54 protein-coding genes (1 of these 54 only partly in view) are annotated in these 56,637 nt (G+C 70.8%); 21 read left to right on the forward strand and 33 right to left on the reverse strand.

Annotation, left to right across the window (positions count from 1 at the left end; translation table 11 throughout):
* Nucleotides 1-475: MFS transporter (locus tag ACWDX9_RS16130; protein WP_449954114.1), on the reverse strand; the 475-nt coding region annotated here is incomplete at its 3' end.
* 99 nt (nt 476-574) lie between these two features.
* On the opposite strand from ACWDX9_RS16130, the gene ACWDX9_RS16135 reads away from it, so the two are divergent.
* The gene (locus ACWDX9_RS16135) at nt 575-1,660 is read left to right on the forward strand and encodes a DUF5937 family protein (protein ID WP_449954117.1); all 1,086 of its coding nucleotides are present in this window, start codon (nt 575-577) and stop codon (nt 1,658-1,660) included.
* Nucleotides 1,661-1,763: 103 nt separating this feature from the next.
* Here the strand turns inward: ACWDX9_RS16135 and ACWDX9_RS16140 are convergent, their stop codons facing one another.
* Complete coding sequence (locus ACWDX9_RS16140) at nt 1,764-2,180, reverse strand: VOC family protein (RefSeq protein WP_449954120.1); 417 nt, start codon at nt 2,178-2,180, stop codon at nt 1,764-1,766.
* Nucleotides 2,181-2,235: 55 nt separating this feature from the next.
* Nucleotides 2,236-2,928, reverse strand: a complete 693-nt coding sequence (locus tag ACWDX9_RS16145; protein ID WP_449954122.1) for a C39 family peptidase — start codon at nt 2,926-2,928, stop codon at nt 2,236-2,238.
* Nucleotides 2,929-3,225: 297 nt separating this feature from the next.
* On the opposite strand from ACWDX9_RS16145, the gene ACWDX9_RS16150 reads away from it, so the two are divergent.
* The 3 genes from ACWDX9_RS16150 to ACWDX9_RS16160 all read left to right on the forward strand — a co-directional run bounded on the left by ACWDX9_RS16150 (nt 3,226) and on the right by ACWDX9_RS16160 (nt 5,935).
* Nucleotides 3,226-3,675, forward strand: coding sequence for a lamin tail domain-containing protein (locus ACWDX9_RS16150; protein ID WP_449954124.1), 450 nt, complete (start codon nt 3,226-3,228; stop codon nt 3,673-3,675).
* Between the two features lie 70 nt (nt 3,676-3,745).
* Nucleotides 3,746-4,300: a YceI family protein gene (locus ACWDX9_RS16155; protein ID WP_449954127.1), complete on the forward strand. Its 555-nt coding sequence runs from the start codon at nt 3,746-3,748 to the stop codon at nt 4,298-4,300.
* Nucleotides 4,301-4,621: 321 nt separating this feature from the next.
* Nucleotides 4,622-5,935, forward strand: coding sequence for a UDP-glucose dehydrogenase family protein (locus ACWDX9_RS16160; protein ID WP_397371231.1), 1,314 nt, complete (start codon nt 4,622-4,624; stop codon nt 5,933-5,935).
* Nucleotides 5,936-6,098: 163 nt separating this feature from the next.
* Here the strand turns inward: ACWDX9_RS16160 and purE are convergent, their stop codons facing one another.
* Together purE and ACWDX9_RS16170 are read right to left on the reverse strand one after the other, a co-directional pair.
* The gene (gene purE, locus ACWDX9_RS16165) at nt 6,099-6,581 is read right to left on the reverse strand and encodes a 5-(carboxyamino)imidazole ribonucleotide mutase (protein ID WP_192794048.1); all 483 of its coding nucleotides are present in this window, start codon (nt 6,579-6,581) and stop codon (nt 6,099-6,101) included.
* A 14-nt stretch (nt 6,582-6,595) separates the two neighbouring features.
* Complete coding sequence (locus tag ACWDX9_RS16170; RefSeq protein ID WP_449954129.1) at nt 6,596-7,744, reverse strand: 5-(carboxyamino)imidazole ribonucleotide synthase; 1,149 nt, start codon at nt 7,742-7,744, stop codon at nt 6,596-6,598.
* Nucleotides 7,745-8,024: 280 nt separating this feature from the next.
* On the opposite strand from ACWDX9_RS16170, the gene ACWDX9_RS16175 reads away from it, so the two are divergent.
* Nucleotides 8,025-8,507 carry a GtrA family protein gene (locus ACWDX9_RS16175; protein WP_364243097.1) on the forward strand — a complete coding sequence of 161 codons (483 nt, stop codon included), beginning with the start codon at nt 8,025-8,027 and terminating at the stop codon, nt 8,505-8,507.
* Here ACWDX9_RS16175 and ACWDX9_RS16180 read toward each other — a convergent pair.
* Together ACWDX9_RS16180 and ACWDX9_RS16185 are read right to left on the reverse strand one after the other, a co-directional pair.
* Complete coding sequence (locus ACWDX9_RS16180) at nt 8,491-9,771, reverse strand: ATP-binding protein (RefSeq protein WP_449954131.1); 1,281 nt, start codon at nt 9,769-9,771, stop codon at nt 8,491-8,493. The two genes, ACWDX9_RS16175 and ACWDX9_RS16180, sit on opposite strands and share 17 nt — an antisense overlap.
* Before the next feature lie 3 nt (nt 9,772-9,774).
* Nucleotides 9,775-10,443, reverse strand: a complete 669-nt coding sequence (locus ACWDX9_RS16185) for a response regulator transcription factor (protein WP_043620820.1) — start codon at nt 10,441-10,443, stop codon at nt 9,775-9,777.
* A 203-nt stretch (nt 10,444-10,646) separates the two neighbouring features.
* Between ACWDX9_RS16185 and ACWDX9_RS16190 the strand changes: the two genes are divergently transcribed.
* From ACWDX9_RS16190 to ACWDX9_RS16200, 3 genes are all read left to right on the forward strand, one after another.
* Entirely contained in the window at nt 10,647-12,914 is a 2,268-nt protein-coding gene (locus tag ACWDX9_RS16190; protein ID WP_449954134.1) for a glycoside hydrolase family 95 protein, read from the forward strand.
* 23 nt (nt 12,915-12,937) lie between these two features.
* Nucleotides 12,938-13,339: a MerR family transcriptional regulator gene (locus ACWDX9_RS16195; protein WP_449954136.1), complete on the forward strand. Its 402-nt coding sequence runs from the start codon at nt 12,938-12,940 to the stop codon at nt 13,337-13,339.
* 81 nt (nt 13,340-13,420) lie between these two features.
* Entirely contained in the window at nt 13,421-13,897 is a 477-nt protein-coding gene (locus tag ACWDX9_RS16200; protein WP_449954139.1) for an RICIN domain-containing protein, read from the forward strand.
* Between the two features lie 77 nt (nt 13,898-13,974).
* On the opposite strand, the gene bfr is transcribed toward ACWDX9_RS16200, so the two are convergent.
* From bfr to ACWDX9_RS16235, 7 genes are all read right to left on the reverse strand, one after another.
* A complete protein-coding gene (gene bfr / locus ACWDX9_RS16205) occupies nt 13,975-14,460 on the reverse strand; it encodes a bacterioferritin (protein ID WP_355190676.1) in 486 nt (161 codons plus the stop codon).
* A 15-nt stretch (nt 14,461-14,475) separates the two neighbouring features.
* Nucleotides 14,476-14,652 (reverse strand): (2Fe-2S)-binding protein, encoded by a 177-nt coding sequence (locus tag ACWDX9_RS16210; protein ID WP_138669932.1) that lies wholly within the window; start codon nt 14,650-14,652, stop codon nt 14,476-14,478.
* Between the two features lie 106 nt (nt 14,653-14,758).
* Nucleotides 14,759-15,379 (reverse strand): MBL fold metallo-hydrolase, encoded by a 621-nt coding sequence (locus ACWDX9_RS16215; protein WP_350728333.1) that lies wholly within the window; start codon nt 15,377-15,379, stop codon nt 14,759-14,761.
* On the reverse strand, nt 15,380-16,465 hold the full coding sequence (locus tag ACWDX9_RS16220) for an S-(hydroxymethyl)mycothiol dehydrogenase (RefSeq protein ID WP_449954141.1): 1,086 nt from the start codon (nt 16,463-16,465) through the stop codon (nt 15,380-15,382). It abuts the gene before it with no gap.
* Nucleotides 16,466-16,480: 15 nt separating this feature from the next.
* Nucleotides 16,481-17,446 carry an adenylate cyclase regulatory domain-containing protein gene (locus ACWDX9_RS16225; RefSeq protein WP_449954144.1) on the reverse strand — a complete coding sequence of 322 codons (966 nt, stop codon included), beginning with the start codon at nt 17,444-17,446 and terminating at the stop codon, nt 16,481-16,483.
* Between the two features lie 4 nt (nt 17,447-17,450).
* Nucleotides 17,451-17,963: a PH domain-containing protein gene (locus ACWDX9_RS16230; RefSeq protein ID WP_363962422.1), complete on the reverse strand. Its 513-nt coding sequence runs from the start codon at nt 17,961-17,963 to the stop codon at nt 17,451-17,453.
* 54 nt (nt 17,964-18,017) lie between these two features.
* Nucleotides 18,018-18,839 carry a biotin--[acetyl-CoA-carboxylase] ligase gene (locus ACWDX9_RS16235; RefSeq protein ID WP_449954148.1) on the reverse strand — a complete coding sequence of 274 codons (822 nt, stop codon included), beginning with the start codon at nt 18,837-18,839 and terminating at the stop codon, nt 18,018-18,020.
* 35 nt (nt 18,840-18,874) lie between these two features.
* Between ACWDX9_RS16235 and ACWDX9_RS16240 the strand changes: the two genes are divergently transcribed.
* The 3 genes from ACWDX9_RS16240 to ACWDX9_RS16250 all read left to right on the forward strand — a co-directional run bounded on the left by ACWDX9_RS16240 (nt 18,875) and on the right by ACWDX9_RS16250 (nt 23,059).
* Nucleotides 18,875-21,079 carry an FdhF/YdeP family oxidoreductase gene (locus ACWDX9_RS16240; protein WP_449954151.1) on the forward strand — a complete coding sequence of 735 codons (2,205 nt, stop codon included), beginning with the start codon at nt 18,875-18,877 and terminating at the stop codon, nt 21,077-21,079.
* Nucleotides 21,076-21,918: a formate dehydrogenase accessory sulfurtransferase FdhD gene (gene fdhD / locus ACWDX9_RS16245; RefSeq protein ID WP_449954153.1), complete on the forward strand. Its 843-nt coding sequence runs from the start codon at nt 21,076-21,078 to the stop codon at nt 21,916-21,918. The genes ACWDX9_RS16240 and fdhD overlap by 4 nt, the downstream gene beginning before the upstream one ends.
* Nucleotides 21,919-21,979: 61 nt before the next feature.
* Nucleotides 21,980-23,059 (forward strand): epoxide hydrolase family protein, encoded by a 1,080-nt coding sequence (locus ACWDX9_RS16250; RefSeq protein WP_449954156.1) that lies wholly within the window; start codon nt 21,980-21,982, stop codon nt 23,057-23,059.
* Nucleotides 23,060-23,068: 9 nt separating this feature from the next.
* Here the strand turns inward: ACWDX9_RS16250 and ACWDX9_RS16255 are convergent, their stop codons facing one another.
* The 3 genes from ACWDX9_RS16255 to ACWDX9_RS16265 all read right to left on the reverse strand — a co-directional run bounded on the left by ACWDX9_RS16255 (nt 23,069) and on the right by ACWDX9_RS16265 (nt 28,096).
* Nucleotides 23,069-25,690: a phosphoenolpyruvate carboxylase gene (locus ACWDX9_RS16255; RefSeq protein WP_449954160.1), complete on the reverse strand. Its 2,622-nt coding sequence runs from the start codon at nt 25,688-25,690 to the stop codon at nt 23,069-23,071.
* Nucleotides 25,691-25,755: 65 nt separating this feature from the next.
* Nucleotides 25,756-27,306 carry a hypothetical protein gene (locus ACWDX9_RS16260; protein ID WP_449954232.1) on the reverse strand — a complete coding sequence of 517 codons (1,551 nt, stop codon included), beginning with the start codon at nt 27,304-27,306 and terminating at the stop codon, nt 25,756-25,758.
* 25 nt (nt 27,307-27,331) lie between these two features.
* Nucleotides 27,332-28,096, reverse strand: coding sequence for an ABC transporter ATP-binding protein (locus ACWDX9_RS16265; RefSeq protein WP_449954163.1), 765 nt, complete (start codon nt 28,094-28,096; stop codon nt 27,332-27,334).
* A gap of 36 nt (nt 28,097-28,132) precedes the next feature.
* Between ACWDX9_RS16265 and ACWDX9_RS16270 the strand changes: the two genes are divergently transcribed.
* From ACWDX9_RS16270 to ACWDX9_RS16290, 5 genes are all read left to right on the forward strand, one after another.
* Nucleotides 28,133-29,722 carry an acyl-CoA carboxylase subunit beta gene (locus ACWDX9_RS16270; RefSeq protein ID WP_449954166.1) on the forward strand — a complete coding sequence of 530 codons (1,590 nt, stop codon included), beginning with the start codon at nt 28,133-28,135 and terminating at the stop codon, nt 29,720-29,722.
* On the forward strand, nt 29,719-29,928 hold the full coding sequence (locus ACWDX9_RS16275) for an acyl-CoA carboxylase subunit epsilon (protein WP_350728322.1): 210 nt from the start codon (nt 29,719-29,721) through the stop codon (nt 29,926-29,928). Before ACWDX9_RS16270 ends, ACWDX9_RS16275 begins: the two co-directional genes overlap by 4 nt.
* Nucleotides 29,929-30,035: 107 nt before the next feature.
* Complete coding sequence (locus ACWDX9_RS16280) at nt 30,036-30,977, forward strand: NYN domain-containing protein (RefSeq protein WP_350728321.1); 942 nt, start codon at nt 30,036-30,038, stop codon at nt 30,975-30,977.
* 119 nt (nt 30,978-31,096) lie between these two features.
* On the forward strand, nt 31,097-32,476 hold the full coding sequence (locus ACWDX9_RS16285) for an AlkA N-terminal domain-containing protein (protein ID WP_449954169.1): 1,380 nt from the start codon (nt 31,097-31,099) through the stop codon (nt 32,474-32,476).
* Nucleotides 32,473-32,973, forward strand: coding sequence for a methylated-DNA--[protein]-cysteine S-methyltransferase (locus tag ACWDX9_RS16290; RefSeq protein ID WP_449954172.1), 501 nt, complete (start codon nt 32,473-32,475; stop codon nt 32,971-32,973). The genes ACWDX9_RS16285 and ACWDX9_RS16290 overlap by 4 nt, the downstream gene beginning before the upstream one ends.
* Here the strand turns inward: ACWDX9_RS16290 and ACWDX9_RS16295 are convergent.
* Nucleotides 32,970-34,124 carry an MFS transporter gene (locus ACWDX9_RS16295; RefSeq protein WP_449954175.1) on the reverse strand — a complete coding sequence of 385 codons (1,155 nt, stop codon included), beginning with the start codon at nt 34,122-34,124 and terminating at the stop codon, nt 32,970-32,972. The genes ACWDX9_RS16290 and ACWDX9_RS16295 overlap by 4 nt on opposite strands.
* 90 nt (nt 34,125-34,214) lie before the next feature.
* Between ACWDX9_RS16295 and ACWDX9_RS16300 the strand changes: the two genes are divergently transcribed.
* Nucleotides 34,215-34,649 (forward strand): MarR family winged helix-turn-helix transcriptional regulator, encoded by a 435-nt coding sequence (locus ACWDX9_RS16300; protein ID WP_350728317.1) that lies wholly within the window; start codon nt 34,215-34,217, stop codon nt 34,647-34,649.
* 16 nt (nt 34,650-34,665) lie between these two features.
* Here ACWDX9_RS16300 and ACWDX9_RS16305 read toward each other — a convergent pair whose 3' ends face one another.
* From ACWDX9_RS16305 to ACWDX9_RS16360, 12 genes are all read right to left on the reverse strand, one after another.
* Nucleotides 34,666-35,589, reverse strand: a complete 924-nt coding sequence (locus ACWDX9_RS16305; protein ID WP_449954177.1) for a hypothetical protein — start codon at nt 35,587-35,589, stop codon at nt 34,666-34,668.
* A complete protein-coding gene (locus ACWDX9_RS16310; RefSeq protein WP_449954180.1) occupies nt 35,586-36,182 on the reverse strand; it encodes a hypothetical protein in 597 nt (198 codons plus the stop codon). Before ACWDX9_RS16310 ends, ACWDX9_RS16305 begins: the two co-directional genes overlap by 4 nt.
* A complete protein-coding gene (locus ACWDX9_RS16315) occupies nt 36,179-38,899 on the reverse strand; it encodes a BTAD domain-containing putative transcriptional regulator (protein WP_449954183.1) in 2,721 nt (906 codons plus the stop codon). Before ACWDX9_RS16315 ends, ACWDX9_RS16310 begins: the two co-directional genes overlap by 4 nt.
* 69 nt (nt 38,900-38,968) lie before the next feature.
* Complete coding sequence (locus ACWDX9_RS16320; RefSeq protein ID WP_350728313.1) at nt 38,969-39,379, reverse strand: flp pilus-assembly TadE/G-like family protein; 411 nt, start codon at nt 39,377-39,379, stop codon at nt 38,969-38,971.
* A complete protein-coding gene (locus ACWDX9_RS16325) occupies nt 39,376-39,768 on the reverse strand; it encodes a TadE/TadG family type IV pilus assembly protein (protein ID WP_357726163.1) in 393 nt (130 codons plus the stop codon). The genes ACWDX9_RS16320 and ACWDX9_RS16325 overlap by 4 nt, the downstream gene beginning before the upstream one ends.
* Nucleotides 39,765-40,193 carry a TadE family protein gene (locus tag ACWDX9_RS16330; RefSeq protein WP_449954188.1) on the reverse strand — a complete coding sequence of 143 codons (429 nt, stop codon included), beginning with the start codon at nt 40,191-40,193 and terminating at the stop codon, nt 39,765-39,767. The genes ACWDX9_RS16325 and ACWDX9_RS16330 overlap by 4 nt, the downstream gene beginning before the upstream one ends.
* A complete protein-coding gene (locus tag ACWDX9_RS16335; RefSeq protein WP_350728310.1) occupies nt 40,180-40,410 on the reverse strand; it encodes a hypothetical protein in 231 nt (76 codons plus the stop codon). Before ACWDX9_RS16335 ends, ACWDX9_RS16330 begins: the two co-directional genes overlap by 14 nt.
* The gene (locus ACWDX9_RS16340) at nt 40,410-41,330 is read right to left on the reverse strand and encodes a type II secretion system F family protein (protein WP_364243157.1); all 921 of its coding nucleotides are present in this window, start codon (nt 41,328-41,330) and stop codon (nt 40,410-40,412) included. Before ACWDX9_RS16340 ends, ACWDX9_RS16335 begins: the two co-directional genes overlap by 1 nt.
* Nucleotides 41,323-42,168, reverse strand: coding sequence for a type II secretion system F family protein (locus ACWDX9_RS16345; RefSeq protein WP_449954190.1), 846 nt, complete (start codon nt 42,166-42,168; stop codon nt 41,323-41,325). The genes ACWDX9_RS16340 and ACWDX9_RS16345 overlap by 8 nt, the downstream gene beginning before the upstream one ends.
* A gap of 4 nt (nt 42,169-42,172) precedes the next feature.
* Entirely contained in the window at nt 42,173-43,468 is a 1,296-nt protein-coding gene (locus ACWDX9_RS16350; RefSeq protein WP_350728307.1) for a CpaF family protein, read from the reverse strand.
* Nucleotides 43,465-44,181, reverse strand: a complete 717-nt coding sequence (locus ACWDX9_RS16355; protein WP_350728306.1) for a hypothetical protein — start codon at nt 44,179-44,181, stop codon at nt 43,465-43,467. Before ACWDX9_RS16355 ends, ACWDX9_RS16350 begins: the two co-directional genes overlap by 4 nt.
* Before the next feature lies 1 nt (nt 44,182).
* Nucleotides 44,183-44,854 carry a hypothetical protein gene (locus tag ACWDX9_RS16360; RefSeq protein ID WP_449954193.1) on the reverse strand — a complete coding sequence of 224 codons (672 nt, stop codon included), beginning with the start codon at nt 44,852-44,854 and terminating at the stop codon, nt 44,183-44,185.
* A 564-nt stretch (nt 44,855-45,418) separates the two neighbouring features.
* Between ACWDX9_RS16360 and ACWDX9_RS16365 the strand changes: the two genes are divergently transcribed.
* Complete coding sequence (locus tag ACWDX9_RS16365) at nt 45,419-50,434, forward strand: FtsK/SpoIIIE domain-containing protein (RefSeq protein WP_449954196.1); 5,016 nt, start codon at nt 45,419-45,421, stop codon at nt 50,432-50,434.
* A gap of 315 nt (nt 50,435-50,749) precedes the next feature.
* On the opposite strand, the gene ACWDX9_RS16370 is transcribed toward ACWDX9_RS16365, so the two are convergent.
* Entirely contained in the window at nt 50,750-51,331 is a 582-nt protein-coding gene (locus ACWDX9_RS16370; RefSeq protein ID WP_350728303.1) for an ArsR/SmtB family transcription factor, read from the reverse strand.
* Nucleotides 51,332-51,653: 322 nt separating this feature from the next.
* Between ACWDX9_RS16370 and ACWDX9_RS16375 the strand changes: the two genes are divergently transcribed.
* The 3 genes from ACWDX9_RS16375 (at nt 51,654) to eccB (ending at nt 55,091) form a co-directional block, all read left to right on the forward strand.
* Nucleotides 51,654-53,012 (forward strand): alpha/beta hydrolase family protein, encoded by a 1,359-nt coding sequence (locus ACWDX9_RS16375; protein ID WP_449954200.1) that lies wholly within the window; start codon nt 51,654-51,656, stop codon nt 53,010-53,012.
* Nucleotides 53,013-53,405: 393 nt separating this feature from the next.
* Nucleotides 53,406-53,633, forward strand: coding sequence for a hypothetical protein (locus tag ACWDX9_RS16380; protein ID WP_449954203.1), 228 nt, complete (start codon nt 53,406-53,408; stop codon nt 53,631-53,633).
* A gap of 42 nt (nt 53,634-53,675) precedes the next feature.
* Entirely contained in the window at nt 53,676-55,091 is a 1,416-nt protein-coding gene (gene eccB, locus ACWDX9_RS16385) for a type VII secretion protein EccB (RefSeq protein WP_449954206.1), read from the forward strand.
* Nucleotides 55,092-55,493: 402 nt separating this feature from the next.
* On the opposite strand, the gene ACWDX9_RS16390 is transcribed toward eccB, so the two are convergent.
* A complete protein-coding gene (locus tag ACWDX9_RS16390) occupies nt 55,494-56,351 on the reverse strand; it encodes a hypothetical protein (RefSeq protein ID WP_449954208.1) in 858 nt (285 codons plus the stop codon).
* 8 nt (nt 56,352-56,359) lie between these two features.
* Nucleotides 56,360-56,637: the 3' portion of a hypothetical protein gene (locus ACWDX9_RS16395; RefSeq protein WP_449954211.1), read on the reverse strand. Its footprint extends 802 nt past the window's final position; the window shows 278 of its 1,080 coding nt (coding positions 803-1,080); its start codon lies off the right edge, out of view — the gene reads right to left on this strand; its stop codon occupies nt 56,360-56,362.

The raw sequence follows: 56,637 nt of genomic DNA on the forward strand, positions 1-56,637 counted from the left end.
CCGCGCCCAGGCCGGCGTTGCGCAGGGCGCGGCCTCCCGCGAGAGCGGCGTCGCGTTCCCGGCCGTGGGCGACCGTGGCCACGAGAGCTGCGTGGGCGGCCGGCCATGCCTGGTTGCCGATGCCGAGGAAGAGCGCCGCCGTCGCGAACAGCCAGACGTTCCCCGCCGGGGTGGCCAGCAGCAGCGCCACGCCCAGCACCCGCACCAGCATCGACGCCGCCACGACCGTGCTGCGTGCGCCCCGGTCCAACCATCGGCCCACCGCGGGCATGCACACCAGACCCACGACGACGCCCACCGTCATGGCGATGCCGGTGGCCGGCGCGGACAGCCTCAGCACAGTCACCCCGTAGAGCAGCAGGAAGGGCCGCAGCAGGCCGGTGCCGAGCGCGTCCACGCCCAGAGCGACGGCATAGCGGGGGCCTCCGGAGGCACGGACGAGGGCGCGGGGCCGGATCTTGGTGGTGGTTGCCATGGCGTCAACAGTGCGTTCGGCCGCCGGGCCGACTGTGTCGGTTGACGGACACCGTCAACCGACGCGGTCGTCGGCCATCCGACCAGCGATGATGAGGGGATGACGTTGAGGATCGACATCAGCGGGATGCCGTCCGGGCGACTGCGGTTCGCCGCCTCCCCGCTGGCCGAGCTGACCGCGATGCTGCACGTGCTGGCCGAACCCGGGCATCACCCGCAGCTCGCCGGCTGGGCCGGGGACGTCTGGGCTGGGCTGCGGCCGGAGCTGGCCGAGCGGTTGCGGGAGGCGGAGTTCCTCTGGCGTTCCTCACGAGCCGACTTTCTGGTCCCCGCTCGTCCTCGGCCGACCCTCGCCGAGGAACTGGACGATGTGGACCGGATCGACGATGAAACCTATGTGACCGCCGCGCTCATCACCACGTGCGGCAGCAACCGGGTCCACTTCGCCGCGCCGTCGCCGCTCACCGACGCGACGGCGCGCGAGCGGGCCCTGGACCTGGCCCAGGCCCGCGGCGCGCTCCAAGAGGCCTTCGCGGAACGGCTGCTCACGGACCCGGCCGCCGTGCGGGCGCGGGTGCGCCACACCCTCGAACAGTGCGCCGAGGCCTTCTTCGACGCCGCCTGGGCGGGCGTCGCCGTGCGACTCGCCACCGACCTGCGCGTGAAGAACGACCTGCTGAAGCGCCAGGGCATCGAGGCGGCGCTCGCATCGGTCTCCAGCGCCGTCACCCTGGCACAGGACGGCAACTGCATCATCCTGGACAAACTGCAGGACAAGGCGACCGCCGCCCACGACACCGGGGTCACCTTCCTCCCCAGCGTCTTCGGCCACCCGCACCTGGTGGTGGTCCACGCGCCCGGGTGGCAGCCAGTGGTGCAGTACCCCGTGGCCGAGGCAGGTCCATCAGAGCCGATATCGCTGGAAACGGTCACACTACGGCTGGAGGCACTCGCACATCCGGTACGGCTGCGGCTGCTGCGCACCCTGGCCCGCGGCCCGCACACCACCGGTGAACTGGCCCACGCCTGGGAACTCTCACCCCCGGAGGTTTCCCGCCACCTCGCTGTCCTGCGCCGCGCGGGCCTGCTCACGGCCCGGCGGCACGGTCGGTACGTCCGTCACACCCTCAATCTCCCCGATCTGATGGCGCTGGGCGCCGACCTGATGACGGCCGTACTGCGCTGAGTGGCTTCGGCCTGCCAGAACGCGGGCGACCGCCGCCTTCGACCCCGACAGGGTCGTGATGGTGACCTGGGCAGTGCCGCTCGCTTCTTACCGGAACCCCTGGTCACCCTGAGGCGCCGAGCGCGACCAGCTCGATCTCGAAGCCGTCCCCATCCTCCAGATAGGCCGCGTAGTGCCGCTCCCCGCCCGCGTACGGGTGGCGATCGGGGAACATGAGCGTCCAGCCGTTCGCGGGCGCCCGCTCGGCCAGCGCGTCCACCTCGGCGCGGCTTCCCACGTGGAAGGCCAGATGGTTCAGCCCGGGGCGGCAGCGGTCGTGCCGGCCGGCGCTGAGGGCGGGCGACTGCTCCAGCACCAGGTACGTGGCCCCCAGCCGCCAGCTGCGGCCGTGCTCCCAGTCCTGGTACAGGGTGTAGCCGAGCGCCTCCAGCAGCCACTGCCAGCTCGCGACGGCTCGCGGCAGGTCGGGCACCCAGATCTCGACGTGATGCAGCATCCCGGTCGCGGGGTCCCCGCTCATCCCGTACGTACCCCTTCCGCTCCCGGCCTTGGGCGCACGGCCCGCCCGCGTCGCCTCAGAGCTTGGAGATGTAGTACATGTTGCCGCCCGGCTGGAGGATGGCGGCCAGGACGGAGGTCTTGATGGTGTGGGTGCCGCCGGTCGGCTTCCACGGGTCGTACACGGTGACGGTGCCCGCCGTCTTGTCGTAACCGTAGGCGATGATGGCGTGGCCGACCCTGGTGCCCTTGATCTTGCCCTTGTTCCAGGGCAGCTGCTCCATCCACACCGCGAGCACCGGCGCCCGGCGCAGGTCCCCGATGTTGCCGGAGACCCGGTTCATGAGCACGACCGCGTTGCCGTCCGCGTCGGTGGGGCTCGTGACCTTGTAGCCGCGCGACTTGAGGTAGGCGTTGACCACCGGCAGCGCGTTCACGCCCTTGGTTCCGGCGGCGGCCGTGGTCTTCATCTTCTTGGCGAGGGTCGACTGGCTGACGTTGACGCCGAAAGTCGACAGGCTCATGGACGACGAGGCGGGGACGCAGAAGTAGTTGGTCTCCTGGCGCTGGCCCTTGAGGTTGAGCTGGTACTTCAGAGGCGTGAAGAGCCCCTTGGGTGTTGCGGCGACGGAGGACGAGGGGGACGGGGTGGGGGTGGGAGTCGGGGTGCCGGGGGACGCGTAGGCCGGTGACGCGGTGGTGAAGCCCAGGACGGCCACGGTCACGGCTGCGGTGAGGGCGGCGCCGGTCCCCGTTCTACGGTTCTTCACTTGATCACTCCACACATGCGCGGCTGACAGTAGTCAGGGACCGTAGTTGATCTGCCAAGAGTGTGCAAATGGTGGCGCATGGTGACATAGGGACATGCGGGACATTCGCGACATGGCCGAATGCAGAGCGCCTTACGCAAGACAGCCGGACGCGGAGCGCCTTACGCAAGCCGGAGCCGGACGCGGAGCGCCTTTCGCGAGATTGGCCGGATGCGGACGCCGTTGATCGCCAACCCGGCAACCACAGCAGTCGTCCCACTGATGTCACGTTCCATCTCTAGCCATATGGAGCCCGCAGTGCTCAAGCGTCTCCTCGCAACGATCGGCGTCGCCGCCGTGGTCCTGCCGTCGACCGGTACACCCGCCCAGGCCGCGACCCCGATCGTTCAGATCGTCAAGGTCTACTACGACTCGCCAGGGTCCGACCGGGGCGGCAACGTCTCTCTCAACGGCGAATACGCGGTGCTGCGCAACATGAGCAGGCGAAACATCCAGCTCGAGAACTGGATCCTGCGGGACGAGACCGGCTACAAGTACCGATTCCCCAGCTTCACCCTCAAGCCCGGCAAATCAGTGACCGTACGCTCGGGCCAGGGAAGCAACACCTCGACCACCCTGTACTGGGGTCGCAAGTGGTACGTCTGGAACAACGACGGGGACACGGCCGGCCTCTACCGGAGCAGCGACCTCAAGAAGATCGACGGCTGCACCTGGGGACGCGGCGGCATCTCCACCACCTGCCAGTAAGTTTTCGCCAGGGCGGCGGACACGCCCCTCGGTGGGAAGGCGGACGCGTGGTGCGAGTTAGCCTGGCAAGGTGAGCATTACCGCTGGTAGCTACACGTTCGGACCCGATTCCGGCCGGCTCCTCATCCACACGACCCGCACCGGACTGGGCGCCAAGGCCGGCCACGATCTCACCATCGAGGTCACGCGCTGGAGCGGCGACGCCACAATCGACACCGCCGCCCCGGCCAACTCCTCGCTGACCATCGAGGTCGACGCGGGGTCGCTCGAAGTCCGGACGGGGACCGGCGGCATCAAGCCGCTCACGGACTCCGACCGCGAGGAGATCGAGCGAACCATCCGGGAGAAGATCCTGCACACCGACCGCCATCCGACGATCACCTTCCGATCGACGCGGGTCGACGGGACCGCGGAGTCGTTCCACGTCGAGGGCGACCTCACCATCGTCGGGGTGACCCGGCTGGTGACGGTCCAGGGCATGGTCGCCGATGACCGCGTACGGGGCTCGGCGGCCATCGTGCAGTCCCGGTGGGGGATTCGACCGTATTCCGCGTTCTTCGGCGCGCTCAAGCTGAGCGATGAGGTCGAGGTGCGGTTCGACGTCGGTCTCGTGGCAAAGGACTGAGCTCGGACCGGTCCCATCCCCCTGAGCTCACGAACAGGACCTCGTGGTGGCCTCAGCACGTTGCCCTTGGCCGTGCTTCTCTTTATGGCTCGCGCACTCAACGAGTCGGCGAAGCGGGTTTTAGCTGGGGTTTGGGGGTGGCGCCCCCCAACGTCACAGCCCGAGCCCTCCGCGCGTAGCGCCCCCGAGCGAGGACCGCGCCTTTTGGCCTCGGTCCGACCTTCTTGTTACTAGTCGGTACGGTTTGCGAAGAGGTGCAGGTGGCACGTACGAGGTAGCTAGGGCCGGTAGCATGCCTGCGCGATCGAAAGGAGCTCACTCGTGCCATATCGCCTCACGGTGATCGGGACCGGATACCTGGGCATCACCCATGCGGCGTGCATGGCTGATCTCGGATTCGACGTCCTGGGCCTTGATATCGACGCCGACAAGATCCGCAGCCTCAACCAAGGGGAGCTCCCGATCCACGAGCCCGGGCTCGAGCCTGTGCTCCGCCGCGGGCTCGAATCCGGCCGCCTCCGCTTCACCACCTCGTACGAGGAAGCCGCCGCCTTCGGCGACGTGCACTTCGTCTGCGTAGGCACTCCCCAGAAACGCGGCGAATATGCTGCGGACGTCACGTACATGGACAACGCGATCGAGTCCCTCGCCCCGTTCCTCGACCGCCAGTGCCTGGTCGTGGGCAAGTCCACCGTGCCCGTCGGCACCGCCGAGCGGCTCGCGGACAAGCTCACCCGCCTCGCGCCCGCCGGTGGGCAGGCCGAGCTGGCCTGGAACCCCGAGTTCCTGCGGGAGGGGTTCGCGGTTCAGGACACCATGCACCCGGATCGCATCGTGGTCGGCGTTCGCACCGAGCGAGCGGAGAAGGTGCTGCGCGAGGTGTACGAGCCGCTGGGCGAGGTTCCGTTCGTGGTGACCGATTTCGCCACGTCCGAGCTGGTCAAGACGGCCGCGAACGCGTTCCTGGCCACCAAGATCTCGTTCATCAACGCGATGGCCGAGGTCTGCGAGGCCGCGCACGCCGACGTCAAGCAGCTGTCGGAGGCGCTGTCGTACGACGACCGGATCGGCGGACGTTACCTGAACGCGGGCCTCGGGTTCGGCGGCGGCTGCCTGCCCAAGGACATCAGGGCGTTCATGGCGCGGGCCGGGGAGCTGGGAGCGGACCAGGCGCTGACGTTCCTGCGCGAGGTGGACGCCATCAACCTGCGGCGGCGCGCCCGCATGGTCGATCTGGCCAGGGAGCTGGCCGGGGGCTCGTTCCACGGGTGCACCGTGGGCGTGCTGGGCGCCGCGTTCAAGCCGAACTCGGACGACATCCGCGACTCCCCCGCGCTGGACGTCGCCGTGACCATCGGCCACCAGGGCGGACAGGTCACCGTGTACGACCCCATCGCGCTCGACAACGCCCGTAAGGCTCACCCCGAGCTGAACTACGGCGAATCAGCCCTGGACGCGGTACGGGGAGCGCACGTGGTGCTGCTGCTCACCGAGTGGCAGGAGTTCGTGGAGCTCGACCCCGAGGAGCTGGGAGCCGTGGTGGCGACCCGGCGCATCGTGGACGGGCGTAATGCCCTGAATGCCGAGACGTGGCGGTCCGCCGGATGGCACTACCGCGCCCTCGGCCGCCCCTGACGGATCTATCCCCCGCCTAAGACCTACCGGCCCCCGCCCTCGACGGACCTATCCCCCGCCTACGACAGCCCCCGGCCGCCGTAGGCGCACCCCCATCACGACCCTCGGCCACCGTAGGCGCACCCCCCCATCAGGAGCCGTGGCCGCCGTAGGCGGACCCCCGTCACGACCCGAGGTTCGCGGCCTCCGCGCGGAGCTTCTCGCCCTTGGCGTACGCCTGCTCCTTCAACCGCGCCTGGAACTCCTCCATCCGCTCCCGCAGCCCGGGGTCGGACGCGGCCAGGATGCGTACGGCCAGCAGCCCCGCGTTGCGGGCCCCGCCGACCGCCACCGTCGCCACCGGCACCCCGGCGGGCATCTGGACGATCGACAGCAGCGAGTCCATCCCGTCGAGGTACTTCAGCGGCACCGGCACCCCGATCACCGGCAGCGGCGTGACGGAGGCCAGCATGCCGGGCAGGTGCGCGGCTCCCCCGGCCCCGGCGATGATCACCTGGAGGCCCCGGGAGGCGGCCTGGCGGCCGTAGTCGATCATCTCGGTCGGCATGCGGTGCGCCGAGACCACGTCCGCCTCGAAGGGCACGCCGAACTCGGCGACCGCCTCCGCGGCGGCCTTCATGACCGGCCAGTCGGAGTCGCTCCCCATGACAATCCCGATACTCACGTGTACTCCCCGGTGGTGAGGTAGACGGCGGCGTGGCGGGCGCGGGCGCGTACCTCGTCGAGGTTGGAGCCGAGGGCCGTCACGTGGCCGATCTTGCGGCCGGGGCGCACCTCTTTGCCGTAGAAGTGCAGCTTGATGCCCGGATCGTGGGCCAGCACGTGCTCGTAGCGCTTGACGAGGTCGGGCTCCTCGCCGCCGAGCAGGTTGGCCATGACGACGACCTGGGCGGTCATCTTGGGCGAGCCGAGCGGCAGGTCCAGCACCGCCCTCAGATGCTGCTCGAACTGCGACGTCGTCGAGCCCTCGATGGTCCAGTGGCCGCTGTTGTGCGGGCGCATGGCCAGCTCGTTGACCACGAGCCCGTTCGGCGTGTCGAAGAGCTCGACCGCGAGCAGCCCGGTCACGCCGAGCTCGTGGGCGATCCTCAGGCCGATGCGCTGCGCCTGCGCGGAGTCCTCGGGGTCCAGCCCGGGAGCGGGCGCGATGACCTCCACGCAGATGCCGTCCTGCTGCACGGTCTCCACGACCGGGTAGCTGACGCCCTGCCCGTGCGGCGAGCGGGCGACCAGCACCGCCAGCTCCCGCTCGAACGGCACGAACGCCTCCGCGAGCAGCTCGGCCCCGGTCGCGAACGCCTCCGCGACCTCCTCGGCCGACCGGCACACCCACACGCCGCGGCCGTCGTAGCCGCCGCGCACCGACTTCAGGACCATCGGCCAGCCGTGCTGCTCCGCGAAGCGCGTGGCCTCTTCGGGCGACGACACCCGCGCCCACGCCGGGCACGGCACGCCGATCGCGGTCAGCCGCTCGCGCATGACGGCCTTGTCCTGGGCGTGCACGAGCGCGTCGGCCCCGGGGTGCACGGAGTGGCCGGCCTCGGTCAGGGCTCGGATGTGCTCGGTGGGCACGTGTTCGTGGTCGAACGTGATCGCGTCGCAGCCCTTGGCGAACTCGCGCAGATCGTCCAGATCGCGGTAATCTCCGACGCGCGTGTCGACGATCACTCGTGCGGCGCTCTCCTCCGGAGAGTTGGCCAGCACCCGCAGCTCGACGCCGAGCGCGATGGCCGGCGGCTGCGACATCCTGGCCAGCTGGCCTGCGCCGACGATGCCGACGACCGGCCCGATGGGGCTGTAGGAACTCACGCCAGGTGAGCTTACCGGGACGGAACGACTTTCCCGGACTCCCCGGGCTGGGCGGCCGTTCCGGGTCGCCTTCGCAGGCACGACCGCCCAGCGTTCCGCTCCGCCCGCTCATGCCGGGTCGCGGGCGATGTGCAACGCAGCGTAATGCCCAACTGTCGTAAATGCCGGGCATAGGACGATATTTCTAAGTGGTAAGTTCACCAGCCTGACGTCGGGCCTACACGGTGGCCGGTACGCTGAGTTGGGTCAGGCTCGTCGAAGGAAGGGACCGAGCAGAGACGTGGACTTCGCCAGACGCCTCTACGAGCGGTTCTCCTCCCTTGTGTACGAACTGGCCAAGTTCGGCAGCATCGGGGCCGTCGCCTTCCTGATCGACACCGGCCTCCTCAACCTCTGCAACGTGGGCCTGGGCTGGGGCCCGCTGACCTCCAAGGTCGTGGCGACGACGATCTCCACGACCTTCGCCTACATCGGCAACCGCTTCTGGACCTTCCGGCACCGCGACCAGAGCGGGCTGAGGCGCGAATACTTCCTGTTCTTCCTGCTCAACGGCATCGCGCTGCTGTTCGGCATGCTGACGATCGGCTTCACCACCTACACGCTCGACCTGCACGACCCGCTCAGCTTCAACATCGCCAACATCGTGGGCGTGGGGCTCGGCACGCTGTTCCGCTACTGGTCGTACAAGAAGTGGGTGTTCCTGGAGGCCACCGAGCCCATCCCGATGGAGCTGCCCGAGACCGGGGTCAAGCAGGACCGCTGACCACGCGGGTCCTCGCGCCGTCGTCCTCGGCCGGACGCAGGAAGATGGCGAACGTCGCCGGGCGGCGCCGTACCAGCTCCAGTCTGCCGCCGTCGGCCGCGGCCAGCGCGCGGGCGAGCGTCAGCCCGAGACCGGTGCCTCCGCCGCCGCTGACGTTCCGCTCGAAGATCTTGGGGGCGATCTCGTCGGCGATGCCCGGGCCCTCGTCCGCGACCTCGATCACCACGTAGTTGTCGCCGCTGGTCGAGGTGACGGTGACGTCGCCGCCGCCGTGGCGCAGGGAGTTCTCCAGCAGTGACGCGATCACCTGGCCGAAGCCGCCGGTGGTGGCCATCGCCTTCAGGCCGCGGGCGCCTTCGAGCCGCAGGGTACGCCCCGCCTCCCGGAACACCGGCTCCCACTCCCTGATCTGCTGGATGATCACGTCGTCGATGGCGACCGGCTCGGCCTGGGCGTGGCGCTGGCGCCGCGCCGCCGCCAGCAGCTCGTCGATCACGGCGGTGAGCCGCTCCGCCTGCACGATCGCCGCCTCGCCCTCCTCCCGTACGACCTCCGGCTCGTCCGCGGCCGACACGATCTCCTCCAGGCGCATGGTGAGACCGGTCAAGGGGGTTCGGAGCTGGTGGGAGGCGTCGGTGGCGAACTCCCGCTCGCGGGTGAGCAGGTCGGAGATGCGGGTCGCGCTGCGGTCGAGCACTTGGGCCACCCGGTCGAGTTCGGGAATGCCGTAGCGGTGTTTGCTCGGCCGGGCGTCTCCGGAGCCCAGCCGCTCGGCGATCTTCGCCAGGTCCTGCAAGGGCAGCGTCAGCCGCCGGGACTGTACGACGGCCAGGCTCACGGCCACCGCCAGGGCGGCGACGGCCAGGGCCACGATGAGCAGGAGCCGGGCCCGTACGTCCTGTTCAACCTGGTCGCGATCGCGACTTATGCGGACATAGACGCCGGTGTTGGTCTGCGCGTCCTCGGTCATCAGGTGACCGGACGGCGGTGCGCTGCCGACCACGGTCACCCGCAAGGGGGTTCCGCGTTCCCAGATCTGGATGTACCTGCCGGGATACTTCTGCTCCAGTTGCTGGGGGTCGAGCGGCGTCTCCTGGACACGGGCATACTCGACCTCTCCCACGAGGCGCTTGGCCTCCGCCCCGAGCTCCTGAGCCGCCTCGTCGACGATCAGCCGGCTGACGACGACACCCAGGGGGACCCCCAGCAGCAGAACCGCGATGACCGCGACGACCAGGGTTGAGGAGAGCAGTCGGCGGCGCATCTCCTACTCGCGTTCGAACCGGAAGCCGACTCCCCGGACGGTCGTGATGTAACGCGGTTTCGCGGCGTCGTCGCCGAGTTTGCGGCGTAGCCAGGAGATGTGCATGTCGAGGGTCTTGGTCGAACCCCACCAGTTCGTGTCCCAGACCTCGCGCATGATCTGCTCCCTCGTGACCACCTTTCCGGCGTCGCGGACGAGCACACGCAGCAGGTCGAATTCCTTCGTTGTCAGATGCAGCTCCTTTTCCCCCATCCACGCGCGGCGGGAGTCGGCGTCTATACGCACGCCCTGGACGACCGGAGTCTCGGAGGTGCCGCGCCGGAGCAGCGCCCGTACCCGGGCGAGCAGCTCGGCCAGCCTGAACGGCTTCGTCACGTAGTCGTCCGCGCCGGCGTCGAGGCCGACGACGGTGTCCACCTCGTCGACGCGAGCGGTGAGAATCAGGACCGGAGTGCCGTGGCCCTCGGCCCGGATGCGACGAGCCACCTCCAAACCGTCCATTTCGGGCAGTCCAAGGTCAAGAACGATGAGATCGATGCCGCCCGACAGAGCCCTTTCCAGGGCTTGCGGGCCGTCGGGGCTCACCTCGACCTGATAGCCCTCACGGCGCAATGCACGCGCGAGCGGCTCGGAGATCGAGGTGTCATCCTCGGCGAGAAGTACGCAGGTCATGAAGCGATCGTAGGACCTTAAGCGATCGTTTCCCGGGCACAGCGCGCGGTTTGACTCGCAGTTGACCTATCCATTGACCTGGGCAAACGCGGCTAAATATCGGTTAGTCGGGATTAAATTACCGCGATTACCGAGAAACGAAAGCAATGGCGCCCCCGGCCACGTGCCGTCCGGAAGAAATAATGTTGTTAACGTTGTCCCCCGTGACTGATCTGACCCTCTGGTACGACCGGCCGGCCACCGACTGGGAGACGCAGGCGTTACCCATCGGGAACGGCGCGCTCGGGGCGATGGTGTTCGGCGGGACGGACACCGAGCGGCTCCAGTTCAACGAGAAGAGCCTGTGGACGGGCGGCCCGGGATCGCGGGAGGGGTACGACTTCGGCGACTGGACCGCACCCCGGCCCGACGCGCTCGCCGAGGTCCAGGAGGCGCTGGATCGCGACGGGCGGATGGCGCCGGAGGAGGTGGCGGCCGCGCTGGGGCAGCCGAAGTCGGGCTTCGGCGCGTACCAGCCCTTCGGCGACCTCTGGCTGGACCTGGCCGCGCGGCCGGGCTCCCCCGCCGGCTACCGCCGGGAGCTGAGCCTGAGCGAGGCCGTGGCCAGGGTGACGTACACGGCGGACGGGGTGCGGCACTCGCGCGAGTACTTCGCCAGCCACCCCGGGAACGTGATCGCCGGGCGGGTCTCGGCCGATCGGGCGGGCCAGGTGTCGTTCACGCTCCGGGTGTCGTCGCCGCACGAGGACGGGCGGGTCAGCGTCTCGGACGGGCGGCTGACGGTCCGCGGGCGGCTCGCGGACAACGGGATGGCGTTCGAGGCCCAGGTGCGGGTGGTCACGGAGGGCGGCAGCCGTACGGACGGGAGCGACCGGATCACGGTCACCAGGGCCGACAGCGCCGTGTTCGTGCTGTCCGCCGGCACCGACTACGCCCCCGCCCATCCGGACTACCGCGGACAGGACCCGCACGCGGCCGTCACCGCCGCCGTGGACCAGGCGGTGGCCCAGGGGTACGAGGCCCTGCGCCGCGCCCACCAGGCCGACCACGGGGAGCTGTTCGACCGCGTACGGCTGGACCTCGGCCGGCGGACGCCGTCGGTCCCGACGGACCGGCTCCGGGCGGCCTACACCGGGGGCGCCGCCGCCGACGACCGCGCGCTCGAAGCCCTCTTCTTCTCCTACGGCCGCTATCTGCTGATCGCCTCCTCGCGGGCCGGATCGCTGCCCGCGAACCTGCAGGGCGTCTGGAACGACTCCACCACCCCGCCCTGGGCCGGCGACTACCACGTCAACATCAACCTGCAGATGAACTACTGGCTCGCCGACCAGACGAACCTGGCCGAGACGGCGCAGCCGTACGTCGACTATGTCGCGGGCCTGGTGAAGCCGGGTGAGATCACGGCGCGGGAGATGTTCGGGGCGCGCGGGTGGCTGGTGCACAACGAGACGAACCCGTTCGGCTTCACCGGCGTGCACGACTGGGCCACGTCGTTCTGGTTCCCGGAGGCCGGGGCCTGGCTCACGCAGCAGCTCTACGACCGCTATCGCTTCAGCGCGGACACGGGATATCTCCGCGAGACCGCCTATCCGGTGATGAAGGGGGCGGCCGAGTTCTGGCTGGACACCCTGCGTACCGACCCCCGTGACGGGACGCTGGTCGTCTCGCCCGGTTACTCCCCCGAGCACGGGGACTTCTCGGCCGGGGCGTCGATGTCCCAGCAGATCGTCCGGGACCTGTTCACGAACGTGGCGGAGGCCGCGGACGTCCTGGGGGACGCCGAGTTCGGCGGGCGGGTACGCGACGCGCTGGCGAAGCTGGACCCGGGGCTGCGGATCGGGTCCTGGGGGCAGCTCCAGGAGTGGAAGGCCGACCGGGACGACCCGGAGAACACGCATCGGCACGTGTCCCACCTGTTCGGCCTGCATCCCGGCCGGCAGATCGCCGCGGGCAGCCGCGAGGGCGAGGCGGCCAAGGTGTCGCTGACCGCCCGCGGGGACGGCGGCACCGGGTGGAGCAAGGCGTGGAAGATCAACTTCTGGGCTCGGCTGCTCGACGGGGACCACGCGCACCGGATGCTGAGCGAGCAGCTGAGAACGTCCACGCTGGACAACCTGTGGGACACGCACCCGCCGTTCCAGATCGACGGAAATTTCGGGGCCTCCGCCGGCATGGCGGAAATGCTGGTGCAGAGCCAGCACGGCGAGATCCACGTACTGCCCGCTCTGCCCTCCGCCTGGCCCACGGGGTCGGTGCGCGGGCTGCGCGCCCGGGGCGACGTGACGGTGGACGTCTCCTGGCGGGACGGCGCCGCCGAGCGGATCACGCTGCACGTGGGGCGCTCGGGCCCGATCACGGTACGGACGGACCTGGCCGGACGCTGCCAAGCGCCCGGCGAAGCGCGGCGCTCCGGGGGCACGCTGAGCTGGGACGCCCAGGCCGGGACGGCCTACACCATCCTGGGGAGCTAGAGCCGGCTCGTATCCTGGGCGGCATGTCATCGGAGATCAGCATCGGCCGGCTCGCCGAACTCACCGGGCTGAGCGTGCACACGCTGCGCTTCTACGAGCGTGAGGGCCTCCTGCTCAACCCCGTGCGCCGCGGGCCGGGCGGGCGGCGGATCTACAGCGACGCGGACGCGCACTGGCTGGCCACGTGCGTCATCCTGCGCGCCTCGGGGATGCCGTTGCCCGCCATCCGGGAGTACACCGACCTCGTCAGGAACGGGACCGGGAACGAGGCGGAGCGCCTCACCATCATGCTGGAGCACCGGGAGCGCGTGCTGCGCCAGATGAGCGATCTCAACCGCTGCCTGGACCTCATCACCTACAAGGTCGGCGTGTACGAGGACGTCCTCTTCGAGACCACCGTCGCCGACTGCTCGCCCCAGGGCTGACCCCATAAGGGATCCGATCACAACAAAACGGGAATCGCGCGCGTCTCAGTGATCAATACCTCAACGGAAAGGGTCACTGACGTGGACGCCACCCCCACCAGATTGTTCGCCGTCGCCGCCACCGCCGCCCTGGCGCTGTCCCTGGCCGCCGCTCCCGCCTCGGCGGGGGCCAGCGGGCGGCTGATGAACGGCGCCACCGACCTCTGCCTGGCCGTGGGCAAGAGCGAGGTCAAGGCCGGCAAGAAGGTCATCCAGTGGACCTGCTCCGACAACAAGGACCAGCAGTGGATCTACAAGGGGCGCAAGCTCGTCAACGCCAAGACCGGCATGTGCCTGGCGATCGCGCGCGGCTCCCAGGCCAAGGGCAAGTACGCGATCCAGTGGCCGTGCACCGACGGCGGGATCGAGCAGGAGTGGATCTACGACGACATGCAGCGCCTGCGCAACCGGGCCAGCGGCCTGTGCCTGGCGGTCGGCAAGGGCGAGCGCAAGAAGGGTAAGTGGATCATCCAGTGGACGTGCAGGGACACGGGAGAGCAGGCGTGGCTCTGGAGGTAAGGGGAAGGCGCCCCGTCCGGGGACGGGGCGCCTGCGGCGCCACAGGGCCGATCAGTAGGGCCGCTCAGTAGGGCCGCTCAGTCGTCGGACGAGGGCGGTTCGGCGTAGCGGGCCAGGTAGAGCTGCTCGCCCAGGCTGCGGATGAGGCTGAGCTCCGTCTCCAGATAGTCGATGTGCTCCTCCTCGTCCTCCAGGATCTCCTCGAAGATCCGGGCCGAGGTGACGTCGCCCTTCTCGCGCATGAGCGCGATCGCCGGGCGCAGGCGCTGCACGACTGAGAGCTCGACCTCGAGGTCCGCCCTGAGCTGCTCCTCCACGGTCTGGCCGATGTGCAGGGTGCCCAGGCGTTGATAGTTGGGCAGGCCCTCCAGGAAGAGGATGCGATCGGTCAGACGCTCCGCGTGGCGCATCTCGTCGATCGACTCCGCACGGGTGTGCTCGGCGAGTTTCGTGTAGCCCCAGTTCTCCTGCATCTTGGCGTGCAGAAAATACTGGTTGATGGCGGTGAGCTCGGCGGTCAGCTGCTCGTTGAGCAGCTCGATGATCTGCTTGTCGCCCTGCATGAAACGGGCCCCTCGCTATGCGGTCGTCAGTTCTTCAGACCGTTTCAGGATTGCACAGATCTTCCGTACACATCGGGCACAGTCACCACCGGCACCAGTGGTGTCGCGAATCTGCTTCGCGCTCTTGGCCCCGGAGGCGATGCAGTCGTGCACCTCGTTTTCGGTCACAGCACGACAAATGCACACGTACATCCGGGGACAGGCCTCTCGCGAGCGAAGTGGGGGCACCTTTAGGTAAGGCACACCTAAGCTACCTCACTTCGGTAAGGCTTGCCTATGTTAGGTCCGCCACATCACGCTATCCACCTCGGGTGATCCATTCCTCCAGGTGAGGTGCCTCCGCGCCGATCGTGGTGGAGTCGCCGTGTCCCGTGTGCACGACGGTCTCCGGCGGCAGGGTCAGCAGCCGCTCCCTGATCGAGTCGATGATCGTGTCGAACGAGCTGTAGGACCGGCCGGTCGCCCCCGGGCCGCCCTTGAAGAGCGTGTCGCCGCTGAACAGGGCCCCGAGGTCGGGGGCGTACAGGCAGACCGCGCCGGGCGCGTGGCCGGGGGTGTGGACGACCTCCAGCGCGATGCCGCCGACCTCGATCTTCTCGCCGTCGGCCAGCGGCTCGTACGACGCCGCGGCCCCGTACTGCTGCTCCCACAGCACCTGGTCGGCGGGGTGCAGCCGGATGGGCGCCCCGGTGCGGTCGGCGAGGGGCTTGGCGGCGTTGATGTGGTCGTTGTGCGCGTGCGTGCAGACGATGGCCTTGACCGTGCGCCCGCCGACCCGCTCGGCGATCGTCGCGGCGTCGTGGGCGGCGTCGATGACGACGACCTCGCGGGCGTCGCCGACCAGCCAGACGTTGTTGTCGACGTCCCAGGTGCCGCCGTCCAGCGAGAACGTGCCCGAGGTGATGACCCTGTCGATCATCTAGAACGTCACCACCGAACGCAGCACCTCGCCGCGGTGCATCTTCGCGAACGCCTCCTCGACCTGCCCGATCCCGATCGTCTCCGAGACGAACTTGTCGAGCGGCAGCCGGTTCTGCAGGAACAGGTCGATGAGCATCGGGAAGTCGCGCGAGGGCAGGCAGTCGCCGTACCAGGAGGACTTCAGCGCGCCGCCGCGCCCGAAGACGTCGAGGAACGGCAGCTCCAGCGTCATGTCCGGCGTGGGGACGCCGACCAGCACGACCGTGCCGGCCAGGTCGCGGGCGTAGAAGGCCTGCTTGTACGTCTCGGGGCGGCCCACCGCCTCGATGACCACGTCGGCGCCGAAGCCGCCGGTCAGGTCGCGGATCGCCTCGACCGGGTCGCTCTCGCGGGAGTTGACGGTGTGGGTGGCGCCGAAGTCGCGCGCCCAGCCCAGCTTGCGGTCGTCCACGTCGACGGCGATGACCTTCACGGCCCCGGCCAGCGAGGCGCCCAGGATCGCGGCGTCGCCGACGCCGCCGCAGCCGATGACGGCGACCGAGTCGCCGCGCGCCACGCCGCCGGTGTTGATCGCGGCGCCGATGCCCGCCATGACGCCGCAGCCCAGCAGGCCCGCGACCTGCGCGGGCGCCTCGGCGGAGACCTTGGTGCACTGGCCCGCGGCGACCAGCGTCTTCTCCAGGAACGCGCCGATGCCCAGCGCGGGCGACAGCACCGTGCCGTCCTTGAGCGTCATCTTCTGCGTGGCGTTGTGGGTGGCGAAGCAGTACCACGGGCGGCCGCGCAGGCACGCGCGGCACTGGCCGCACACCGCGCGCCAGTTGAGGATCACGAAGTCACCGGGCTCGACCTCGGTGACACCCGGGCCGACCGCCTCGACGACGCCCGCGGCCTCGTGGCCGAGCAGGAACGGGAAGTCGTCGTTGATCCCGCCCTCGCGATAGTGCAGGTCGGTGTGGCAGACCCCGCAAGCCTGCACGTTGACGACCGCCTCGCCGGGACCTGGGTCCGGCACCACGACCGTCTCGAGCGAAACTTCCTGACCCTTGGCCCGGGCGACGACGCCCTGCACTTCGTACGGCATGCCAGCCATCTTGTGTCAGGAGGATGATCTCCGCAAGAGATAGGGCTGGACCACGCCGAGCCCTCTCGCGGGCCGGCGCCTGATCTTGTGCAGATCGAACCCCTCCAGCCCTTCGGCCAGCGCGGAATCGACCAGGATCGTGCCCGGCCGGGCGATGGCGGTGAGCCGGGCGGCCAGGTTGACGGTGGTGCCGAAGACGTCGCCCATGGTGGGCAGGACCGGCCCGTACGCCAGGCCGACGCGCAGCTCGACGCCCGACTCGACCAGGTCGAGCGCGATCCCCGCGGCCTGGGCCGGGCTCGGGGCGGTGAACAGCACCTCGTCGCCCAGCGTCTTGACCAGCCGGGCGCCGTGGGAGGCCACCACGTCGGAGGCCCGCGCCTCGAACCCCTCGACCAGCTCGGCCAGCTCCTTCTCGTCGAGCTCGCGGCTGCGCCTGGTGAACGAGACCAGGTCCGCGAACCCCACCGCCATCGCCACCCGGGTCGGCACCAGCTCGTCGCCGCCGTCGGCGATGGCCAGCAGCCGGGTGCCGGCGGCGGCGAGCTGGGCCCGCCAGACGTGCACCAGCACCTGCTCGAAGTCGGGCATCAGCTCCTGCGCCGCCCCGAGCACCTTGGCCAGGTCGTCCTCCGAGGGCTCCGGCGGCAGCATCGCGCCGATCATGATCTCGGCCTGCCACTGCGCCAGCCGGGCCGTGGTCTGGCCGAGCGCGCGGGCCATGCGGATGACGGTCTGCTCGTCGAGCAGGCCGCCGTCGAGCATCCGGCGCACCCGGCGCAGCGCCGCCGCGTCGGCGTCGGTGAACGCCACGGCGCCGTCGGCCCGCTGCGCGAAGCCGAGCGCCCGCCAGATGCGCTCGGCCAGCTCCTGCGACACCCCGGCCTTGGCCGTGACCTGCTCTTTCGTGAAGCGGGCCGGCGAGCCGACGAGCAGGCGCTCGATCTCTTCGGCGGTCGGCCGGCCGGGGGGACGGCTCACGCGGTCACTGGCCGTCGATCTCGCCGTCGGAGGCGTCCTCGACGAGCCTGAACAGGTCGGTGCGGACGTCCTGGATCTTGGGGATGTCACGCAGCACGATCTCGCCCCGGTCCCCCGCGGACTCGACGGTCAGCGTGCCGCAGCCGAGCAGGCGCTCGAAGAACGTCTGGTCGGAGCTGACCGTGTTGACCTTGGTGATCGGGATCTCGTCGGTCGACTTGTTGAGCACGCCGGTGCTGATCGTGAAGCGGTGGGTGGTGAGCACGTAGCCGGTGTTGACCCACCGCAGGTAGGGGACGAGCGACCAGATCGTCAGCAGGATGAGGCCGATGACGACGACGGCGATCCTGGCGTAGAACGCGTACTCCCAGCCGCCGGGGATTAAGAACATCGCCGCGCCCGCGGCCACGACGACGAGAACCAGCGCGAGGAAGGGGAGCACGAGTCGCTTCCAATGGGGATGGAAGGACCGGATGCGCCGCTCACCCTGCGTCAGATGATGGTCGGGAAGGGTCATGGCCAAATCGTGCCACCATCGCCGCCGCGGCGGCTACGCTCCCGGCGGATCAGGTCAGTCCGCCGGGCGGACGTGCACGACGTCGCCCGCGCTCAGCGTGTAGCGCTCCCCCTCCGACTCCACCTGCAGGTGCCCGAACTGGTCCACCCCCGTGGCCGTCCCGGTGACCGCCTGCCGGCCCGGCAGCTCCACCCTGACCCGCCGCCCGACCGTGGCGCTGGCCGCCAGGTACGCCGGGCGCAGCCCGCACGCCTCGGCGTCGCCCTTCGCGTCGCTCCATTCCCTGTAGTGGCTCTCGACCTCCCTGAGCACGGCCCTGAGCAGCGGGTCGCGGTCGATGCAGGCCGCCTCCTCGATGCCCAGCGACGTGGCCGTCCCGACGGGCAGCTCCTCCGGCCTGAGCGACACGTTCAGGCCCATGCCGATGACGACGCCGCTCTCCGCCCGCTCGGCCAGGATCCCGGCCAGCTTGCGCTCGCCGATCAGCAGGTCGTTGGGCCACTTCACGCGTACGTCCACCTCGGCCAGGCGGCGCAGGGCGGAGGCGGCGGCGACGCCGTACAGGAGCGTCAGCCAGCCCTGCGCAGTGGCGGGCACGTCCGGTTTGAGGAGGATCGAGAACGTCAGGCCCGAGCGCGGCGGCGCCGTCCAGGTACGGCCCAGCCGGCCGCGGCCCGCCAGCTGCGACTCCGCCACCAGCACCGTCCCCTCCGGGGCTCCGCCGTGGGCGGCCTCGGCGAGGTCGGCGTTGGTGGAGCCGGTGCTCTCCACGACGGTGATGCCGGTCCACAGGGAGCCGGGGCGGACCAGCGCGCGGTTGAGCGCCGCCTCGGAGAGCGGCGGGCGGTCGAGGTCGGAGTAACGCGAGTCGGGCATCCCTCTATCTTTGCAGCCAGGAGGAAAATAGAGAGATGAGCAAGCTCCTGGATCCGCGTAACTGGGCCTCTTGGCGACCGTTCGGCATCGGGCTGCGCAAGCCGAACAACTACCTGGAGCTGTGGAAGGCGTTCAGGTCGGTCAAGGGCAACCGGGGTTACGCGTGGCGGATACTCAACCAGGGCACGTGTGACGGGTGCGCGCTGGGCACCCAAGGCATGAGGGATTGGACGATGGACGAGATCCATCTGTGCAACATCAGGCTGCGGCTGCTGCCGCTGAACACGATGCCCGCCCTGGACACCACACTTTTGCGGGATATTTCTGGACTCGTCGGCAAGAAGAGCGCCGAGCTTCGCGAGCTGGGGCGGCTGCCGTACCCCATGCTGCGCCGCGCGGGCGAGCCGGGCTTCACCCGGATCTCCTGGGACGAGGCGCTGCGCGTGGCCGGGGAGGGCCTGCGGGACGCGCGCTTCGGCGCCTACCTGACCAGCCGCGGCGTGCCGAACGAGAACTACTACGCGGCCCAGAAGGCCGTACGCGCGCTCGGCACCAACAGCGTCGACAACGCCGCCAGGATCTGCCACTCGCCCTCCACGGTCGCGCTCAAGCAGACCATCGGCGCGGCGGCCACGACCTGCTCGTACACCGACTGGATCGGCTCCGACCTGATCGTCTTCATCGGCTCCAACCCGTCGAACAACCAGCCGGTCGCGATGAAGTACCTCTACCACGCCAAGAAGGCCGGCACCCGGATCGCGATGGTCAACGCCTACCGCGAGCCCGGCATGGACAAGTACTGGGTGCCGTCGAACGCCGAGTCCGCCGTGTTCGGCACGAAGATCACCGATGAGTTCTTCGGCGTGAACGTGGGCGGCGACATCGGCTTCCTCAACGGCGTGCTCAAGCACCTGATCGAGAACGACTGGGTGGACAAGGAGTTCGTCGATCAGCGGACCACGGGCTTCGAGGAGCTGCGCCGGGAGCTCGCGGGGCAGACGTGGGAGGAGCTGGAGGCGCTGTCCGGGGCCTCCCGCGACGACATGCTCCGCCTGGCCACGCTGCTGGGCAAGGCCAGGTCGGCGGTGCTGGTGTGGTCGATGGGCATCACGCAGCACAGCTATGGCGAGGACAACGTCCGCTCGATCGTGAACCTGGCGCTGGCCAGGGGCTTCGTCGGGCGCGACAAGTGCGGGCTGATGCCGATCCGGGGGCACAGCGGCGTGCAGGGCGGGGCCGAGATGGGCGCGTACGCGACCGGTCTGCCCGGCGGGCTGCCGATCACGCCAGAGAATGCCGCGAAATTTACGGAGATGTGGGGGTTCGAGGTCCCGACCACGCCGGGTCTGACCGCGACCGACATGCTCGACGCGGCCCACCGCGGCGAGCTCGACGCGCTGGTGTCGAGCGGCGGCAACTTCCTGGAGGTCCTGCCCGACCCGGCCTACTCCCGCGAGGCCCTGTCGCGGCTGCGGCTGCGGGTGCACATCGACATCGTGCTGTCGTCGCAGATGCTGGTGCCGGGCGAGGGCGACGTGCTGCTGCTGCCCGCGCAGACCCGCTACGAGATGGTCGGCGGCGTGACCGAGACCTCCACCGAGCGCCGGATCATCTTCTCCCCCGAGGTCGAGGGGCCGCGCATCGGCGAGGCGCGGCCGGAGTGGAAGATCTTCACGGAGCTGGCCGCCCGCACAAACCCCGAAATTTCATCAAAAATCGCCTTCACTGGCACTCCGCAGATCCGGGCCGAGATCGAGCGCGCGGTCCCCTTCTACCGCGGCATCGCGGACCTGCGGAAGTTCGGCGACAACGTCCAGTACGGCGGCCGCCATCTGTTCGCCGACGGCCGCTTCCAGACCCCCGACGGGCTGGGCCGCTTCAGCGTCGTCCGGCCTCCGGCGCTGAAGCGTCCCGACGGCGCGTTCATGGTGGCCACCAGGCGCGGCAAGCAGTTCAACAGCATGGTCCACGAGCGCCGCGACGGCTTCAACGGCGCGATGCGCGAGGCCGTGCTGATGAGCGAGTACGACGCCGACCGCCTGGGCCTGCCCGACGGCGCCCCGGTCGAGCTGCGCTCCGGCGAGCGCACCTACCGCGGCAAGATCCTGCGGGCCCCGCTCATGCCGGGCAACCTGCAGATCCACTGGCCGGAGGGCAACGTCCTGCTGGACGAGTCCCGCCGCTCCCCGGACGCGCGGATCCCCGACTACAACGCCCTCGTCACCGTGCGGTCGCTGTGAGCACGCGTCCAGGGCCCACCACGCGCGTCAGGATCATGGAGCTGTCCGGCTCCGCCACCAGGGAGCGGCGCGACTACCTGGCCACCGAGGAGCCGCTGGAGATCCGGCTCACCGCGGCCGACGGCACGCGCAAGACCATGGCCATCACCATGCGCACCCCCGGGCACGACTTCGAGCTGGCCGCCGGATTCCTGCACGGCGAGGGCCTGGCCGGTCCCGGCGACATCGCCGCGATCGCGTACTGCACCGACGAGGACCTCCCGCCCGAGGCCCGCTACAACACGGTGACCGTGCGCCTGCGCGGCCCCATCCCCGACCTGCCCGCGCTGGACCGCCACTTCCTCACCTCCAGCGCGTGCGGCGTCTGCGGCTCGGCCAGCCTGGAGGCGCTGCACGACCGCTGCAAGCCGGTCCCCAGGGGCCGGCTCGACCTCACCCCCGAGCTCCTGTACGGGCTGCCGGACGCGTTGCGCGCCGCCCAGGGCGGGTTCGGCAAGACCGGCAGCCTGCACGCGGCCGGGCTGTTCTCGGCCACGGGCACGCTGGTGGCGGTACGGGAGGACGTGGGCCGCCACAACGCGGTGGACAAGCTGGTCGGCTGGGCGGGGCTGAACGAGCGGCTGCCGCTGGCCGAGCACGTGCTCATGGTCAGCGGGCGGACCAGCTACGAGATCATGCAGAAGGCGCTGGCCGCCGGGATCCCGGCGGTGTGCGCGGTCTCGGCGCCGTCGTCGCTCGCGGTGGAGCTGGCCAGGGAGTTCGGCATCACGCTCGTGGGGTTCCTGCGCGGAGAGCGCTGCAACGTCTATGCGGGATCGGAGCGGATTCTTGTGGAATGAATCATTCCGTTCTGCTATTCTGGAACAGAACAAACCGTTCCGCACGTTCCAGGAGCCTTCCATGAGCATCAGCCCCTTCCGCGTCGAGATCTCCCAGGCCGACCTCGACGACCTCCAGGCCCGCCTCGCCCTGACCCGCTTCACCCACGAGATCCCCGGCGTCGACCAGGGCGTCAGCGTCGAGCGGGTCAAGCGCCTGGTCGGCCACTGGCGGGACGGCTTCGACTGGCGCGCGCAGGAGGCCAGGCTCAACGCCCACCCGCAGTTCACCACCGAGATCGACGGCCAGAACATCCACTTCATCCACGTACGCAACGACAACCCCGACGCCCTGGCGCTGATCCTCACCCACGGCTGGCCCGGCTCGGTCGCCGAGTACCTCGACGCCATCGAGCCCCTGTCGCGCCACTTCCACCTGGTCATCCCGTCGGTCCCCGGCTACGGCTTCTCCGGCCCCACCGTCGAGCTGGGCTGGAACAACCAGCGCATCGCCAGGGCGTGGGCCGAGCTGATGGCCCGTCTCGGCTACACCCGCTACGGCGCGGTCGGCAACGACGGCGGCTCGATGATCTCGCCCGAGGTCGGCAGGATCGACCCGGACCACGTCGTGGGCGTGCACGTCACGCAGCTGTTCTCCTTCCCCTCCGGCGACCCGGCCGAGTTCGCCGGGCTGAGCGAGGAGGACCAGGCCGGGCTGGCCGTGCTCGACTGGTTCTGGAAGGAGAAGGGCGCCTTCAATGTGCTGCACTCGCAGCAGCCGCAGACCCTCGCCCACGCCCTGGCCGACTCCCCCGCCGGGCTCCTGGGCTGGCTCGTCCAGCTCTTCGACGAGGACCTGGACGACGACTTCGTGCTCACCAACGCCGCGATCTACTGGTTCACCGGGACCGCCGGCTCGGCCATCCGGCAGTACTGGGAGAACGCCCGCGCGGAGCAGCCCAAGGAGCCCACCACCGTGCCGACCGCGCTGGCGATGGCCGAGGGCGACTTCACGTCCATCCGCCGCTTCGCCGAGCGCGACCACGCCAACATCGTCTCCTGGAAGACGCTGCCGGCCCCGGCGCACGGCCACTACACCGCGCACACCGCGACGGAGGCCCTCACCTCCGACGTCACCGCCTTCTTCGAGGGCCTCCGCTAGACCGCCGGATCAGCCGGTGTTCTGCAGGCCCGCGGCGACGCCGTTGACCGACAGGAGCAGGAGCGTGGACAGGCGTTCGCGCTCCTGCTCCGACGGGTTGCCGGTGCGCAGCGCGCGCAGGGCCCGCAACTGGAGGTGCGAGAGCGCGTCCACGTACGGGTCGCGGAGCTGGACGGCGCGCGAGAGCACCTTCCGGTTCTCCAGCAGCCGCCTGTGGCCGGTGACCCGCAGCACCAGGTCGCGGGTCCGGTCGTACTCCTCCAGCACCTGCTGGGCGAAGTCCTCCCGGCCGCCCAGCGCCAGGTAGCGCTTGGCGATCGAGCGGTCGGTCTTGGCCAGCGACATCTCGGCGTTGTCCAGCATTGCGTTGAACAGCGGCCACTCCGCGTACGCCGCCCGCAGCTCCTCCAGGGAACCGACCGAGGCCAGGCCGGTGCCGAGGCCGTACCAGCCGGGCAGGTTGACCCGCGTCTGCGCCCACGCGAACACCCACGGGATCGCCCGCAGGTCGTCGAGCGAGCGCGGCGCGCCGAGCCCGCGGCGCGCCGGGCGCGAGCCCAGGCGCAGCGTGCCGATCTCCTCCAGCGGGCTGACCAGGCCGAACCATTCGGGGAAGCCCGGCGCCTCGGTCAGCGCGCGGTACGCCTGCTCCGACGCCGTGGCCACCTGCTCGGCCAGGCCCCGGAAGCGCTCGGCGGCGGCCGCGGTGCTGGCGCCGACCGTGGGCGAGGAGGCCATCAGCACGGCGTTGGCCACCTGCTCCAGGTGGCGGCGGGCGATGGCGATGTGGCCGTAGCGGGCGAAGATGACCTCACCCTGCTCGGTGACCTTGAACCGGCCGGCGACCGAGCCCGGCGCCTGGGCCAGCACCGCACGGTTGGCCGGGCCGCCACCACGGCCCAGCGCGCCGCCACGGCCGTGGAACATCCGCAGCTTCACGTCGTGCTTGGCCGCCCAGGCCGTCAGCTCCTCCTGCGCCTCGTAGAGCCGGAGCGTGGCGGCCGCGGGGCCGAGCTCCTTGGCCGAGTCGGAGTAGCCCAGCATGATCTCCATGCGCCGCCCGGTGGTCTCCAGGCGCGCCCGCATCGCCGGGATCTCGAGCATCCCGGTCAGCACGTCCGGCGAGTTGGCCAGGTCCTGGCCCGACTCGAACAGCGGCACGACGTCGAGCACCGGCGCCCGCTCGCCGAGCGCGTGCGTGGCCAGCTCGTAGACGGCCGCGATGTCGTCGGCCGAGCGGGTGAAGGAGACCACGTAGCGGGAGCAGGCCGTGACCCCGAACCGCTCCTGGATCCAGGCGATCACCCGGATCGTGGCCAGCACCTCCTCGGTGCGCTCAGATAGCTCGCCGCCGGCCCTGATCTCCTCCAGGGCGGCCGCGTGCACCTGGGAGTGCTGGCGCACCTCCAGCTCGGCCAGGTGGAAGCCGAACGTCTCGACCTGCCAGATGAGGTGCTGCAGCTCCCCGTACGCCTGCCGCGGCGCCGAGGCGGCCAGCGACTCCTGCGCCACGCGCAGGTCGTCCAGCAGCTCGGCCGGCGCGCGGTAGGCCAGGTCGAGGTCACGGCGGCGGGTCGCGGCGATGCGCGCGGCCACGAACAGCAGCCACTGCCGGTGCGGCTCGCGCGGCGAGCGGGTGGCCAGCTCGGAGACCACGTCGGGGTAGGCGTCCACGGCCTCGGCCAGCGCCGACTTGAGCGCGGCCGAGGGAGCGGCGAGCTGGACGGAGGAGGTCAGCGTGCGGGCGATGCGCGTGCAGGCGGTCTCCAGGGCCGTCAGCACGTGCTCGGACTGGATCTGGATGGTCTCGCGGGTGACCCTGGCCGTGACGTTGGGGTTGCCGTCGCGGTCGCCGCCGATCCAGCTGCCGTACCGGATGAACGGTCTGGCCTGCGGCGGGCGCGTGCCGGTGCGCTCGTCGAGCGCGGCGTCCAGCGAGCGGTAGACCTGCGGCACCATGCGGAACAGCGTCTCGTCGAAGGCGGCCATCGCGGTGCGCACCTCGTCGAGCGGGTCGAGCTTGGTCGAGCGGAGCTGGGCCGTGCGCCACAGGAGGTCGATCTCCTCCAGCATGCGGCGCTTGTTCTCGGCGCGCTCGCTGGCGCCCCGGCCGGGCGTGTTGTACTCGGTGAGCTGGCCGCTGATGCGCTGGATGGCGGTGACGACCGCGCGCCTGCGTGCCTCGGTGGGGTGCGCGGTGAGCACCGGGTGCAGCTCCAGGCCTTCCAGCAGCTCGGTGACCCGCTCGTGGCCCAGCTCCTGTACGGCCTGGGCCAGCGACTCCCGCTGGACCCTGCCCTCGGCGTCCCGCTCGCGTAGTGTGCGGATCCGGTAGTGTTCCTCGGCCAGGTTGGCCAGGTGGAAATAGCAGGTGAACGCGCGGGCGACCGCCACGGCCCGCTCGATCTCCCATTCGGCGACCATGGCGGTGATCTCGTCGGCCGAGACCTCGCCCTTACGTGCTGCGATGACTGCCTTGCGCAGCCGTTCGACGTCGGCCAGCAGGTCTTCGCCACCCTGTTCGGCGAGCACCTGGCCGAGCAGTTTGCCGAGCAGCCGCACATCGTGGCGTAGCTCGTCCGGCATCTCGGTAACGGCGGCGCTGCGACGCTCGAGCCCCTGGTCAATCATGTTTCGAAGGGTATCGAGTCGCTCAGCGAAGCCGTAGACCGGTCTCGCCCATTGGACTAGACCATTCAACTACCTTTGGAAACGGCCCCCAGCAGCTCCGGCATCCGGGCGAATCCGATCCTGGCGGCCAGGCGCCTGCCGAGCGTCTCCGCCAGCACCCCGTAGAACGGCGCCACCGCGCACACCCAGAACCAGCCGAACGCCAGCGGCACCACGAACGGCAGCGACAGCAGCGCGATGCCGAGCGTGGCCCCCATGGCGGAGGCGAACGCCTGGCCCCCCTGCCCGGGCGCGGCGCCGCTGAAGGCGTTCATCCGCTCGGGCACGGTGTACGGGACCACCACGCTGGTCACCGACCCGACGCCGAGCCCGATGCCGAGCGCGCCCCACCCGGCCAGCGCCGCCGGGACGATCATGCCGGGATGGCCGGTGAACAGGCCGGTGGCCACCGCGATCACGGTGAGCAGCGGCACGGCGATCAGCGCGTTGGCCAGATGGCGCCCGGCCAGGTCGGTGGCCAGCCCGCGCTCGGAGCCGAACACCACCGCGTTCATCCACAACGAGCGGCCGTCGATGCCGAACGCGTTGCCCGACTGCAGCGCGATCATCAGGGCGCCGACGCAGGTGAGCACGATCGGCACGCCCTCCGCGCCACCCGTGTTCCTGCTCAGCGAGAACGCCAGCACGGCGGTGACCACGATCGCGCTGAACCAGCCGACGCGGAACCTGGGCTCCCGCCGGATGTACTTCAGCTCCTTCGTCACCACGGCCGCCAGCGGCCCGTCCGGCAGGAACCTGTCGACCAGGCCGCTCTCCTTGCGCACGGACGCGGCCTGGGTGGAGACGTCGGGCGTCACCAGGGCCCGGCCCAGCGCCTTGATCCACAGCAGGCCCAGCACCACCACGATCACGGCCACCAGCGCCAGCTCGGCCAGACCGGCCAGGCCGCCGTCGGCCATCGCGTGCGCCGCCATGCCCGGCGGCGTCCACCTGAGCACGCCCGCCAGCTGGCGCAGCATGGCCTCGGGGTCGCCGAGGCCGCGGTTCATCACGAGGTTGGGCAGCTGCGCGAGCACCACCACCAGCAGCGCGGCCACGGCCAGCACGTCACGGCCCCGCCGGGTGCGCAGCGCGCTGGAGAGCGAGGTGGTGATCAGCCGCGACGTCACCACGCACAGCGCGAACTGCAGCAGCACGGCCGGCACCCCGAGCAGCACGCCGCCGACGCCCGTCGCCATCCCCACCAGCGCGCCGGCCGTGACGATCAGCATGGCGAGCGGCCAGACCCCGGTCACGGACGCCGTGAACATGCCGACCGCGAGCTGCCCGGTGCGCAGCGGCAGGAGCGACAGCTTCGCCGGGTCGAGCGTGTCGTCCAGGCCGAACGCCATCAGCGGCACGATCATCCAGCCGATCAGGAAGGACGTGAACGCGATGATCACCAGGTCGGCGGCGATGTCGTGGGGCGCCAGCCGGAGCAGGCTCATCAGGAAGAAGCCGAGCACGGCCAGGCCGGTGGCGATGAGCAGGGTGAAGACGAAGCCGAGCTTGCGCTGGAGGTCTCCGCGCAGGTTTCCGGCCAGCAGCCGGAGCTTGAGCTGCGCGAACAGGGCCACGGTGGTCAACGGGACTCCTCGGGTGTCACCTGGGGTTGGCGCCGAGCCACGTGAGGCCCTCGCCGTTGTCGCGCGATCCGCCGACCAGCTCCAGGAACGCCTGGTTGAGGCTGCGGCCGCCGCGTACGTCCGCCAGCGGGCCCTGCGCCACGATGTGGCCCGCGCTCATCACCGACACCCAGTCGCACAGCCGCTCGACCAGGTCCATCACGTGGCTGGAGAAGATCACCGTCGAGCCGGACGCCGTGAAGCGCCGGAGCACGTCGGTGAGCGTGTTGGCGCTGACCGGGTCGACGCCTTCGAACGGCTCGTCCAGGAAGAGCACGGACGGGTTGTGCAGCAGCGCGGCGGCCAGGCCGATCTTCTTGCGCATGCCGGTGGAGTAGTCGACGACGAGCTTGTCGGCGGCGCCGGTCAGGTCCATCACGGCCAGCAGCTCGCCCGTGCGCTGCTCGACGTCGGCCTTGGGGATGCCGCGCAGGCGGCCGTTGTAGAGGAGCAGCTCGCGGCCCGACAGCCGCTCGAACAGCCGCAGCCCCTCCGGCAGCACCCCGATGCGCGTCTTGACCTCCACGGGGTCGCGCCACACGTGGAACCCGTCGACCTCGGCCGTGCCGCCGTCGGGCCGGAGCAGCCCGGTGATCATGCTGAGCGTGGTGGTCTTGCCCGCGCCGTTGGGCCCGACCAGGCCCGCGAAGCTCCCCGACGGCACCACCAGATCGACGCCCGCCACCGCGACCTGCGGCCCGTAGCGCTTGAACAGCCCGTGCGTGCGAACCGCATCCGTCATGGATCCACTCTAGGAGGAAGGACTAGCCTTGCGCGCATGAGCACTGCTGCCGAGGAGTCGCCGGACAGGCCGGACATTCACACCACCGCCGGGAAGATCGCCGACCTGGAGCGGCGGCTCGACGAGGCCGCGCACGCGGGCTCCGCGGAGGCCGTGGACAAGCAGCACGCCAAGGGCAAGATGACCGCCAGGGAGCGGGTGCTCGCGCTGCTGGACGAGGGCTCGTTCGTGGAGTTCGACGAGTTCGCCAGGCACCGGTCGACGATGTTCGGGCTGGAGAGGCGGCGGCCGTACGGCGACGGCGTCATCACCGGGCACGGCACGGTCGACGGCCGGCAGGTGTGCGTGTTCTCGCAGGACGTGACGGTGTTCGGCGGCTCGCTCGGCGAGGTGTACGGCGAGAAGATCGTCAAGGTGCTCGATCTGGCGATCAAGACCGGGTGCCCGATCATCGGCATCAACGAGGGCGGCGGCGCGCGCATCCAGGAAGGCGTGGTCGCGCTCGGCCTCTACGCGGAGATCTTCAAGCGCAACGTGCACGCGTCCGGCGTGATCCCGCAGATCTCGCTCATCATGGGAGCCGCGGCCGGCGGGCACGTCTACTCCCCCGCGCTGACCGACTTCGTGGTGATGGTGGATCAGACGTCCCAGATGTTCATCACCGGGCCCGACGTCATCAAGACGGTGACGGGCGAGGAGGTCACGTTCGAGGAGCTCGGCGGGGCGCACACGCACAACACGAAGTCGGGCGTGGCCCACTACCAGGCCACCGACGAGGACGACGCGCTGGAGTACGTCAAGGCGCTGCTGTCGTACCTGCCGTCGAACAACCTGGACGAGGCCCCCGCCTTCGAGGCCGCCACCGACCTGGAGCCCGATCCGGAGCTCGACGGGCTGATCCCCGACTCGGCCAACCAGCCGTACGACATGCACCGGGTCATCGAGCACGTGCTGGACGACGGGGAGTTCCTGGAGGTCCACGCGCTGTTCGCGCCGAACATCGTGGTCGGGTACGGCCGGGTGGACGGCCAGCCGGTCGGGGTCGTGGCCAACCAGCCCATGCATTTCGCTGGATGTCTGGATATCAACGCATCGGAGAAGGCCGCCCGATTTATTCGAACATGTGATGCCTTTAATATTCCGATACTGACATTTGTGGATGTGCCGGGATTCCTCCCAGGAACCGATCAGGAATGGAACGGAATCATCCGGCGGGGCGCCAAGCTCCTCTACGCCTACGCCGAGGCCACCGTGCCGCTGATCACGGTGATCACGCGCAAGGCGTACGGCGGCGCGTACGACGTCATGGGCTCCAAGCACCTCGGCGCGGACGTCAATCTGGCCTGGCCGACGGCCCAGATCGCGGTCATGGGAGCACAGGGCGCGGTCAACATCCTCTACCGGCGCGAACTCGCCGCCTCCGACGACCCCGAGGCCGAGCGCGCCCGGCTCGTCACCGAGTACGAGGACACGCTGGCCAATCCGTACATCGCGGCCGAGCGCGGCTATGTGGACGCGGTGATCCGGCCCTCCGAGACCCGGGTTCAGGTCGTCAGGGCGCTGCGGGCCCTCAGGAACAAGCGGGCGACGCTCCCGCCGAAGAAGCATGGGAACATCCCGCTATGACGCCAGAGCTGCGAATTGTCCGGGGGGACGCCACGCCCGAGGAGATCGCGGCGTTGGTGGCCGTACTCGTCGCGCGGCAGAGCTCGCACGCCGAACCCGAGGCGTCTCCGGAGCCGCGTCGGCAAAGGTGGCGAAACCCAGCCAGAGGTATGCGTAAGCCTGTCGTCCCAGGGAAGTCGGCATGGCGGATGAGCGCTCTACCCTAGATAGATCCTGAGAATCGGGTGTCAAGTTCCCCGGGAGTTGGGACTATCTAGAGAAAGTAGGCGTATATAGTCAGCCGATCAACTAACACCGCGGCCTGGAGGACGACATGGCCATCCCAGACCTCATGCCGCATCCTGTGGCAGCCAAGTACGCCGTCCTGGTGGATGTCGGTTATCTGTACGCGGCGGCAGGTGAAGTGCTGCTCGGTGCCAAGGAACGCAAGGAATATCGGGTGGCCGCCGATGAACTCATCCAGAGTCTACAGAAACATGCAGAGGAACGTACTTCCGGCGAACTTCTGCGGATCTATTGGTATGACGCCGCCCGTGACCGTGTGCCCACCGTCGACCAGCGGGTCATCGCCCAGCTCCCGTGGGTCAAGGTTCGGCTTGGCAACCTGAACGCCCGTGGCCAGCAGAAAGGCGTGGACGCGCAGATCAGGAGCGATCTGGAGGCGCTGGCCCGGCATCATGCGGTGACCGACACCATCCTGCTGGCAGGCGATGAGGACATGGTTCCGGCGGTCGAGGCGGCGCAGGCGTACGGAGTGCGGATCCACCTGTGGGGCGTCGAGCCGCCGTACGGCACCAACCAGGCCGAGCGCCTGGTGTGGGAGTCCGACACCGTGGAAGTGATCTCCGCCGATTTCCTGAGGCCCTTTTTCAGCCGTGCTCCCCAGCCCGTACCGGTCACTCCGCCGGTCGCGGCCCCGTCGCCCGCCCAGGTCTTCGCCGGGCGCACGCCGGTCAAGCCGCACGCCAAGCCGGGCCAGGTGGCCAAGCTCGGGCCGAGCCGCCCGCGCGTGGAGGACGTGGGCGAGCACGTGGCACAGAAGTGGATCCTCACCCGTGGCCGCGACAACATCCGCGACCTGCTGCCGGGGCCCATCCTGCCGACCGTGATCGACACCGAGCTGCTGATCGAGGCGGAGAAGGAGCTCGGCCACTCGCTGCGGCCCTACCCGGAGGCCCGGGTGTGGCTGCGTGACGGCTTCTGGGCCCGGGTCTACCGGGAGTTCGACCTGGGAGTGGGCGTCTCGTCGAAGTAGCCGTGCGCCGGGTGTCCGATTTCCGCAGGTCACCCGGCTCGGCCTGCTGACCTGCCGTTCGACGCTCACGTCCGATTTCCGCCAGTCAGCGCCTTCGGGGAGCGCCTAGTGTCGGAGGCATGTCACCACTCCAGCTCGACTTCGACTCCTGCTACCGGGCCGTCTCGGCCAGGGACGCCCGGTTCGACGGGCGGTTCTACACGGCGGTGACGACGACGCGCATCTACTGCCGTCCGATCTGTCCGGCGCGTACGCCGTCCTCCAGGAACGTGCGCTTCTACCGGCACGCGGCCTCGGCCGAGGCCGCGGGGTTCCGGCCGTGCAAGCGGTGCCGTCCGGAGCTCTCGCCCGGCGACCCGGGCTGGGACGTGCGCGGCGACCTGGTCGGCCGGGCGCTGCGGCTGATCGACGACGGCGCGGCGGACGAGCAGGGCGTGGGCGGGCTGGCCCAGCGGCTGCACATCACCGAGCGGCACCTGCACCGGCTGTTCGTGGCCGAGCTGGGCGTCGGGCCGCTGGCGGTCGCGCGGACCAAGCGGCTGCTGCTGGCCAAGCAGTTGCTGACGGAGACGGGGCTGCCGGTCACGGAGGTGGCGTTCGCGGCGGGGTTCGGGAGCGTGCGGCAGTTCAACGCGACGATGCGGGAGACGTACGGCTTCACGCCCAGCGAGCTGCGGGCCACGGCGGGCCCGCGGGTCTGCGACGCGACGCTGCGGCTGCGGCTGCACCGGCGCGAGCCGTACGACGTGGAGGGGGTCTTCGCGTTCCTGGCGGCCCGCGCCATTCCTGGGCTGGAGGTGGCGGACCGGACGTCGTATGAGCGAGCCGTACCAGGTGGGACGATCACGCTCACACCACGACAGGACCACATAGCCCTGGACGTCGTGATGGACGACACGCGGCAGCTCGCCCGCGTCGTGGCGCGCTGCCGCCGCCTCCTCGACCTCGACGCCGACCCCTCCGCCATTTCGGAGATCCTGGAGCAGACCTCGCTCGGGCCCCTGGTGACGGCCCGTCCGGGGCTGCGGGTGCCGGGCGCGTTCGACGGCTTCGAGCTGGCCGTACGCGCGGTGGTGGGCCAGCAGATCTCGGTGGCCGGCGCCCGCACCCTCCTCGGCCGCATCGTCGCCAAGGCCCCCGGTCCCCTCTTCCCCACCCCCGCCGAACTCCTGGAGACGGACCTGACCGGCGTGGGCCTGACCAACCGCCGGATCGACACGCTCAGGCACCTGGCCGGCCACCTGGTGGAGGGCCGCCTGGACCTCGACGGCGGCCAGGACCCCGCCGAGGCGGTGTCGGACCTGCTCGAAGTCCCGGGCATCGGCCCGTGGACGGCCAGCTACATCGCGCTCCGGGCGCTGCGCGACCCGGACGCGTGGCCCACGGGCGACCTCGTGCTCAAGAAGCGGATGGCCTGCCTGGGCATCCCCGACGACCACATCGAGCGGTGGCGGCCCTGGCGGGCCTACGCCGCCCTGCACCTTTGGAGCTCATCATGATCGCTGCCCAGCTCATCCCGACCCCGGTGGGGCCGCTGTCCCTGCTGTCCCGCGAGGGGGTCGTGGTGGCGGCCGGCTTCACCGCCGACCCGACGGAGATGTTCGTGCGGCTCACGCCCGAGCTGCAGTCGGAGGGCCTGGAGGTCGTGGACGACCTCGGGGCCGCCTCCGAGGCGGTCCGGGCGTACCTGGCCGGGGATCTGGACGCTTTGGACGCCGTCCAGGTCTCCCAGCCGGGTACGGCCACCCGCAAGCGGCTCCACGCCACGTTGCGCGAGGTCAAGGCGGGGACCACGGTCTCGTACGCGGAGCTGGCCGAGCGGGCCGGCATGCCCAGGACGGCCGCCCGGGCGGCCGGCTCGGCCTGCGCGCAGAACCTCATCGCGCCGTTCGTCCCCTGCCACCGGGTGCTGCCCAGCGGCGGAGGATACGGCGGCTACTACTACGGCGTGCCGGTCAAGGAGTGGCTGATCGCCCACGAGTCCCGCGCCGTCTAGGTGGCGGGCACCAGGCGGCGGGCCTGGAGGCCCGCCGCCCCCGCCACGGCCAGCCCCGCCAGGCCCAGCAGGGCCGCGGTCCAGGCGGGGGCGGTGTAGCCGAAGCCGGCGTCGATGGTGAGGCCGGCCGCGAAGGAGCCGATCGCGTTGCCCAGGTTGAAGGCCCCGATGTTGGCCGCCGAGGCCAGCGTGGGAGCTCCGGCGGCGGCGTCCAGGACGCGGGTCTGCAGGGGCGGGACCGTGGCGAAGGCGGCCACGCCGAACAGCGTGATGGTGATCACGAAGGCCACCTGGTTGCCCGACACCAGGGCCACCGCCACGGCCAGCAGGGTGAGCAGGGCGACCGAGCCGTAGATGCTGGGCATGACCGCGCGGTCGGCGAGCTTGCCGCCGATCAGGTTGCCCGCCACGAGGCCGACCCCGAACAGGGCCATGACCACGGGCACGGCGCCGGGCGAGAAGCCGCCCACGCCGGTCATGATGGGCGCGATGAACGTGATGACGGCGAAGACCGGGGCGAAGCCGAAGACGGTCATCCCGAGGGCCAGCCAGACGCCGGCCTTGCGGAACGTCGCCAGCTCCCGCACGACGCTCCCGGTCGGACGCGGCTGCCGGGGGACGAGGGCGACGACGCCGGCGAGACCGGCCACGCCGATCGCCACCACGACCCAGAACGTGGCCCGCCAGCCGAACGCCTGACCGATCCAGGTGCCCAGGGGCACACCCAGGACGTTGGCGAGCGTGAGGCCGGTGAACATCATGGCGATGGCGCTGGCCCGCTTCTTCGGCGCCACCAGGTCGGCGGCCACCACGGAGCCGACCCCGAAGTACGCGCCGTGCGCGAAGGCCGACAGGAAACGGCCGACCATCAGCACCGCGTACGAGGGCGCCAGCGCCGACAGCAGGTTCCCGGCGATGAACAGCACCATCAGCGACAACAGCATGGTCTTGCGCGACAGGCGCCCGCCGAGCATGGTCAGCGGCGGCCCGCCGACCGCCACACCCAGCGCGTAGCCGGACACGAGCAGGCCGGCGGCCGGGATGGTCACGTGAAAGTCGGCCGCCACCTCGGGCAGCAGCCCGTTGATGATGAACTCCGTGGTCCCGATGCCGAAGGCGCTGATCGCGAGGGCGAACAGGGCGAGAGGCATAGACTACTCCTCAGACGACGTTAGTAAGCGTGGACATTATTTGCACACGCCGACTAACTGAACATACAAGGATGTCGAGGAGGCTGTCACATGCCCCTAGCCGATGACGCCGTGGAGGCGCGCGCCCAGGGCTGGCGCACCCTCGCGGCGCTGCACGCGAAAATCGAGGACAGGCTGGAGAAATCACTCCAGAAGGAGCACTCGCTCAGTGTGAGCGAATACACAGTGCTGGACGTGCTGGCCCGCCAGGACGGCTGGCACATGCGGATGCAGCAGCTCGCCAGGGCCGTCGTGCTCAGCCAGAGCGCCACGACCAGGCTGGTGACGCGCCTGGAGAACCGCGGCCTGCTCAAGCGCTACCTGTGCGAGGACGACAGGCGCGGGATCTACTCGGAGGTCACGCAGGCCGGGTTCGAGCTGCTGGAGCGGGCCCGTCCCACGCACGACGGCGTACTGAAGGAAGTGCTCGACGAGGCGGCGGAGCTGCCCGAGCTCGCCCCGCTGGTGGCGGTGGTCCGGGCCTGAGTGGCCGGCCCGCCGCTCACGGCTTTACGTTGCTCTGGATCTCGCCGACCGGCACGTCCCGGCTGGCTCCGACCTGTACGGGCGCGAACTGGAACGGCACCACGTTGTCGGCCACCTGGACCGGCCAGACGGTGGTGACGGTCAGCGTGTACTTCTCGCGCGGCTGGTCGATCGCCGAGCGCAGGTAACGCACGCCGCAGGTGAACTGGGCGCCCTTCGCGTACGGCTTCCCGGACGGCCCGCAGCCCTCCTCGTGCACCTCGGCCCGGTCCTTGGACGTGCCCGGGTCGATCTTGATGTCCTGCAGCGTCGCCACCAGGGTCACGCTCATGACGCCGGGGATCGACGCCGTGACCGTGCGGCGCGGCTGGCCGACGTTCTCCAACCAGACGTAGGTCGGGAGGTTGACGAAGCTCTTGGCGTCGGGGTTCAGCTTGACCGTCGGCTCCGGGACGGTCAGCGCGGCCCTGGCGATCTGCGCCAGCTGCTCGATCGTGATCCCGGACGGCGGCGTGGTGTTCGGGGGCATGAAGATGAACTGTTCGAGGCCGCCCCAGCAGGCGGCGCCGTTCGGATCGGCCTTGTTGTACGCGGGCACCCACCACCGGCCCGGCTTGCCGAGCTTGTCCTTGAACTGCTGGACGAAGGCCCGGAAGCTGTCCTCGTCGATGCCCGCCCGCCTGGCCGGGCCCGCGCCTTCGGTGTGCAGCCGGAACATCTCCTCGGCGTCCAGGCTGGGCTCGTACCAGCAGGGGCGCGGGATGCGGTAGCCGTCGCCCGAGCCGCCCTTGCCGTCACCGGTGATCTTGATGGTGCTGGCCTCCAGGCTCAGGCTCGTCGTCCGCCCGCGCTGATCGCCGCTGACGTCCACATCGCCGGGTCCCGGGGTCGGACCGAGCGTCAGCGGCACCGCGAGCAGTACCGCGAGCAAAGGTTTCATCGCGTGCATCTCTCTGTGGAGGTGATGTAGGACCTGATGCGCCACACCCCGTCGTCACCGCGATGGGCGACCACGCTCTGGCCGTAGGGGGTGCGCAGCCAATCGGGTTGGGGCGCGACGGCCTTCCCGGTGCGCGAGGAGATCATCCGTACGCCTGACTCGTCCACGCACGCGTTGATCTGAGCGCCTTTGCCCATGCGGGCGCTGACCCGCAGGTTGTAGAGCCGGCCCGTCCCGCGCATCGACTGCTCCTCGTCGATGAACTCGTTCACCCACTCCGTCGCCTGCTGCTCGGCCTGGATCTCCAGATTGCGCCGGTAGCCGCGGGTCCCTTCGACGACGGCCTGGCGGGTGCCCACGTACTGGTCGACGATGACCTTCAGCAGCGGGTCGGGGTCGGCCGGCCACTCCACCCGCACGCGCAGGCCGTCGCCGATGGCGATGCTCTGGGGGCCGGCGGGCAGCGTCTCCTCCGGCTGCGCGGCCTTGCCGGAGGGTTTCGCCGGGGTGGGCTCCGCCGCGGGCGTGTACGGGCGCTCGGCCTGCCCGCAGCCCGCCAGGACGATCATCAGCAGCAGCACGACTCGTCTCATGCCGACGACTCCCTCACCACATGGATGCGCCACGTGGGCAGCAGTTCCTCGATCAGTGCCTCGGTCTCCGGGGCCATCCCGCCGCCGTACGGGTGCGAGGCCGCCCTGCGGGTCAGCCCTTCGACGACGGCGCGCAGCCGTACGGTGTCCTCGGTGGCGTGCGTGGCCCGCAGCAGGTCGCGCCAGAGGCCCTCGTCGTCCACCGCCAGCAGCAGGGCCGCGCGTACGGCGGCCACCGCGGCGTCCGGCTGCCCGTGCGCGAGCCGCAGCTCGCAGAGCTGGTGCGCCGCGTCGGCCACCTCGGCGGCCACGTCGTACTCCAGGTCCTCGGCCGCCAGCCAGGCGTACCTGCCCGGCTGGCGGCCGCTCAGCAGCGGGCCCCTGACCAGTCCGAGCGCCTTCTCCAGCAGGACGGCCCGGGCCGTGGGGTCGCCTTGCGAGCGGCGTACGAGCTCGCGGAACAGCGCCCAGTCCGTACGCACCTCGGGCCCCAGGCTGATCCGGCCGGCCTCGTCGGTGTGCAGGTGCTCCCGCCCGAGCCATTCGGCGACCCTGGCGATCGTGGCGTCCCTGACCATGTCCTGCACGCCGCGCGGCCAGAGCACCCCGCCCAGCACCGAGGGGTGCACGCCGCCGGGATGCGTGGCCAGGTAGACCAGCAGCTCCGCGGCCAGCGCCAGCCGGCCCTCCTCCAGGGGCCGCAGGCCGATGACCTCGATGGGGCCGAGCATCCTGATCTCGACGGCGGGCGGGTGCAGCCCCGCCAGCGGCTCGGCCTCGGAGACGGCCTCGCCGTCGACCTGGGAGGCCGTGCGGAACAGGTCGATCAATGCCTGGTAGTGGCGGCGGGGCAGGAGCTGGGCCTGCACGTCGAAGCCCAGCTCGGCCATCCTGGCCCGGCCGTCGTCGCCGATCTCCAGCGTCCAGGTGGCGTGCGGGACCTCGCCCGCCAGCACGTAACCGGCGGTGTCCCGGCGGGCCAGCAGCGCCAGGCGCCGGGCCTCCTCGTGCGTGGGCGCGACCGCGGACAGCAGGTAGTGGGCGTCGCGCGGGCTGCCGGTGATGCGCCCGGTCAGCACCTCCCTGCGCGGCGCGGCGATCGCCTCCAGCTCGGGCAGCACCTCGGCCAGGCCGCCGACGGCCCTGATGCGGTCGGGCGCGATGGCGGTCAGCTCCTCGCCGAAGCCGACGAGCGTGATGCGCATGCGGTCGGACCAGCGGTTGGTGGCCAGCTCGACGGCGAGGGCGGCCAGCGCGGCCGTGGTCTGCGGGCCGCGCACGTTGATCAGGCCCTGCGCGGCTTCCAGGTCGATGAGCACGCGCCCGCTGGCGTCCGTGCCGATGGAGACCAGCCCGGGGTACGGCGCCCCGCCCGCCTGCTCCTCCAGCAGGCGGCCCTCGTGGGCGGGCAGCCGCCACACCTGGCCGCCGTCCTGGGCCATCCACGGGGCGGGCGCGTCGCCGTCCGGGGGGTGGATCCACAGGTCGAGCGTGCGGGCCGACAGGTGCGCCCCGTACACGGTGGGCGGCGTGCGGTTCTGGGCGGCCAGCTCGGCGCCGAGCAGCCGCAGGCCGATGTCGAGGATGCGGGCGCCCGGCGCGTCGCCGCCCAGCCTCAGCGCGACCTCGGCCTGGGCGGCGTCGTCGCGCGGGCGGACGATCCGGCGGCCGAACACCCTGCGCCAGAGCTGCTCGCGGCGCCGCCTGGCCAGCACGACGAGCAGGCCCGCGGCGGCCAGCGAGGCCGTGGCGAGGTAGTCGGTCAGGTCGGTCGTCTGGGTCTGCCGGATGGTGGCCTGCGGCCGGTCGGGCTGCTGCTGCTGCTGTTGATCCGGCTGGCGGTGCTTGGCCTCGACCTTCTTCTCGGCCTGGCCGGTCTTCGAGTCGGCGTGCCGGTCCGCGTGCTGGCCCGCGTGCTGACCCACTGGCGCCCTGCCGGGGTGCTCGCGCAGGGTCTGCTCGCGGGGCTGGTCGACGGGGACGACGTGGGCGTGCCTGGCGTCGTCCGGCATGTCGAGCACCCAGCCGGGCCTGATCAGGTCGGCCATGCGCAGGCGGGAGCCGTCCGGCTGCTCCTTCGCCTGATTAAGCCGGTAAATTTCGGGATATCGGCGGCCGTCGCCGAGGCACTTCTCGGCGATCTCCCACAGGCTCTCGTGGTGCCGGCCGTGCGGGGGCTGCACCACGTACACCTTCTTGGTCTTGTGCGTGTCGAGGGTCGTCTTCTCGACGATCGGCGCGGAGTACGCGACCGCCGTCACGGGCGTGGCGGCCGGCGTGGGCGCCAGCTTGGCCAGCGGCACGACCATCGCACCCGCCGTGAACAGCAGCAGCACCGCGCCGACGAGCTTGTTGGCCAGCGCCTGCGTGCCTCCGGAGAGCGGCACGCGGGCCGGCATGCCGACCCTGCGCACGCCCGCGTACACCTCGACCAGCACGCACACGAACAGCTGGAACCAGGCCAGCCACACCAGCAGCACCAGCACGGCCACGACGGTGCTCGGGCCGACGCGGCTGGTGAGCAGGTCGAGGTCGAGCAGCTCGGGCGCGATCGGCGGCCCCACGAACGTGAGCAGCGCGTACGGCACCCCGCCCACGAGCGCGACCAGCACGATCAGCGATCCGATGCCGGCGAGCACGTCTCCGGCGCTGCGCCTGGCCTTGACGCGCACGGGCGTGTGACGTCCGTGTGGGCGCGCGGGCTCTCGCGTCGGCATCGTCTCTCCCTTCCGCCGTCCAGGGTCGTGCTCGTACGCTCACCGATCCATCGACCGGTGAGTTTCGGTCTATCTCGCTTCGGGTGCGGCGACGGCCCGGCCGGTCATCTCGGTGCCGGGAAAGCCGATCGCGCTCAGGAAGAACGCCTTCCAGGGCACCGACACGGTGACCGTCACCTGCGCCTGCCCCTGGCCGACGGTGCACTCGCCGCGGGTCACGCCCTCGCCGCCCTGCGCGGCGACGATCTCGTCGGCCCTGGCGCACACCTGGTCCTCGCCGAGCAGCCGGGTCTGGCCGGTGGAGCGCAGGTGGTCGACGTCGATCTCGTCGGCGCCGGCCCGCGCGGCCTGCTCGGCCACGTCGGCCGCGCGCAGCCGGGCGTTGATCGCCGCGCCGCCGTCCACGAGAAGCCCGGCCAGCAGGAACACGACGACGGAGAACAGCACGGTGAACACCGACATCGACCCCCGCTCCCTCATTCGACCCTCCTGAACTGCTCGATCGGCACCACCGCCGTGCCGGTCATCCGCTTGACGCCGCCGAACCCCAGGAAGCCGAGGTCCAGCTCGCAGCTCACCTCGGCCTGGACCTGGCCGCCCTGCTCCCACGCGGAGCCGTCCAGCGAGACGGACGGGGACCCGCAGGGCCCGGTCAGCGTGCTGTCGGCGATGGCCTTGGCCGCGGCCTCGGCGTCGTCGAGCGTGCGCTGCACCGACGCGGCCCGGGCCGCGTCCCTGGCCGCCCCGTTGACCCGCCCCTGCGACTCCACCAGCACCCCCGCTCCCGCCAGGAACATGAGAAACAGCAGGAAGAGCGGGGCCAGCATCACGGTCTCCACGGCCATGGAGCCGCGCTCCGCCCGCCTCACGAGCAGTCCCCGCCGCCGTTGTCCGGGCGGAAGCACTCGACCGGGCCGCCCGCGGTGGCGGTGATCGTGAACGTCAGCTCGGGCAGCAGCGGGATGACCTGTACGGCGCTGCCGGTCACGGTGACGAAGCGCTCGTCCGGTTCCTTCTCGGACGTCGTGGCCGTGGCGCTCTGGAGCAGCTTCGGGCCGACGGCCTTGATGATGTCGGTGGCCTTGGCGGTGGCCTGGCCCGGCCAGTCACCGGAGTCGAACGGCGCCGCCCTGGCCACGCGCGCGCCTTCCTGGGCGGCGGCCTCCGCCACCTGGCGGGCGTGGAACCACAGCGCCACCTGCACGATGAGCAGCGCGACCGCCAGGATGATCGGCATGAGGATGGCCAGCTCGATCACCGTCGCGCCCCGCTCGCCTCTCCTACGGATTACCACCGGTGTCACCGCCACCGCCGAAGGTGCCTTGGAGATCGTTCTGCCTTCCTTCGACCAGCGACTTGATCAAGGTGGCCAACCCGAGCGCGACACCGGCGATGATGGCGGTGATGATCACCCATTCGACGGCGGAGGCCCCGCGGGTGGGGGCGGTGCGGGCGCGCTGGATGCGGACACCCAGGTACGCGGTGAGGTAAACGATCCAGGGATGGTTCATCAGGACCCCAACATCTTCATAGCGGCGGGAAAACTGAGAAAGATCACGAAACCGGCGCAGAGCAGCAGCTGGGCCACGAGCATCGACTGCGACCGCTCGCCGGCCCTGCCCTCGATCTCCGCCAGCTCGCGGCGGCGCAACGTCGCGGCCCTCGCCGTCAGCGACGCGCGTACTTTGGCGCCGTCGTCGGCCACCAGGCCGAGCGCGGCGGACAGGTCGCGCAGCTCGTCGATGTTGATCTCCTCGCCGAGCTGGCCGAGTGCCTGCCACGGGGTGATGCCGACGATCCTGGCGCCGCTGAGCGCGTCGCGGATGCGGCCCATCGCCCAGTTGGGCTGCTCGCCGCTGACCGAGACGGCCATCATCAGGGCTTCGGGGACGCCGCGGCCGCCGGCCAGGTTCATGGAGACGAGGTCGAGGAACGCGCCGACCACATGGCGGAAGTCGCGCCGCCTGGCCGCCGCGTCCTTGCGTATCTGGAGGTCGGGCAGGAAGAAGAACAGCAGCGCGACGAGCACGGCGGCCCAGAACGGGATGGCCAGCGAGGTGCCCCACTCCATGAGCACCAGCCAGCCCAGCAGCAGCGGGAAGGCCAGCAGGCCGCTGGCCGCCAGCAGCACCTTGCCGGCCAGGAACGCCTCGAACGAGCGGCCGAGCAGCGCCAGGTCCGCCTTGATCGACCTGACCTCCCAGCCGCGGGCCGCGTACAGGCGGGCCAGGCGGGCGCCCAGGCCGCGGCGGAACGCGCTGACCTCCTCCTCGGGCAGCAGGAGCTGGATGCTCGGAGCGCCCGCGTCCTCGCGTACGGCGTCGAGCGCGAGCAGCCGCGCCACCAGCCCCGGGCGGGCCGGGAAGAGCGCCCGCAGCAGCACGAACAGGCCGAGCCCTAATACGGCTCCGCCCAGCGCGCCCTCAACCATCGCCGCCGCCTCCTCCCATGAGCAGCCGGGTCGGCTTGTCGAACCTGGCCAGCCGCCTCATCCAGGCGAACCCCGCTCCGAACAGCCCCGCGACCACCACGAGCACGGCCTGGCCCAGCAGGCCCCCGTACTCGGCCACGTAGGAGGGGTTGAACAGGATGAGGAGCCCGGCGAAGACGAGCGCGGTGATCACCACGATCTGGACGCTGCGCCTGGTCGAGCGGCGTTCGGCCTCGACGCGGCGGCGCATGTCGAGCTCCTCGCGGGCCGAGACGGCCAGCGCGCCCAGCACGTCGCGCAGGCCGGGGCCGCGCAGCCGGGAGTTGAGGATGAGCGCGGCCACCACGAGGTCGGCCGACGGGTCGTCGAGCTCGTCGGCGAACAGCGCCAGCGCCTCCGGCAGCGCCATCCTCGTGTGCAGCCGGTCGATCATGGCGCGCAGGTGGGGCCTGAGCATGGGCGCGGCGGCCCTGATGGACGACGGGATGGCCTGTTCGAGCCCGGCCGCGCCGGCGATCGTGTCACGCAGGGACTCGGTCCAGGCGGCGAGCCCTTCGAGCCGGCGCATGGCGGCGCGCTCCTCGGCGGCCCCGCCCGACAGGCCGCGCCAGGCGAACACGAGCAGCACCGTGCCCACCGCCATGACCGGCCAGCCGGTGATGATCAGGACGAGCCCGGCCGCGACCGCGGCTATCGCGGTGCGGGTGGTCAGCATCTTGAGCAGGTGGCGCTTGGGCTGGGGCGGGCGGGGGCGCATGCCGTACAGGGAGACGAAGAACAGGAACAGGCCGCCGCCTATGATCGCTCCGGTCAGCAGCGCGAACGGGTCGAAGATCACCTCGTCACCACCCCCCTGGCAGGTAGCCGTGGGCGGCGAGCTCGTCCAGGCAGGAGACCGGCGCGTGCGGGACGGCGGTGCCGTCGGGGCCCGGCACGAACACCTCGCTCGACAGGACGCGGCCGTCGCAGCCGTTGACCTCGCGGATGCTGGAGACGTAGCGGCGCAGGGTGCCGCCGACGTGGTAGTCGTTGCGCTTCGTGATGAAGACGACGAAGTCGATGGCGCCCGCGATGAGCATGTGGGTCGCGTCGATGGGCAGGCGCTCGCTGGCCTGCAGGGCGTAGGTGGAGATGCGGTTGAAGACCTCCATGCTGGAGTTGGCGTGGATGGTCGACAGGGAGCCGTCGTTGCCCTGGGTCATCGCGTTGAGCATGGTGACGATCTCGTCGCCGAGGACCTCGCCGACGATGACGCGGCTGGGGTTCATGCGGAGGGAGCGTCTGACCAGCTCGGCCATGGAGATCTCGCCCTGGCCCTCGGAGTTGGGCAGGCGCTGCTCGAAGGCGACGACGTTGGGGTGGAGCTCGGGGAACTGGTCGAGGCCCAGCTCCAGGGCTCGTTCGACGGTGATGAGGCGCTCGGTGGGCTGGATCTCGTTGGCCAGGGCCCGCAGCAGGGTGGTCTTGCCGGCGTTGGTGGACCCGGCGATCATGATGTTCTTGCGGGCGGCGACGGCGGCCGTCAAGAACCTCGATATGTCCCGACTTATCGTGCCGTTGCCTGCCAAGTCGGACAGGAAGACCTTGCCGAGGCGGGCGCGGCGGATCGAGACCGCCGGCCTGACGGTGACGTCCATGACGGCGCTCAGCCTGGAGCCGTCGGGGAGGCGCAGGTCGAGCTGCGGGTTGGCGGTGTCGAAGGGCCTGCTCGACAGGCCCGAGTACGCCGCCAGGATCTGGATGAGCTCGATCAGCTCGTCGTCGGACTCGGCGACCGGGTCGTGCATGAGCTCCTGGCCGTCGGCGTAGCTGACGAACACCCTGTCGCAGCCGTTGATGTCGATGTTCTCGACCTGGGGGTCGTCGAGCAGCGGCTGCAGCCTGCCCACGCCGAACAGCGCGGCGTGGATGCCGGCCGCGAGCGCCTCTTCCTCCTCGACCGTGGGCGGCGTGCGGCCGAGGCCGATCTCGTTGCGGGCGTGCTCCTCCAGGACCTGGGAGATCAGCGCCCGGGCGAACTGGCGCTCGTCCTCCCCCGTCATCGGGGGCAGGCCGTTGGCCTGGTCGAGCCGGCGCTGGTGGGCCAGGCGGTCGCCGACCTCCTGACGGAAGCGCTTGACCAGCGAGTGATCGATCATCGGTGGCTCACCAGCCTTCCCGCCAGGTCTCTCGCGGTGCGGATGAGCAGGGACCGGTCGAGCCGTCCGCCCCACTGGCCGCGCAGCAGCTCGGCGCCCTTGGGGTCGTGCGCGAGGCCGTACACGTACTGGACGGCCGGGCCGACGATTCTGCGTACGTCGTCGATGGAGGCGCGGTAGTTACGCGGGTCGGCGATCACGGCGACGCCGTGCGCCTTGGTGATCTGGAGGCGTTCGCGCAGGTGGGCGACGTGGTCGAGGGTGGCCCTGGTGAGCAGTACGACCTGCTCGGCCTCGGCGAGCAGGTCGCCGAGCTGCGCGTGCGCGCCGAGGCGGCCGCAGTCGGCGATCACGTCGGCGTTCGGGATGCCGGCGAGCGCCCTGCCCAGCGGGCCCCACAGCCAGGTGAGCCCGGCGGCCTGCTCGCCGTGCGTGAGCCCGACCAGCACGTCGAGACCGCCGACGATCTTCTGCGTGTGCTGGTGGATCTGGGCGGGCTCGAGCCCGCGCCGCGCCGTGGCGCCGAGGGTGAGCAGTCCCTTGCCGGGGTTGAGCACGCCGCCGTCGGCGGCCGGGAGCCGGTAGGCGAGGTCACCGCCCGCCGGGTCGCATTCGGCCAGCAGCACGGGGCGCGGCCACACCGCCGCCAGGGCGGTCGCCGCGGTCGTCACACCCGGCGCGCCCTTGTCGGCGGCCAGTACGATCAGCGCCACGTCAGCGTGCCCCCGGTAGCTCGGCCACCGCGATCTCACCGGTGGAGGCGAACGCCACAATTTCCGGCGATGCCGATGAATCCACTATTACCGTGATCTGGCCGGAATTCGCCGTCCTCGACTTGTCGCCCACCGAGAACACGAGAGCGCTTTCCGCCAGCACCCGCGTTTGTCCCTGGGCCGAACGGCTGGGTACATATATCACCTGGACCCGGTCACCCGCTTCCACTCCGGCGGGCATTTGCCCTGGCTTGAGGGCCAATCCGACGGTCGCCTTTCCCGGGCCCAGCTCGCTGCTCTGGCTGACTCCCATCCGGCTCGTGAACAGCGTGCCGGGGAGGACCGTGACGGTCGCGAAGCTGTTTTCCACCTTGCCCCGCTCCGACCAGCTCACGTAGTCGATGCCGCTGTCGGCCGCGATCTGGACCTCTTCCAGCATCTGCTCGGTGAACTTCTGGCCCGCGCCGACCTGCTGCGTCACCCGGATCGCGGAGACGCGATCGCCGCTGCGCAGCACGAGCAGGGTCGTGGCCAGCGCGCCGCCCAGAATCAGCAGAACGGCAAGGGCGGCGAGGGCCGGCTTGCGTTCGCGAGGGGGCACGGGGAGCTTGCGCGAGGCCGGGCCGGACAACCCCGCCGCCGCGTTGACGGCAGGCTTTTCACTGGTCCTCATGGGTGGGGGGCTCCCAATTGAATCGTGGAATTGCCGCCATTATGTGGCGCGGGGAGGGGGCGTGGGGGCGGAATGCGAGGACCCATGCTTGTTTCGCAGGTGACGGGACGCCAATGCCGAATAATCGATGCCGGTTCTTTCTACCGAGTTGACGAACAGCCATTTCTCCGGCTAGCCACCACCCCAATAACACCCACCACACCGTTCACTCCCATTACCCCCGCCCGCCACCCAAGCCCCGGCCCCACCCGCCCCCGGACGACCCTACGACCCGATGACCCGACGACCGCCAATCGCCCAACCACGCCCACGGCCGGACGCAACGCCCCGCGACCTAACCAAACGGACACCAATCCCATACACCGCGCCACCAACACCCACCGCCCCGACCAAGCCACGCACCCCCGCCAAAGAGCGGAGACCGGTTATCCACAGCCATCGGGAGCCCCAACCCGCGCTCATCCCCAGCACCAGCCGGCCATGCCATTGCCGTCAACCAACCTGCCTACCCTCGCTTCGGGCGCTACCTTTGGGCGCCCGAGGTCCGAGCGAGGAGACGGCATCATGCGGATCATGCTCACCGTGCTCGGCGGGCAGGGCGACCGTGACGTCGTGATCGACGGCGACGACGGCGCCACAGTGGCGAGGGTGAGCGAGGCGCTCAACGATCACGGGCCGCTGGCGAAGGTCGTCCGCCTGCCCAAAGCACGAGCCCCCTACGGGATGTCGACCCCCGAGGACACCGGCGCGCACGTGCCATACCCCCGCCGGCCGGAGCGCACCGCGACGCAGCCGGTCACGGCGCAGCCGAGCGCCGCAGGGGCGGCGCCGGCCCTGTGGCGTGACGGCCGCCCGCTCGACCCCCGCGCCCGGGCCGCCGCCGTGCTGCGCGACGGCGACAAGATCACGCTGGACCCCGCGCTCGCCCGCGAAACCCTCATCGAGGAGCCGGGCGGGGTGGCCGAGGTACGCGTGGTGGGCGGCCCGGCGGCCGGCGCCGTACACCGGCTGGGCCTGGGCGTGCACGTCATCGGCTCCGACCCGATGTGCGCCATGACCACCGCCGACCCCGTCCTCGCCCCGGAAGCGGTGACCGTACGCGTGACGCCGGACGCGATCACCATCGAGCGCGCCGGGCGGCCGCCCGGCGAGGCGCCCAGGCTGAAGCTCAAGGGCAGGTGGGCCGAGGAGGTCGCCGAGCTCACGGCCCGGGTCGCGGAGCGGGAGGCGGCCGAGCTGGCCGCCGACTACGGCGAGGTGCCCGAGCTCGACGGCCGTCCGCTCACGGAGCGGACCGAATGGCCCGACCAGGCCGTGCTCACATGTGGTTCGTCGGTGTTCGTGCTGACGTCGATCGAGCCCAAGGACGCGCATCTGGCGCCTAGGAGCGAGGGCGGCGTGTCCTACAACCGCCCGCCCAGGCTCCGGCGCTCCGAGCCCGAGCGCAAGTTCGTCAAACCCAAGGAGCCCTCCAGGAACGAAGGCCTGCGCCTGCAGTTGCTCGCCGCCCTCCTGCCCGCCGTGCTCGGCGTGACGCTCGCGTTCGCCCTGAAGCAGCCGTACTACCTGCTCGTCGCCCTCATGACCCCGGTCATCATGATCGGCCAGTGGTGGAGCGACCGCCGCCATGGCAAGAAACAGCACAAAAAGGCGCTCAAGGAGTACAACGAGCAGCTCCAGGCGTACGACGAGGCCGTCGAGCGGGCGAGGGTGGCGGACGAGGCCGCCCGCAGGTCGGACGCGCCCGACCCCGCGCAGGTGCTGCTCACCGCCACGGGGCCGCGCAGGCGGCTGTGGGAGCGCCGGATCCACGACGCCGACTCGCTCAGGCTCAGGGTCGGGCTCGCCGACCTGCCCGCCAACCTGGAGCTGTCGGAGGAGCAGGGCGGGCCCATCGATCCGCCGATGTGCCACTCCGTTCCGGTGGCGCTGCCCATGCGCAGGCTGGGCGTGGCGGGCGTCACGGGCCCGCGCGCCGCGGCGACCAGCCTCGCGAGCTGGCTGATCGCCCAGGCCGCGACCCTGCACAGCCCCCGCGACCTGGCCATCGTGATCGTGTCCGCGCACGCCGACGGCGAGCACCGCTGGGGCTGGATGCGCTGGCTCCCGCACTGCACCCCCCGCGCGGGCGAGGAGTGCGTGGCGCTGATCGGCACCGACCCCGAGTCGGCCGCCCGCCGCGTCTCCGAGCTCGCCGCCCTCATCGACGAACGCCAGAACACCGCGATCCCCGAGCTGGGCAAGATCCCCACCGGCTGGGACGACCTCGGGGGCCCGGAGAAGCCCACCTTCTCCTCGTACGACGTGCGCCCGTACGACGTCCTGGTGATCCTCGACGGCGCCCAGGTGCTGCGCGGCCTGCCCAACATGCCGCAGGTGCTGCGCCAGGGCCCGCGTTCAGGGGTGTTCACGCTCGCCATCGACGACGACCAGCGGCTGCTGCCCGAAGAGTGCCAGACCGTGGCCGCGTGCGGCACGGACGGTCTCGTACGCCTGCGCGGCGGCGGCCTCGACGTCATCGGCCCGATCCTGGGCGACCTCGTCTCCCCCGCCTGGTCCGACCGGCTGGCCAGGGCCCTGTCCCCGATTCGCGACGTGAGCAGGGACGACCCGTCGGGCAACCTCCCCGGCGCCGTCCGCCTGCTCGACCTGATGAGCATGCCCCGCCCGTCCGGACAGGAGCTGGCCGGGCGCTGGCGTGCCCAGGGCTCCACGAGCGCGCTGATCGGCATCGGCCCCGAGGGCCCGTTCTCGGTCGACCTCAGGCTCGACGGCCCCCACGGCCTGATCGCCGGCACCACGGGCGCGGGCAAGTCGGAGCTGCTGCAGACGCTGATCTGCTCGCTGGCGGTGGCCAACCGGCCCGACCAGCTCACGTTCGTGCTGATCGACTACAAGGGCGGCGCCGCCTTCAAGGAGTGTGTACGCCTGCCGCACACGGTCGGCATGGTCAGCGACCTCGACGGCCACCTGACCCAGCGGGCCCTCGACTCGCTGGCGGCCGAGATCCGCCGGAGAGAGCGCCTGCTGGCGGCGGCCGGGGCCAAGGACATCGAGGACTACACGGGCACGGGCATGCCGCGCCTGGTGTTGATCATCGATGAGTTCGCCGCTCTGGTGGCCGAGTTGCCCGACTTCGTCACGGGCCTGGTCGACATCGCCCGCCGTGGCCGTTCGCTGGGCATCCACCTCATCCTGGCCACGCAGCGCCCCGCGGGCGTGGTCACGGCCGACATCCAGGCGAACACGTCGTTGCGCATCGCCCTGCGCGTGACCGAGCCCGCGGAGTCCTCCGACGTCATCGACCTCCCGGACGCCGCCCACATCTCCAAGTCGACGCCCGGCCGCTGCTACGTCCGTTCCGGCGTGGGGGCCGCGACCGCCGTACAGACGGCCAGGGTGGGAGGCCGCAGCCCCGCGCCAGGTTCGACGGGCCCGCTCGCCGGGCCGGGCGCCGCCATCAGGGTGCTCGACGTGAGCTGGCGCTCGCTGGGCAAACCCCTGCCGCCCCCTCCGGAGCCGGAGGAGGACTCGACGGTCACCGACCTGACCCTGGTCGCCGACGCCCTGATCGAGGCCACCCACCTGACCGCGGTCCCCGTCCAGCCCAGTCCCTGGCTCGATCCCCTCCCCACCCACTTCGTCCTGGACCTCCCGGCCCTCACCACGCCACCCCTGGCCGCCGCATCCTCACCTTCCGGCGACGCCGGCTCCCCCGCATCACAGACGGCACCTCCCAACCCGACAAAGAGCGCTTCCAGGCACATTCCAGGAATCACCGCCCATGACCACGTCCAGGTCTCCGTGAAGGGCTCGGCCCAACCTTCCCCCGGCCTCCCCGGACACCCACCCCCAGGTCACCCCGCGCCCCTTCACCCAGCGGGCCCAGGCCATCTCCATCCACCGACCCACCGCCCCTCCGGAGGCGCCAAAGGCCCTCTACCGGCCGGCGCGCAACCTGACCGCTTCCCCTCCCGCCCGGAGTCCCACGGCGCGGGATCCTCATCGGGTGCGTTCGTCGAGGTCCCACCACTGCCTTACGGCCTGACCGACCGTCCGTGGGCGCAGGACCGGTGCCCACTCGCGCTGGACCTGGCCAACGGAGGCCACCTGCTCATCGCGGGGGCCGCCCGCTCCGGCAGATCGACGGCGCTACGCACGATCGCGGGCTCCATCGCGGCCCACTCCTCCCCGGAAGACGTCCACGTCCACGCGGTCGACTGCGGCTCCGGGGCGCTCCTGCCCCTGGTCACGATGCCCCACTGCGGCGCCGTCGTGACCCGCGACCAGATCGACCGGGTCGAACGCCTGCTCACCCGCCTGCGTACCGAGGTCGGCCGCCGCCAGCAACTCCTGGCCGAGGCCGGGCACGCCTCCCTGGCCGAATACCGCCAAGCCGGCCACCGCCTGCCCTGGCTGGTGTTCATGCTCGATCGCTGGGAGGGCTTCGTCGCCGCCTTCGAGAGCTACGACTACGGTCGCCTGATCGAGTCGCTGCTCCAGCTCATGCGCGAAGGCCCGGCGGTCGGGTTCAGGGCCGTGGTCACCAGCGACCGGTCAGGCCTGCTCGGCCAGGTCTCGACCGTCTTCGACGACCGGCTGCTCCTGCGCCTCTCGGACTCCTCCGACTACGGCCTGGCGGGCTTCCCCCTCAAGGGCCTGCCCTCGTCGATGCCGCCTGGCCGCGCGCTCTCGATGGGCGAGCACGGCATCGTGGAGCACCACATCGCGCTGCTCTCCTCCGACCCGTCGGGCCCGGCCCAGGTCGCCGCGTTCCAATCCCTGGCCCGCACGTCGACGGCGGATTCGGCGAGCCCTCGACGGAGTCCCGGTCCCGCTCACGGGCGATCCGCCGGTGCCGGCCAAGGCGGCCGGCAGTGGAACGGCGAGCCCCCCTTGCGGGTGGACGCCCTCCCCATGCGCGTCACGGCATCCCAAGCGCTCGCCCTGGACGCCACGTTCACACCCCCGTCCCCGCTGTGGGCACTGATCGGCGCCGGCGGCGACGCCCTGGCGCCGCTCGGGCTCGACCTGCTGGCCCACGGGCCCGGCGCCGTGATCGCCGGCCCGTCCCGCTCCGGCCGCTCGTCCGTCCTGCTGACCGCCGCCCATTCACTCATTGCCCGGGGCACGCCCGTCATCGCCGTCGCTCCCAGACGCAGCCCGTTAAGGGAGCTGAACGGCGCACTGGCCGTGCTGGACGGCAACGCCGCCAACCTGCCGGAGCTGGTCGCGGAGCTGCAGCAGTACGTGGTGCTGGTGGACGACGCCGAGTTGATCAACGCGGACGGCCCCTTGGGGATGGCGCTGGAGGAGGTGCACCGGTCGGGCCGGGACGGCGATCACGGGCTGCTGATCGCCGGCACGACCGGGGATCTGGCCGTCGCCTATCGCGGGTTCGTCGCCGAGACGCGCAAGGCCCGCACCGGGGTGCTGCTGGCCGTCCAGAGCCAGGCCGACGGCGACATCTTCTCGATCCGCCTACCCCGGGGAACGGTCGGCGGCCCCCCTGGCCGAGGCTTCCTGGTGAGAACGGGCAACATCACCCCCATCCAGGCGGCACTCCCCGACGACGCCTGACGTACGAGACCGAGCAGCCAGCCCTACCACCCTCGGGACCATCGGCTACGAGACCGCTCCCCGCGCCCGGCAGGACCTGCCGTCACAGAACGCCGCCCCGGAAGCACCCAGTCGTGGTGCCCGGCGGGATGGTGGTGCTCCGCGAGAGGGCTCCTTGCGATGTTGGGGGGCGTGCCCGGTTCCACGACGGGCGGCACTGCGGGGAGGCGTACCCGGATCCTCGACGCGCGGCACTGCGGGGGGTGCCCGGATCCTCGACGGGCGGCGCTGCGGGGGGCGTACCCGGACCCTCGCCAGGTGGGGCCGTGGGGTGTGTTAGGGCTCGTCGGCGGGGAGGGTGAAGAAGCGGACGTAGACGGGGCGAGCGTCCGGAGGGGCGTCCTCCGGCCGGTGGCTGTATTTGAGGAGCAGCGCGATGTACGCGTTGTAGAACTCGTTCAGCTCCTCCTTCGTCATGCGGGCCAGGCCCCTTGAGCCCCTTGCCCAGTCGGGGTCGGCGCGGTAGGCGGCCGGGAAGCGTTCCATGAGGGCGCGGTCCTCCTCGAACCCGACCCTCAGGAACTCGCCCAGGACCGCACGGTCCTCCGGGGCCAGTTGGTCGGGGTTGGGGAAGCGCATGTCCCTGGGGATCTCGGCGCGGCGCCACCAGCGTTCGCGGCCGGACGAGCGTTCGGGGATCTCCTCGATGAAGCCGTACTTCTCCAGCTGGCGCAGGTGGTAGCTCGTGGTGCCGGTCTTGGCGCCGAGCAGCTCACCCAACGTGGTGGAGGTGGCGGGGCCGTGGATGTTGAGGTGGGTCAGCATGCGGCGGCGCATGGGATGGGCCAGGGCCTTGAGCTTGTCCGGGTCGTCGAGGATGAACGGCTCGTGGTCGTTCTTCGTCTCGTCCTCCTTCATGAGGAGGAGGGTAGTCCTCCCGAACGATATCTGCAGACTTCTCTTTGCCGAGGTTTCTCTGCAGAGTATGTTCGGCGATATGCAAAAGATTCTTGCGGTCGTCGCCGCCACGCTTCTGGCGGCCGGACCCTCCGGTGGTTCTTCACTGCTCGGCACTTCCGTGGGACCCGCTGTGTCCAGCCCTCCTTCGGAACACTTAGCGGTCGGGCTCTCGGCCGAACACGTCGGCGGACAGGGCGTCCGGGAGCGGGGACTCGGGGCCGGGCAGCTCGGAGGTGGAGTCGGGGCGCGCTCCGGAGCCGGGCCCGATGGAGGGCTGGACGTGCCCGACGACCTGACGGCCGCCGAGGTGAGCTTCCGAGGGAGTGGTGGGCTGGTGCTGCACGGCAGCGTGATCAGTCCGGTGCAGGCGCGGAGCGGGCGGGCCGGGGTTGTGCTGGTGCACGGGGCGGGGACCGGGATGAAACGGAACAAGCTGCTGGGCGAGGCCGTGGCGTTCGCCCGCCAAGGGCTGTCGGTGCTGATCTACGACAAGCGTTCCGAGGGGTATTCGCTGTTCGAGAGGTCGTACTCGCAACTGGCCGACGACGCCCTGGGGGCCGTGCAGACGCTGCGGCGGCAACCGGGGGTCGATCCGGCGAAGGTCGGGATCTGGGGCCTCAGCGAGGGTGGATGGGTGGCGCCGCTGGCGGCGTCGCGGTCCAAGGACATCTCGTTCGTGATCGTGGTGGGCGCCAACGCGCTGCAGCCGCTACGGCAGCAGACCTGGGCGGTGGCGGCAGGGTTGCGGAAGGCGGGGGTGCACGGGTCGTTCGTCGATCGGGCCGAGCCCACGATGTACCGGGTGATCACGGACGCCGGGATGTTTCCCGAGCCCTACTACGATCCGGAACCGGTCATCGCGAGCCTGCGGCAGCCCGTGCTCGGGATCTGGGGCGTACACGACCTGCTGACGCCACCCCGGGAGACGCCGCCCATCTTCGCCAAGGCCTTGGAGAAGGGAGGAAACCGGCAGTACACGTTCCGGTTCTTCGCGGATGCCGATCACGCCGCTCATCGGACGCCTGATGGTGGGGTCACGCGGCTGCCCGAACTCGCTCCTGGTTATGCGGAACTGGTCGGCGGTTGGGTGGGAGAGGCGACCTCGGGGCGGGCGCCCGTGGCGCAGGTGACGGGGCCCGCGCCGGTCCAGGCGGACGACACCGTGGCGGTGCCGCCTGCCGAGTGGTGGGAGTCGGCGGGCGTTCAGGGCGCGGCGCTGGTGTTGTTCCTGGTCGCGTTCGGGGGGTATCCGGTGGTCGCCCTGGTACGCCGGATCCGGCGGCGCGGCGGGGGGTCGTCTGTCGGCAGGGCGGGGCAGGGTGAGACGGCGCCCGTCAAGGGGGCGTGGCTGGTGAGTGCAGGTGGGCTCGCGGTGGTCGTGGGCGCGTTCCTCTACCTGTTCTACTCGATCATGACTGGGGGGAAGCTGGCCTCGCCGGGGCCTCTGGTGGCGGAGCGGCCTCTCATCTGGCTGGCGCTCCAGGCTCTCGCGATCGCGACCGTCGTGGGCACCGTCTTGACCTTCGTACGGCGGCCGCGGTCCGCTCCGGTCGGCGAGAGGGTGCGGGTCGGGCTGCTGATGGCGGGCGGCGTCGTGTTCGTTCCGTGGGCGCTGTACTGGGGGCTGCTCCTCCCGTAGACGGTGGGACACCGGGGTGGGTGAGGACTGGGTGCGGCTTGGGCCGCGTGACCCGGCGTGCGAAGGGCGCGGGCAGGCGACCTGAGGCGCGGGAGGCGCGGCCGGCCGGGCGGCTCTGGTTCAAGAGTGGCGAGTCGGGTCGGGTCGGGTCGGGTCGGTGAGGCTGGAGGCAGCGGGCCGAGCGGTGGTACACGGGATCGGTCTGGGGCGACGCTGAAGGCGGGCTGAGCGAGCTGGGCGGTGGCGGCGCTGGGCGAGGGTGGCGGCGCTGGAAACCGTGAGGCGGGCGATGGTCGTAGGGCGCTGGGGCTGGCGGTGGGCGGGCTGAGGGTGGGTCGGAACCCTGGGGCGGACGGTGGCTGAGAGGGGTGGATGGGTTGGTGGGGTGAGTTGGTGGCGGGGTGGGAGTTGGTGGCGGGGTGGGAGTTGGTGGCGGGGTGGGAGTTGGTGGCGGGGTGGGAGTTGGTGGCGGCAGTGGTGATGGGTGGGAGTGGTGATGGGTGGGAGTTGGGGGTGGAGTGGGAGTTGGGGGTGGAGTGGGAGTTGGGGGTGGAGTGGGAGTTGGGGGTGGAGTGGGAGTTGGGGGTGGAGTGGGTGGGAATTGGGGCGGGTGGGGTTTGAGGCGTTTATGCTGATGCGCGGATTCTGACGCGGGGAGGCGCTGTGCAGACCAAGAAGGACCTCTATCAGGCGCACCGCTTGATGCAGCAGAGGCTTGGCATGGCGCTCCTGCAGGCCGAGCCCGACGTCCCCGAGTCCCCCATGCGCCGGCAGAACGTCGCCACGTTCGGCGGGATCCTGATCGGGGTCCTGGTGATGGCGGTGTTCGGGATCTGGGGGCTGGTGCGGCCCGGGAACGCGACCAAGCTGACCGACCCGGGGCAGTTGCTGGTCGAGGAGGAGAGCGGAGCCAAGTTCATCTACAGCCAGCAGCAGCGGCGGCTGCTGCCGGTGGCGAACTACGTGTCGGCCAGGCTCGTCCTGGACGCCGGGGAGATCACGACCCGGAGCGTGAGCGCCGCCTCGCTGGCCGGGTACGCCCGGGGGCCGCTGATCGGGATCTCCGGGGCGCCCGACTCGCTGCCCGACCGGAAGAAGCTGGTCAAGGCGCCGTGGTCGGTGTGCGTGGTGGAGGGGCCCGACAGCACGGGCGGGCGCAAGCCGTACACGACCCTTGTCGGGGGGACGGACCTCGGTGGGAGGCCCGTGGGTGGGGACGCGATGGTGGTCTCCGACGGGCAGCAGAACTGGGTGATCTGGGGCAATCGCCGCATGCGCGTCAACGAGCACGGCGTGCGGGCGCTCAACGCGCAGCCCAGGAAGGTGCCGGCGGCATGGCTGAACGCGCTGCCCGTCGGCCACGACTTCAGGGGCCCGAACGTGGCGAACCTCGGCAGGAAGGTACGGGCCAACGGGAAGGTCACGGCGGCGGTGGGGCAGGTGTTCGTGGTCCCGGCCATGCCGGGTACGGCCGCGCGGTGGTACGTGCTGCTCAACGACGGCCTGGCGCCCATCTCCCCCGTCCAGGCCAGGCTGCTGCTGGAGGACCCGAACATCAAGAAGGCGTACGGCAACCGGGTGGCGCGGGAGATCCAGATCGACGCGGCCTCGGCCAACGCCTCGCCCTCGCGCCAGAACGTCATGGACCCCACCCTGCCGACGACCATGCCCAAGGCGATCAACGTGTCCGGGACGACGCCGCTCTGCTCGGTGTATCCGAACACGGCGGCCGGCTCGGTCGTGGCCAAGGTGACGGTCGGCAGCAGGGTCACGATTCCGACGCCGTCGAGCTCAGGCGTACAGGACCGCTTCGACCAGGTGCTGCTTCCGCCGGGCAGCGCCGTGGTGGCCGGGGTGCTGCCCGGCGAGGGCCAGCTCGGCGCGGTGACGGGCACGCTGGCGCTGATCAGTGACCAGGGGGTGCGCTATCCGGTCCCGTCGGCTGACGTGCTGGCGAAGCTCGGGTACGACACCGCGGACATCGCGCCCGTGCCGACGAACATCATGCACGCGATTCCGCAGGGGCCGGCGCTGGATCCAGCTGCGGCCATGGTGCCCCAAACCGTTGGCAGCCGGTAGGTCCCTCGGGGGTGGGTTCGGTCCCGGGGTCGGTCCCGGGGTCGGTCCCGGGGTCGGTTCGGTCCCGGCGTTGCGTCCCGGGGTCGGTTCGGTCCCGGGGATGGGTTCGGTCCCGGGGATGGGTTCGGTCCCGGGGATGGGTTCGGTCCCGGGGATGGGTTCGGTCCCGGGGATGGGTTCGGGAGTGTTCGGGGCCGGGGATGGGAGTGTTCGGGTTCGGGAGCGAGTTCGAGTCTGCGTCTGCGTCTGGGCCCGCGTGCATGCGCCTCGCCGAGGAGCGGGCCGGGTCGGCACGGTGGGCATAGCCGGTTTCCCGGCGGCACGGTAACGCGCAGCCGGGCTCCCGGCAGCTCGGCAGGGGTGGGGCCGGGCTCCCGGCGAGGCGGCAGGGGTGGGGCCGGGTTAGAAGCCGAACTCCGGAATCATCGAGTCGTCCACGTTGGGCATCTGCGGTGTCGGGTTCTTGACGATGTCCGCCTTGCTGGGGTCCCAGATGGCGCTGGCGTTCACCAGGTTAGGCGCGCCGGTGGACGGCATGGCCTTCAGGAACGGAAGGTCCTTGGTGAACTGGTTGAACGCCGTCCCCGCGAGCCCCAGGTAGAGGGTGACCTTCATGACGAGCTTCCAGTGGTTCTTGAAGACCGTCTGCAGGCACTTGTAGATGCTCATCACCCCGCGGATGATCGCCGCCTCCCACGCCTGCCCCCCTGGGATGAAACGTACGGCGAGCACGATCCCCGCCATCACCGTCAGGATGCCGGCGATGACGTCGCACAGCACCGCCACGACGTGGAACGCGGTGGCCGAGCACTTGAGCGTCTCCCCGCAGGCGACGCGGTTGTTGTCGAGCTTGTCCAGCTGCGCGTCGAGCTCGTTGACCTTCTGCACGAACGACGCGTAACCCCGGCCGGCCCAGTCGCTGTTGTCGCCGATCTCCTTGGCCATCCGCTTCAGCTCGCCGCGCAGGTAGGCGAGGTCGCTGGCGCCCCCCGAGTTCCCGGGCGGGGCCAGGAGCGGGGTCTGCTGCGCGGGCTTCGCACCCGCCGCCATCGGCGGGTGCCAGTCCTTGTTGTCGGCCTGCCCGATGTTGACCGGCGTCTTGTCGTTCCACTGGTCCGCCGCCCGGGCCTGCTCGGCGGGGTCCGCGATCACCAGGCTCATGAGCCCGAGGATGGGCGCCGCGTACGGCATGACGATCGTCGCCGCCGCAGTGGCCGCCCAGGCACTGCGGAACATCCAGACATCCGCTTCGTAAGCCACCTGCTCGCCTATTCCTCCCTGCCGAGCACCGCCGGCGTGATGTCCTCGTCCGTCTCCCAGACCGACTCTTCCTCGCCGAGGTGGGGACCGCGCTCGCGGTCCTTCTCCTCCTGGCCGGCTCCGCCGCCCATCCCGGGCGTCATGGGGTAGAGCGGCGTCCCGCTGTTCAGTGCGCGGGCGATGCTTCCCGGCGCGCCCGCGCTCGTACCTGGCGTGCCGCCGCCGGCGGTGTATCCCACCCCGCTGTCCGGCACGCCGACCGAGGTGCGCGGCACGGAGGCGCGCG

This window comes from Nonomuraea sp. NPDC003201 (genome assembly GCF_053590415.1).

Coding starts and splice junctions, on each gene's coding strand:
- ACWDX9_RS16215 (WP_350728333.1), bottom strand. CDS start 15,379: ATGATCGACAGGGTCATCACCTCGGGCACGTTCTCGCTGGACGGCGGC.
- ACWDX9_RS16275 (WP_350728322.1), top strand. CDS start 29,719: ATGACGCCAGAGCTGCGAATTGTCCGGGGGGACGCCACGCCCGAGGAG.
- ACWDX9_RS16365 (WP_449954196.1), top strand. CDS start 45,419: ATGCGGATCATGCTCACCGTGCTCGGCGGGCAGGGCGACCGTGACGTC.
- ACWDX9_RS16180 (WP_449954131.1), bottom strand. CDS start 9,771: ATGCGCCGCCGACTGCTCTCCTCAACCCTGGTCGTCGCGGTCATCGCG.
- ACWDX9_RS16350 (WP_350728307.1), bottom strand. CDS start 43,468: ATGATCGATCACTCGCTGGTCAAGCGCTTCCGTCAGGAGGTCGGCGAC.
- ACWDX9_RS16135 (WP_449954117.1), top strand. CDS start 575: ATGACGTTGAGGATCGACATCAGCGGGATGCCGTCCGGGCGACTGCGG.
- ACWDX9_RS16210 (WP_138669932.1), bottom strand. CDS start 14,652: ATGTACGTGTGCATTTGTCGTGCTGTGACCGAAAACGAGGTGCACGAC.
- ACWDX9_RS16290 (WP_449954172.1), top strand. CDS start 32,473: ATGATCGCTGCCCAGCTCATCCCGACCCCGGTGGGGCCGCTGTCCCTG.
- ACWDX9_RS16370 (WP_350728303.1), bottom strand. CDS start 51,331: ATGAAGGAGGACGAGACGAAGAACGACCACGAGCCGTTCATCCTCGAC.
- ACWDX9_RS16235 (WP_449954148.1), bottom strand. CDS start 18,839: ATGCCCGACTCGCGTTACTCCGACCTCGACCGCCCGCCGCTCTCCGAG.
- ACWDX9_RS16140 (WP_449954120.1), bottom strand. CDS start 2,180: ATGAGCGGGGACCCCGCGACCGGGATGCTGCATCACGTCGAGATCTGG.
- ACWDX9_RS16285 (WP_449954169.1), top strand. CDS start 31,097: ATGTCACCACTCCAGCTCGACTTCGACTCCTGCTACCGGGCCGTCTCG.
- ACWDX9_RS16340 (WP_364243157.1), bottom strand. CDS start 41,330: ATGGTTGAGGGCGCGCTGGGCGGAGCCGTATTAGGGCTCGGCCTGTTC.
- ACWDX9_RS16265 (WP_449954163.1), bottom strand. CDS start 28,096: ATGACGGATGCGGTTCGCACGCACGGGCTGTTCAAGCGCTACGGGCCG.
- purE (WP_192794048.1), bottom strand. CDS start 6,581: ATGGGGAGCGACTCCGACTGGCCGGTCATGAAGGCCGCCGCGGAGGCG.
- ACWDX9_RS16295 (WP_449954175.1), bottom strand. CDS start 34,124: ATGCCTCTCGCCCTGTTCGCCCTCGCGATCAGCGCCTTCGGCATCGGG.
- ACWDX9_RS16255 (WP_449954160.1), bottom strand. CDS start 25,690: ATGATTGACCAGGGGCTCGAGCGTCGCAGCGCCGCCGTTACCGAGATG.
- ACWDX9_RS16300 (WP_350728317.1), top strand. CDS start 34,215: ATGCCCCTAGCCGATGACGCCGTGGAGGCGCGCGCCCAGGGCTGGCGC.
- bfr (WP_355190676.1), bottom strand. CDS start 14,460: ATGCAGGGCGACAAGCAGATCATCGAGCTGCTCAACGAGCAGCTGACC.
- ACWDX9_RS16185 (WP_043620820.1), bottom strand. CDS start 10,443: ATGACCTGCGTACTTCTCGCCGAGGATGACACCTCGATCTCCGAGCCG.
- ACWDX9_RS16360 (WP_449954193.1), bottom strand. CDS start 44,854: ATGAGGACCAGTGAAAAGCCTGCCGTCAACGCGGCGGCGGGGTTGTCC.
- ACWDX9_RS16230 (WP_363962422.1), bottom strand. CDS start 17,963: ATGACCCTTCCCGACCATCATCTGACGCAGGGTGAGCGGCGCATCCGG.
- ACWDX9_RS16280 (WP_350728321.1), top strand. CDS start 30,036: ATGGCCATCCCAGACCTCATGCCGCATCCTGTGGCAGCCAAGTACGCC.
- ACWDX9_RS16195 (WP_449954136.1), top strand. CDS start 12,938: ATGTCATCGGAGATCAGCATCGGCCGGCTCGCCGAACTCACCGGGCTG.
- ACWDX9_RS16240 (WP_449954151.1), top strand. CDS start 18,875: ATGAGCAAGCTCCTGGATCCGCGTAACTGGGCCTCTTGGCGACCGTTC.
- ACWDX9_RS16320 (WP_350728313.1), bottom strand. CDS start 39,379: ATGAGGGAGCGGGGGTCGATGTCGGTGTTCACCGTGCTGTTCTCCGTC.
- ACWDX9_RS16220 (WP_449954141.1), bottom strand. CDS start 16,465: ATGCCGTACGAAGTGCAGGGCGTCGTCGCCCGGGCCAAGGGTCAGGAA.
- ACWDX9_RS16270 (WP_449954166.1), top strand. CDS start 28,133: ATGAGCACTGCTGCCGAGGAGTCGCCGGACAGGCCGGACATTCACACC.
- ACWDX9_RS16335 (WP_350728310.1), bottom strand. CDS start 40,410: ATGAACCATCCCTGGATCGTTTACCTCACCGCGTACCTGGGTGTCCGC.
- ACWDX9_RS16315 (WP_449954183.1), bottom strand. CDS start 38,899: ATGCCGACGCGAGAGCCCGCGCGCCCACACGGACGTCACACGCCCGTG.
- ACWDX9_RS16310 (WP_449954180.1), bottom strand. CDS start 36,182: ATGAGACGAGTCGTGCTGCTGCTGATGATCGTCCTGGCGGGCTGCGGG.
- ACWDX9_RS16250 (WP_449954156.1), top strand. CDS start 21,980: ATGAGCATCAGCCCCTTCCGCGTCGAGATCTCCCAGGCCGACCTCGAC.
- ACWDX9_RS16305 (WP_449954177.1), bottom strand. CDS start 35,589: ATGAAACCTTTGCTCGCGGTACTGCTCGCGGTGCCGCTGACGCTCGGT.